Genomic DNA, 45,238 nt, shown 5'->3' with positions numbered 1-45,238 from the left:
GCAAGAACCCCGCCCAGGTCCAGAGCCGCGTCGACGCCTACCAGCGCTTCACCCAGATCCTCGGCGTCTCCCCCGGCGCCAACCTCTACTGCTGATCACGTCTGCCCAGGACACACGAAGAAGGGCTTCCGCGGGATGAACCCGTGGAAGCCCTTCGCACCGTCGGGACGACAGGATTTGAACCTGCGACCCCTTGACCCCCAGTCAAGTGCGCTACCAAGCTGCGCCACGTCCCGGTGCCCCGCTGACCTGGGGTTTCCCCTGGCCGAACGTGCAGGGAAACTCTACCGCACTCGGGTCGGTGGTCGCGCACCCGTTTACGGCCGTGGGACCGGGGCCGCGGGGGCGTCCGCCCGGACCAGGCCGCGTATCGCGCGCACGCAGAGCAGCGAGGCCGCCACGACGAAGCTCATGCCTCCCGCCGCCAGCAGCACATGTCCGGACCCGAAGGCTCCCCCCGCCGGGCCCGCCAGGGACTGGCCGACCGGCATCATCGCCAGGGAGCCCGCCACGTCGTAGGCGTGGATGCGGTTGAGGACGTCCGCCGGGACCTGTGTCTGCACACTCGTCGCCCACATCACGCTCCAGAACGCCATGCCGACGCCGGCCACGGCCGCTCCGGCCGCCATGGCCGCGACGGGCAGACCGGCGCCGACCGTCACCGGGAACGCGGCGAAGGCGAAGACGCCGAAGGCGCCGGCGCGCAGCATGCGGCGCGGGCGCAGCCGCAGGGCGAGGAGACCGCCGATCACGGTGCCCGCGCCGAGGGCGGAGTTGACCAGGCCGTAGGAGCGCGCCCCGTGGTGCTGGACGATCTCGGCCGCCACCAGCGGGGTCGTCGGGCCCCACACGGTGATCATGTAGACGCACCACACGGCGATGACGCCCCACAGCCAGGTGCGGGACCTGAACTCCCGCCAGCCCTCCACCAGATCGGCCCGGAAGGCCCGGCCGCCGGTCAGGGTACGGACGGCGCCGGACCGGATCCGCGGGGGCAGGCGCAGCAGCAGGAGGCAGCCGGCGCTCACGGTGTAGGTGGTGGCGTGGGCGGCGAACACCCCGCCGGGTGAGGCGAATCCGACGAGTACGCCCGCGAGGGCGGGACCGGCCAGTTGGGCCACGGCCTCGGCGACGCGGATGGCGCCGTTCGCGCCCTGGACGTCGACGGCGAGGCGGGGCACGGTACCGGCGACGCCGGGCTGGAACACGGCGCCCGCCACGCCGTTGACGAAGCCGATCGCGCAGATCTGCCAGAGCACGACGTGTCCCGAGAAGAACAGCGCGGCGGCCAGGGACTGGGTGAGGACGCGGACCAGGTCGGCGCCGATCATCAGCCGGCGGGTGTCGAAGCGGTCGGCGATGACCCCGCCGAAGACGATCAGTCCGGCGAACGCGGCGGACGTCGAGGCCAGGGCGAGACCGACGGCACCGGCGCCGTACCCCTGCTGGAGCAGGCCCGCCGCGAGTGCCACGGGCAGCATGGTGTCACCGAGCTGGGCCACGGCCCGGGCCCCGAAGAACAGGGCGAAGTCCCGTGACCACACCGGCCTCGGCCGGCCCTTGCCCGTCCCGGCCCCCTGCGGCGGGTTCCGCGTCCCGTCCCGGGCCCCGCCCTGCGGCGTCCGCGGCGGCGTCCCGCGCATCCCCACGATCCCTCCCCGTCCCTCGGGAGGAGTGCGAGCCCCGGCCCCCTCCGCCCCGGCTCTCCCCTCGCCTCCGGATGATCGCACGCGGGAACGGCGACGCGGCAGGGCGATCTCATTCCCCGAGGGGCAGGCCCAGCTCGGGGTGGGCGTCCAGCAGACGCGTCGGGGCGGCCTGGCGCCAGGAGTCGGCGAGGATGGCCCGCAGTTCGTCCTCGTCGTCGAGGGCGGCGATACGGGCCCGCACCCAGGCGAACTGGGCCTCGTGCCCGGCGATCCAGAACTTGTCCGGTTCGGCCAGGACCAGTTCGTCGCGCTCCTCCTTCGGGCAGCGCACCGCGAGGGAGGTCTCGTCCTCGGGCAGGGTGGCGAACATCTTGCCCGCGACCCGGAACGTGGGCATGCTCCAGGCGGTCTTCTCCGTCGTGTCCGGGAGGGACAGGGCGATACGGCGTACGTCTTCGGCGTCCGGCATAGCCGGAACCGTAGCGCCCGGCACTGACACTCACCCGGGGGGAGCGGGGACGCCCAGGCGTTTGTAGTAGATCGTCGTCGGGCGCGGTTCTCCCCACGGGCTCGTCGCGTAGTCGGGGATGACGCCGGCGCGTGTCCAGCCGGCCGCGCCGTACAGGCGTTCGGCGGGGCTGCCGGTCTCGGTGTCCAGGTGGAGCAGGGTGATCCCGGAGTCGGCCGCGGCCGTCTCGGCGGTCGTCAGCAGGGTGCGGCCCAGGCCCCGGCCGCGGGCTCGGCGGTGCACCATCAGCTTGACCAGCTCGGCGCGGTGCCGGCTGTTGGCCTTGTCGGCGAAGGCCAGGCTCACCGTCCCGACGACGTGTGGGCCGTCGTAGGCCGCCCACACCGCGAGGTGTCCGCCGTCCACCGCGGCCGCGCGCCCCGTCCACCAGGTCTCGGCGGCGGTGAGGTCCAGGGAGGCGAGGAAGCCGACCGAGGACCCGCCCGCCACGGTGTCCACCAGCAGGGCGGCCAGGTCCCGGGCGCTCGCGCGCAGCCGGGTGCCGTCCAGGCGTGTCACGATCACGGCAGCACCACCGCCAGCAGGTAGCGGACCCCGCCGGGGCCCGGGCACCGGAACCGCGTGGCCCCCCACACCCGTGTCCGCAGGCAGTCCCCCGCCTCCAGCCGGTGCTCGCTCTCCTGCACGGTCACCTCCAGCACCCCGTCCAGCACCCACAGGTGCTGCTCCAGCCCCGGTACGGGCGGCCGGTCGTAGGCGGTGTCGGCGCCCTCGCCGAGCCGTCCCTCCACCAGTTCCGCCCGCAGCCCGGCGTGCGGGGGTGACACGGACCGCCGTACGAAACCGGAGGGGCGGTCCTGCCACACCTGTTGCTCGGCCGCCCGCACCACCGGGGCGGGGGCCGACTCGACCTCGCTGAGCAGGCGGGACATGGTGCGGCCGTACACCTGGCAGAGCCGGTTGAGCAGGGCCGCCGTGGGGCTGGTCTCCGCGCGCTCGGCCCGGGAGAGGGTGGAGCGGCTGATCCCGCTGCGGTCCGCCAGTTCGTCCAGGGACCAGCCGCGCTCGGCCCGCAGTTCGGCGAGCCGGGCGGCCAGCCCGCTGCCGACCGTGTCCGCGGTCCGACCGGTCGCCGTCTCTCTCATGTCCGGGACGCTATCCCGTCGATGGGACGGCGGTGTTACGGAAGGCTCACTCCCGCGCCGCCGCGCCGAGCGCGTCGAGGACCGGGCTGATCAGGGGGTGCTCCTCCGCGCCGCGCCGTACGGCGGCGAAGACCCGGCGGGTGGGCGCGACCCCGTCCACGGGGCGGACCACGACCCCGGTCAGGTCCATGCCGCGCAGCGCCGAGCGCGGGACGAGCGCCACTCCGGCGTCGGCCGAGGCAAGGGCGACGACCGCCCGGAAGTCGTCGGAGGAGTGGTCGAGGCGGGGCTGGAACCCGGCGCTCTCGCAGGCCAGCACCACCACGTCGTGGCAGGGGTTGCCGGGGTACGGGCCGATCCAGGTGTCCTTGGCCAGCTCCGCGAGCGGCACGACCTCGGCGCCGGCCAGCCGGTGGCCGACCGGGACGACCGCGTCGAAGGGCTCCGCGTACAGCGGCACATGGGCCAGCCGGGGGTCGTCGGCCGGCGCTCCCCGGTACTCGACGGCCACGGCGACGTCGATCTGGCGGTCCAGCAGCATCGGCAGGCTGGCGTCGCCCTCCGCGTCCAGGACCCGCAGGCGGATGCCGGGGGACGTCCGGGCGAGGTGGGCCACGGCGGGCGCGACGACCAGGGCGATGCCGGTGGCGAAGGAGGCGACGGTGACCGTGCCGGCCGCGCCCGAGCTGTAGGCCGCGAGCTCCGCCTCGGCCCGCTCCAGCTGGGCGAGGACGGCGTTGGTGTGGCTGAGCAGGATCTCGCCGGCCGGGGTCAGCCGTACGCCCTTGGCGCCGCGCTCCACCAGCCGGTGGCCCGTCTCCTGCTCCAGGGCCGTGAGCTGCTGGGACACCGCCGACGGGGTGAGATAGAGCGCGGCGGCCGCCGCGGTCACGGTGCGGTGGTCGGCCACCGCACGGAGGATGTGGAGCCGCCGCGCTTCGATCATGGGATCGATTATCGCAAGACGCCGGACGCGGACCGGCCGGGCCGGACGTCGGCCGTCCGGCCCGGCGTCGTCGTCCGGCCTCAGCCCTCCAGTTCCGCGCGCGCGGAGACGAAGGCGTCGACGGCGCGGTTCACGTCGTCCGTCGAGTGCGCGGCGGACAGCTGGACGCGGATCCGGGCCTGCCCCTGCGGCACGACCGGGTACGAGAAGCCGATCACGTAGACGCCGCGCTCCAGCAGCAGCTCCGCCAGCCGGCCTGCCCGGGACGCGTCGCCGATCATCACGGGCGCGATGGCGTGGTCGCCGGGGAGGATCTCGAAGCCCTCCTCGCTCATCCTGCGGCGGAACAGCGCGGTGTTCTCGGCGAGCCGGACCCGCAGGTCGTCCGCCGACTCCAGCAGGTCCAGGACCTTCAGCGAGGCCGCGGCGATCACCGGGGCGAGGGTGTTGGAGAACAGGTACGGCCGGGAGCGCTGGCGCAGCAGGGCGACGATCTCGGCGCGGGCCGCCACATAGCCGCCGGACGCGCCGCCGAGGGCCTTGCCGAGGGTGCCGGTGATGATGTCGACGCGGTCCATGACGCCGTGCAGCTCGGGGGTGCCCCGGCCGCCGGGGCCGACGAAGCCGACGGCGTGCGAGTCGTCGACCATGACCATGGCGTCGTAGCGGTCGGCGAGGTCGCAGATCTCGCGCAGCGGCGCCACGTAGCCGTCCATCGAGAACACGCCGTCGGTGACGATCAGCCGGCGGCGCGCGTCGGACGCGTCCTTCAGCTGGGCTTCCAGGTCCGCCATGTCGCGGTTGGCGTAGCGGAAGCGGCGGGCCTTGGACAGGCGGATGCCGTCGATGATGGAGGCGTGGTTGAGGGCGTCGGAGATCACCGCGTCCTCCGGGCCGAGCAGGGTCTCGAAGACGCCGCCGTTGGCGTCGAAGCAGGAGGAGTACAGGATCGTGTCCTCCTGACCGAGGAACGCCGACAGCCTGGCCTCCAGGTGCTTGTGCACCTCCTGCGTGCCGCAGATGAAGCGGACCGAGGCCATGCCGTAGCCCCAGCGGTCCAGCGCCTCGTGGGCGGCGGCGACCACGTCGGGGTGATCGGCGAGGCCGAGGTAGTTGTTGGCGCAGAAGTTGAGGACCTCGCCGGGGCGGCCGCCCGCGGTGACGTTGACGGTCGCGGACTGCGGAGTGCCGATCACCCGCTCCGGCTTGTGCAGGCCGGCGGCGCGGATCTCGTCGAGGGTGGCGCGCAGGTCGTCGCGCACGGAGTCGAACATCTCAAAGCTCCCAGGGATGCAGGTGGCTGACGCGTGACGTACGCGGTGGCTACGCGGTCCAGTCGAGGATGACCTTGCCGCCGCGGCCGCTCGCCGCGTCGGCGAACGCCGCCTCGAAGTCCCGGTAGCCGTAGCGGCCGGTGATGACGGGCGCGAGGTCGAGGCCGCCTTCGAGCAGCACGGACATCGCGTACCAGGTCTCGAACATCTCCCGGCCGTAGATGCCCTTGAGGGTGATCATCGAGGTGACGATCCGTGACCAGTCGACGGGGAACTCCTCGGCGGGCAGGCCGAGCATGGCGATCCGGCCGCCGTGCGTCATGTTGGCGATCATGTCGCGCAGGGCCTCGGGGCGGCCGGACATCTCCAGGCCGATGTCGAAGCCCTCACGCAGACCGAGCACGCGCTGCCCCTCGGCGATGCCCGCCTCGGACACGTTCAGCGCCAGGGTCACACCGATCTTGCGGGCGAGGTCCAGCCGCTCCTCGCTGACGTCGGTGATGACGACGTGGCGCGCGCCCGCGTGCCGGGCGACGGCCGCCGCCATCAGGCCGATCGGCCCGGCGCCGGTGATCAGGACGTCCTCACCGACCAGCGGGAACGACAGCGCGGTGTGCACGGCGTTGCCGAACGGGTCGAAGATCGCGGCCACGTCGAGGTCGACGGGGACCCGGTGCACCCACACGTTGGCGGCGGGCAGGGCGACGTACTCCGCGAAGGCGCCGTCGCGTCCGACGCCGAGGCCGACCGTGGCCCGGCACAGATGACGGCGGCCGGCCAGGCAGTTGCGGCACTTGCCGCACACCAGGTGGCCCTCGCCGCTGACCCGGTCGCCGGGCTTGATGTCGGCGACGTCCCGGCCGGTCTCCACGACCTCGCCGACGAACTCGTGGCCGACGACGAGGGGGGTGCGGATCGATTGCTGCGCCCAGCCGTCCCAGGAGCGGATGTGCAGGTCGGTGCCGCAGATACCGGTGCGCAGCACCTTGATCAGTACGTCGCCGGGACCGATGGAGGGCTCCGGGACGTCCGCGAGCCAGAGTCCGGGCTCCGCCTTCTCCTTGACCAGCGCCTTCACGCTACGGCTCCTGAGGGTGAGTCCCGGACGCGGGCATGCCGAGAAGGCCCGGGCCCGGGAAGAGGGGTGGAATCGCGTAGCAATCTGCCGCACCGGGGCGCGCCGGTCCATCGAGGATTTCTTAAGCGGCGCCACAGCTCTTCTTCACACCCGTCGGGGGTGCGGCACAGCCTGTGCCGCGTCCCGCGAAGGACGTGCCTACCTGGAGCACGGCGTGCGTCTCCTCCGGGTGCATCGTCCTGTCGCGGAAGCCGTCCGCGCCGCCGAACGGGCCGCCACCGGCCACCTCGCCCGCCTGTCGCGTCCTGTCGGCGAGCGGCGCAGGCACCGGCGTGTGGCGGGGCGCCGACGAGGAGGAGCCGCGCGCGAAGGTGCTCGGCGCGCTCCCGCTGCGGCCGTGGACGGCGGCGACCGTCACCCCGCCGGAGCTCCGTCCGAACGACCCGGGCACGGTGACGGCCCTCGCCGTGCCGCGGACCGGCCCGTCGCGGCCCATGGTCGGAGAAGGCCCCGCCGTCACCCGATCCCGGCGACAATCGACGCAGGACACCCGACCGCCGGTGCCGGGCACACGCCCGCGCACCCCGGCCGACCGACCAGGAGCCGCTCATGAACACCGCACGGGACCTCGCGATCGTCGCCCTGGACCTGGCGCAGGACCACCGCGTGGAGCAGGGCGAGCTGTCCCTGGCCCTGGCGGCGGCCGAGGTGTTCGACCTCCTCGACGCGGGGGCCCTGACCCTCGCCGAGGACCGGATCGTCCCGAACGCGCAGGCCCCCACGGGTGACCGGCTGCTGGACGAGGCGGCCTCCTCGCTCATACGGCAGGAACCGTACGAGTCGGTCGAGGACTGGCTGTGGCGGCGCGGGCGCGGGCTGTCCGCCGCGTACGTCGAGGACCTGGAGCAGACGGGGGCCACGTCCCGGTCGCGGGGATTCCGTCTTCCGCTGCGCGCCGCGCGGACGGTGCCGGTCGACTCGGCCGCCCGGCAGCGGGCCGAGGAGCGCTGGACGTCGCGCGAGCCGCTGCTCACCGCCCTGGGTGCCGCCGCCGGGGTCGGCACCGAACCGATGGCGGGCGGGACGGAGGAACCGGACGACGGGGAGGGGTCGAAGGGCTCGGAGAGCACGGGCGCTCTCGCCGACGACACCTCCGCCACCGTGCTCGCCGCGCTCGGCAACGCGGTGATGGAACTGGAGGCCGTGCGCCAGCGGCGGGCGATCGAGGACGCCGCCTTCGACAACGTGTGGCGGGGCTTCTAGCTCCGCTCACAGCAGGGGCAGCCCGTCCGCCTGCCGTCGCTCCAGCCGGGCCACCAGGTCCACCGCCGACGCCTTGATGGTCTCGAGCCCGGCCTTCCCCCACGGCCGCGGTTCCATGTCGACGACGCACACGGTGCCGAGCACCATGCCGGTGGAGTCGATCAGCGGGGCCCCCAGGTACGAGCGGACACCGAACGCGTCGACGATCGGGTTCCCGGCGAACCGGGGGTAGTCGCGGACGTCCTCCAGCACCAGTGCCTTGCGGCGGACGACCACATGGGGGCAGAACCCATGGTCGCGCCCCATACGCCGGCCGAGTTGCGGCTTGTTGTCACCGGCCCGCGCGAGACTCACGGCGGGCCGCACATGCAGCCCGGCGAGGAGCTGCTGGCTCTCCCCCACGAAGTTCACCATGGCGTACGGCGTCCCGGTGAGCTCGGCGAGATGGTCCGCGAACACGTCCAGGGCCGGATCGGGATGCTCCCCGAGGCCCATGTCGAGCAACCGCTGCGCGCGGGCGGGGGCCTCCTTGTCCTCCGGGGTGAGCAGCAGGCGGGCGACCGGGTGCGGTGGGCCGTAGCTCATGGGCGGATTCCGTCGCTGTGGACGCGGGTCATATGCGGCTCCGTGCGGGTGTGTGCGGATGTCACCTGTGGGCGCCGTGGCTCGGTGCGTGGGCCGGCGCGTGGGCGAGGAGGTGCCGGACCAGGGTCAGCAGGGTCTGGACGCCCGAACTGGAGATCCGGGCGTCGCAGCGGACGACCGGGATCTCGGGGTCGAGGTCGATGGCGGCCCGGACCTCCTCCGGGTCGTACCGGTAGCCGCCGTCGAACTCGTTGACGGCGACGATGAATCCGAGGCCCCGCTGCTCGAAGAAGTCCACGGCGGCGAAGCAGTCCTCCAGGCGGCGGGTGTCGGCGAGGATGACCGCGCCGAGCGCGCCCTCGGAGAGCTCGTCCCACATGAACCAGAAGCGCTCCTGTCCGGGGGTGCCGAAGAGGTACAGGACGTGTTCCGGGTCGAGGGTGATGCGGCCGAAGTCCATGGCGACCGTCGTCTCGACCTTGTTCTCCACGCCCTCCAGGTTGTCGGTCGCGGCACTGACGGTGGTGAGCAGCTCCTCTGTGCTGAGCGGCGCGATCTCGCTCACCGCGCCGACGAAGGTGGTCTTGCCTACCCCGAACCCTCCCGCCACCAGGATTTTCAACGCGGTGGGGAACGGATCAGAGCTGTCGTCGTAGTCCATCGAGCACTGCCTCCAGAAGAGCCCGGTCTGTCGGGTTGTGGTGGAACTCGGGGGGCTTGGTGGTGAGCGCCCCGCAGTCGACGAGGTCCGACAGCAGCACCTTGGTGACCGCCGCCGGCAGCTTCAGGTGGGCGGCGGCCTCGGCGATCGAGACCGGGGCGCGGCACAGGTCGAGGGCCTGTTCGTGCTCGGGGCCCAGATAGCCGAGAGGGGTCGCCCCGGTGGCCATGACCTGTGACATGAGATCGAGCGCGACGGTGGGCCGGGTGCGGCCGTTGCTGACCGTGAAGGGGCGCACCAGCCGTCCGGCCGCGTCGTCGAGCCAGGGCCCGTCGCCGGTCGCCGTCACGTTCAAGGCCTCAGCGCCGAGGGGTCGACGGGGTGCTGCCGGGGTGCGGTGACCAGGTACGGGCGGACGCTCTTGACGAGCATCGCCATCTCGTAGCCCAGCACCGCCGCGTCGGCCTCCCGGCCGGCCAGGACCGCGAGGCAGGTGCCGGACCCGGCCGTGGTGACGAACAGCAAGGCGGAGTCCAGCTCGACGACGACCTGGCGTACGTCGCCGCCGTCCCCGAAGCGGACGCCGGCGCTGCGGCCGAGGGAGTACAGACCGGAGGCGAGGGCCGCCATGTGGTCGGCGCTGTCGGGGTCGAGCCCGTGGACCGATTTCACGAGCCCGTCGCAGGACAGGAGGACCGCGCTGGTGGTGTGCGGCACGCGCTGCACGAGGCCGCTCATCAGCCAGTCGAGGTCGGACACATGGGCGGTCGGCGCTTCGCTCGCCATGATGGATCGACTCCTTGAGGTACGAAGGTCTGCGGGAGCGCTGGGCGCGGGGGTGGGAATCCGGGCGGACGCCGAGTGGGTCAGGGACGTGGTCATCCGGCCGGTGCGCTCCCGTCGGGCCAAGTGGGCTGGTCGGTACCGGACGGCTGTCCGGGGTCGGCCTCGGCCGTCGAGGCCGGGCCGATGGGTGACGTGCCCGCGTCCATGGAGGGTGGGCCCATGGGCGAGGCACCCATGGGTGGGACGCCCATGGGTGGGACGCCCATGGGCGAGTTGTCCAGGGAGAAGGCGTCCAGGGTGGACGCGTCCCGAGGGGACGTCTCGGTGGGGGACGCGTCCATGGGTGTCTCCTCCATGGACGGCAGGCCGGTCATCTGGGGCACGTCTGTGTGCCCCGCATCCAGCGATGTCGGGGACAGGCGGACGGAGGGGGAGGTGTCCCCGGGCGCTGCCTGACCGTGTGCCGCCTCCATGGGGGGCAGGGCTGTGTGCCCTGAACCCATGTGGACCACGGGGAGGTGGTGGCTTGTGTCCATATGGGCCGCGGACGTGTGCGTCGACTCCATGTGCTGCTGGGTCTCGGCGAGTCCGATGCCACGCTGGAAGGCCGCCATGAGTCCCGGGTCGTGCCCGGCGGCCTGGTCGGACTCCTGGCGTGCCACCGGGCCGTCCCGCAGTTGCGGCGCGATGTGCTCCTGGGCGCGGCGCCGGGGCAGTTGGGGTCTGCCCATGGTGCCGCGGACGGCACCGCTGCGTGGTGTCAGCGGTCCGACGCCGTTCTCGGCGAGCTGACGGCGGTCGTCGGCGCTGACGCCGGGCACCGCCTCCGCCGGGTTGGCCCGCCCCTGGTGGGCGCCGCGCACGGGCAGCGGCGGTGCCTCGCCCTGGGCCGGTACCGGGACGCTGCCCGGTGTGCCGGTGCGCGGGCGCGCCTGGGGGGAGGCCGTCCGTCCGGGCGCGGACGCGCCCCGTGTGCCGTCCGTGGCCGTTTCCGGGTCGGGCCGCCGGTGCTGCGGTGGCCTCCTCGCCACCTGCCGTACGCCCGGCCGCGGAGGCGGCGGCACTGGTGTGGCGGGACCGGCGGGCCGGCCCCCCGATGCCTCCGCCGTCCGGGGTTCCTGGGCCCTGGGCGCCTCGGCGGGGGCACCGGGCCCCGCGCCCAGCAGCCCCTGCGGGACCACGAGGACGGCCTGGACACCGCCGTAGATGTTCGTCTGCAGGCGCACATGGATGCCGTGCCGCTTGGCGAGCTGCGAGACGACGAACAGGCCGATGCGCCCGTCCGACAGGAGGCTGGCGACGTTGACCTGGTCGGGGTCGGCGAGCAGCGCGTTCATACGGGCCTGTTCGCCGACGGGCATGCCGAGCCCGCGGTCCTCGACCTCGACGGCCAGTCCGGACGTCACGAGGTTGGCCCGCAGCAGCACTTGGGTCTGCGGAGCGGAGAACACCGTGGCGTTCTCGACCAGTTCGGCCAGGAGGTGGATGACGTCGGCGACGGCGTGGCCGCGCAGGGTGCCGTCGATCGGCGGCACCAGCTTGACCCGGGAGTACTGCTCGACCTCGGCGATGGCCGAGCGCAGCACCTCGGTCATCGGGACGGGGTTGCTCCACTGCCGCCGGGAGACGGCGCCGCCGAGCACGGCGAGGTTCTCGGCGTGCCGCCGGATGCGGGTCGCGAGGTGGTCGACGTGGAAGAGCCCCTTGAGGAGGTCCGGGTCCTCCATCTCGTTCTCGAGCTCGTCGAGGATGGAGATCTCCCGGTGCACGAGGGACTGGAGGCGCCGGGCGAGGTTGACGAAGACCTCCAGCTTCTGTTCGCTGCCGGCCTGGCTCGACAACCGGGAGGCCTGCACGACGGCGTGGACCGCTCCGTCGTGGGCGCGGGCCAGGTCGGCGGCGAGGAGGTCGAAGTCGTCGGCGTCGTCGGGCGGTCCGTTGCGTGGCGTGCGCTTCGGCGGGCCGTCGCCGCGCCGCAACGCCTCGACGAGGGAGCGCAGTTCGGCCTCGCCCCGGGCGCTGGCGCGGCGCAGGGCGCCGATGCGCCGGCTCACGGTCAGGGCGGCGCGGTCGGCGGCGACGGCGGCGATGACGATGCCCGCGAGGGTCACCGAGAGCGCCCCGGCCAGGACGACCCACAGGACCGGGTTCGGCCGTGCTCCGGTGGAGCGCACGACGAACAGCACCGCGGCGCAGGCGCTCAGGGACACCGCCACGGGTGGCAGGACGGCCAGGCGGAGCAGTTGGGGCCGTATCTGCGTCTCGGGCAGCGCGGGTGCGGTACGGGCGGCGGGGCGCCCGTGCCTCCCGCCCTCACGGCGGTCAGCGCGTGGGGCCGGGGCGCGGAGTTGAGACATCGGGGTCCTCGTACTGGTCCGTCGGTCGGGGGCCTGGGGGTGCACGCGGTCTGCGCGGCCCGGGGTGTGCGCCTTCTCGGTGCCGGTCGACGGAACCGAGGGAATTCGGCTGCGTGTCGCCCGACGGACACTCACAGTAGTCGCCTGCGCATCAAGTGCGGTGGGCAGTTGCCAAACTCCGGCAGGCGGCGTCCCGCTCTGGTATGAGGGCTCGTACGACAGACCGATAACCGGTCACGACACTCGTCCGGAAAGCATCAACGAACGATCAGAGCTGGTCAGAAGCAGCCATCGACGCCAAGGGGGCAAGCACCCGACGCGACGGTCGTTCCCGGCCGGAGTCACGGCCTTCACGCCGCGACGACCTCCTGCGAAGCGTCGAGGCGTCCGGCGCACCGACCGCGCGCACCCCAGAGCGTCACCGGCTGTAGCGGCGCACTCGGCGATCCGAGCGCCCCCGCGCACCTTCACACGCTCGGCGCAGTGCCCAGCTGTGCGCCTCTCGACGCCCCGTGACACCTTTGAGGGAAGGTGTTCGGGAAGGGTGATCGATGATCTTCTTCGGCCGGCCGACGGCTCCTCCGACGCGGGAAGCCTGACCCGTGTCGACCTCGGCGGCGACGCCGGCACCGACGCGTCTGTCCGTGGTGGCCGTGCTTCTGTCGTTCGCCGCGGGAGCCGGTGACGCGTTCGCGTTCGTCCAGCTCGGGGGCGTGTTCACCGCCAACATGACCGGCAGCCTCGTCCTGTCGGGCCTCACGAGCCGACCGGGGTACGGGTCCCTGGTGGCGGGGGCGGCCACCGCACTGGGAGCATTCCTGATCGCGGTGTACCTGGCGTCCAAGGCGACACCGGGACACCCCGGAACGGGGTGGGGCCGTATCAGGGCCGTCCTGCTGGCCGTGGTGGCGCTCGACCTCGTGGTGCTGCTCCTCAGGTCGGCGCAGTCCACCCCGGGCACCGCCCTCCGGCTGCTGATGCTCGCGGCGGCCGCGGGAGCGATGGGCGCCCAGACCGCCGCCGTCAAACGGTCGGCGCACGGCGCGGGGGTGACCACGACCTTCGTGACCGGCACCCTGACCAGCCTGGCGCAGGACGCCGCCGACGGCAGCTCCCGGCATGCGGGCGTCCGAGTGGGCGTGGTGGTGATGCTGGTCCTGGGCGCCCTGACGGCGTCCGGGGCCATGGCGATCGACGCCCGCCTCGGTCCCGCCGTGGCGGCGGCCGGCACCACCGTCGCGATCCTCGCCCTCCCGAGGACGGGCAGCCCCAGGCCGTGACGACCGCCGCCCGCCCGGGTCAGGTCGTCCGGGTCGGGCCACCGTCCCCGGTCGCCGTCAGCGCCCGCTCGCAAGGTCGAGGCCGCCCGTGGCGGTGGTGGTCCCGCCGTCGGTGCTCCGGGGAGGCTGCCAGGTCCGCGGGACCGGACCCGACACGGTCCGCCACCACGGCTCCACGGGCGGCTCCCCCGCCGGTTCGAACGGCTGACCGGGCCGCGGGAACGCCACCGCCTGGCCCGCCTCCTCGGCGGCGTCCCTCATCCACTCCCCCGGCTCAGCCCACGCGTGCGGCGCCAGGTTGAAGGTGCCCCAGTGGATGGGCAGCAGCACCCCGCCGGGGGTGCCTCCCTGCAGATCGAGGTGGCTCCTCACGCCCTCGGCGGGCGTCATGTGGATGTCCGGCCAGAAGTCGGAGTAGGCGCCGACCTGGATCATCGTGGCGTCGAAGGGCCCGTGCGCGGCGCCGATGTCCCGGAAGCCGTCGAAGTAGCCGGTGTCACCGCTGTGGTAGATCCGGTGCTCCTGCGAGGCGACGACCCAGGACGCCCAGAGCGTGTGCTGGGTGTTGCGCAGCCCGCGGCCGCAGAAGTGGCGGGCGGGGGTGGCGGTGAGGGTGAGGCCGCCGATCTTGGTCGTCTCGTGCCAGTCCAGTTCGCGCAGCCGGTCGGCGGGGACGCCCCAGTGCTCGAGATGGGCGCCGACGCCGAGCGGGACGGCGAAGAGGGTGCCGGTGCCGGCCAGCGCCTTGATCGTGGGGAGGTCGAGGTGGTCGTAGTGGTCGTGCGAGATCACGACGACGTCGACCGGGCCGAGCGCGGCGAGCGGGAGCGGCGCGGGATGCAGCCTCTTGGGCCCGGCGAACGGGAACGGCGAGCAGCGCTCGCCCCACACGGGATCGAACAGCACGCGGTGGCCGTCGATCTCGGCGAGGACGCTGGAGTGCCCCATCCAGGTCAGGCGCAGTCCCGTGACGGGCGGCTTCGCGAGGTCGGCGTAGGTGGTGGGGTGTACCGGCACGGTGCCGTTCGGCACGCGCAGGGGCCGGGTGTCCTTGTCGAAGAAGACCTTCGCGAACTCCAGCGTCGAGCCGGACGGTCTGATCCGCGCGGTCCCGCCGGGGTTCTGGAACACGCCGTCCCGGAAGTGCGGCGATCGGCGGATGCGGGCCATGCGCTCACCGCTGGGGTCCACGCCGAAGGCCGTGGGCCGCAGGGCGCTCAGCCCGGCGCTCGGGAATCGGGAACCGGCCACGGTACCTCCAGGTGGAGTCGGTGGGGCTTCCATTATGGTCGGCCCACCGACGGTCCCCCGCGATCACCGGCCGACAGCCCCTGTCATCCCGAACGCCGGGTCCGCGGCGATCGTTCCCGCGGTCCGGCGGCGCATGCGCCGCATGCGTTGACATGTCCTTTCCTTCATCGTGATACTGACCCGTCGTTCAGGAGCGAAGCGGCTCTCTCCCGGCCGCCCGGGCGCCCCGTCACCTCGCGGACGACCGCGCTGACCGCCGTCGACCCCGGAGTTCGCATGACCTCGCCCTACCTGTCCCTCACCTGGACCGACCACGTCACGGGCCGCCAGGGCTTCCTGGTCGTGGACCGGCTGGTGCGCGGCGTCTCCAGCGGCGGACTGCGGATGCGGCCGGACTGCACGCTGGAGGAGATCGCCGGGCTGGCCGCGGGCATGACCCTCAAGGAGGCCCTCCACTACGACCCGGACGCCCGGTACGTCCCGCTGGGCGGCGCCAAGGGCGGCATCGACTGCGATCCCCGGGACCCGGAGGCGTACGGACTGCTGGTGCGCTACCTGCGGGCGGTGCGGCCGTACGTCGAGACGCTGTGGACCACGGGTGAGGACCTGGGGCTCAGCCAGGACGTGGTCGACCGGGCGGCCCGGGAGGCGGGGCTCGTCTCGTCCGTGCAGGCGGTGTACCCGTTGCTGGACGACGAGGCCGCCGCCCGTCACCGGCTGGCCGAGGCGTTCGCGGTGGACGTCGACGGCATCGGGCTCGACGAGCTGGTGGGCGGCTGCGGGGTGGCCGAGTCGGTGCTCACCGCGCTGGACCGGGCCGGGGTGCCACGCTGGCGGACCCGGGTCTCCCTGCAGGGCCTGGGCACGATGGGCGGGGCCACCGCGCGGTTCCTCGCGCGCGCGGGGCTCACCGTGGTGGCCGTCGCCGACATCAAGGGGACCATCGCCAACCCGGCGGGGCTGGACGTGGAGGCGCTGCTGGCGGCGCGGGACGGCTACGGGACGGTGGACCGTGCGGCATTGCGCCCCGGCGACCGTGAGCTGCCGGGGGACGCCTGGCTGTCGACCGAGGCGGAGGTCCTGGTGCCGGCGGCCGTGTCGTACGCGGTGGACGCCGCCAACCAGGGCCGGATCAGCGCCCGCTGGATCGCCGAGGCGGCGAACATGCCCGTCCGCCCGGAGGCGGAGCTGCTGCTGGCCGCGCGGGGGGTCACGGTGCTGCCGGACGTCGTCGTCAACTCCGCCACGAACGCGTGGTGGTGGTGGACGCTGTTCGGGGACATCGGTCCGGACGCGGACGAGGCGTTCGCCCACACGCGGCGTGCGATGCGGGCCCTGACCGATCGCACGCTGGCCCGCGCGGAGGCCGACGGGACGACTCCGCGTGCCGCCGCGCACGCCATCGCCGCGGACCTGCTCCCGGTGATCACCGAACGGTTCGGCCGGCACCGCTGACGGCCGGGGGTGCACCCCCTGGGGCGGCGCGGCCAGGCCGTAGGGTGGCCGCGTGGCGAGGGCGAGAGTGCGGCTGAGCGTGGCGGAGCGGCGGGCGGAACTGCTGCGCGCCGCGGTGGAGCAGATAGAGGCACGGGGTGTGGCGGCGGTCAGGATCGCCGACGTGGCCTCGGCGCTCGGGGTGAGCAACGCGCTGGTGCTCTACCACTTCGCCACGAAGGAGAAGCTGGTCGCGGCCGCGTTCGCGCACGCCGCCGAGGGCGACCTGGCGCGGCTGCGCAGGATCCTGGGCCGCCGCACGACGGCAGTACGGCGGCTGCGGGCGGCCGTGCGCTGGTACGCGCCGACCGGACAGGCCAAGGGCTGGCGGCTGTGGATCGAGGGCTGGGCGGCCGCGTTGCGCGAGACGGCCCTGCGGGAGGTCACGCGCGAGCTCGACCTGCAGTGGAAGAGCGCCCTCGCCGGGGTCCTCGCGGAGGGCGCGGCCGCGGGCGAGTTCAGCTGCCCGGACCCGGCGGCCGCCGCGCTGCGCCTGACCGCGCTCCTGGACGGTCTCGCCGTGCAGCTGACGTCGTATCCCGGGGCGCTGTCCCGCGCGCGGGCCCAGGAGTGGGTGGACGAGGCGCTGGCCCGGGAACTGGGCCTGGAGCGGACGGCGTTGATTGCCTCACCACGGTGAGCGGCCGCCCGCGACCGTGACGGTCCCGAGCGGCTCCGCACTCCCCCGGCCGTGCCGCCGGGCTCAGGCCACCGACGCGATGCGCATCTTGATGTCGTACGCCGAGAGCGCCCCCTTGGCCGTCACATGGTCGCCCGACGACTCGCCGCGCAGGCGCCGCCCGATCCACGGCACCAGGTACTCGCGCGCCCACTGGACGTCGTCGCGCCGGATCTCCAGGGTCCCGCGGGGCGGGAGCGGCGGCCAGGGCTGGTCCGGGTCGGCCGGGATCTCCAGCCCGAGGACCTGGCCCGCGCGCAGCGCCACGCGCGTGTGCCCCTCGGGTGAGAGGTGGAGCCGGTCGCTGTCCCAGGCCCGGCGGTCCTGGACGGTCTTCAGGGACCACAGGTCGAGCACCGGGCAGCCGTAGCGGTCGGCGATGGCGCGTACGTGCCCGTTGTAGGTGGCGATCTTGCCGCGCAGGTGCTTCAGCACGGGCACGCCACGGGTGTCGAAGCCCGTCGTCACCATCACGGTGCCCGCGGCCGAGGCGAGCCGGGCGACGGCCCGTTCGAACCGTTCGGCCACTTCGTCGGGGTCGGTGCCGGGCCGCAGGATGTCGTTGCCGCCCGCGCAGAACGACACGAGGTCCGGGGCGAATTCGACGGCCTTGGGGACCTGTTCCGCCACGATCTGGTCGAGCAGTCTGCCGCGCACGGCGAGGTTCGTGTACCGGAAGTCGCCCTCGGGCCGCCGGTCGGCCAGAAGGACCGCGAACCGGTCGGCCCAGCCGACGAACGCCCCGTCGGGGCCGGGGTCGCCGACGCCCTCGGTGAAGCTGTCCCCCACCGCGACGTACGACCCGATCACTGCTCTGCTGTCACTCTTCGAATCGTCTGTCACGTCGGGACATGATTCACCTTCCGATGTGACCTACGCGACCGTAGGAAGAGGTTGACGAACGGTGAGATAAGCCACTGCCAAAGCCTTCACCAAAGCCGGAATACGGCTCCTGGCCGGGACGTTGAGCGCCGAAACGCGACCCGTGCCCGCCCGGGACGGGCCGAAGGCCGGACCCCGGGGATCGGGGTCCGGCCTTCGGCTGCGTGTCAGGCAGGTGGTGCGCGTGCGTGTCAGGCAGGTGGTGCGCGCCGTGCGGTGGGGCGGTCAGCCGATGGCGACGCCCTTGGAGCGGAGGTAGGCCACCGGGTCCACGTCCGAGCCGTAGTCGGGCGTGGTGCGGATCTCGAAGTGCAGGTGGGGGCCGGTCACGTTGCCGGTCGCGCCGGAGAGGCCGATCTGCTGGCCCGCGGTCACCGTCTGGCCGCTGGAGACGGACAGCGAGGACAGGTGGGCGTACTGGGCGTAGTAGCCGTCGGCGAGCCGGATGACGACCTGGTTGCCGTACGCGCCGCCCCAGCCGGCGGAGACGACGGTGCCGGCGCCGACCGCCTTCAGGGGCGTGCCGGTGGCGGCGGAGAAGTCCACGCCGGTGTGGTAGCCGCTGGACCACATGCTGCCGGCGACCTTGTAGGAGGTGCCGACGGCGGCGGCGGACACCGGGGCGGTGAAGCCGTTGACGGTGCTCGCCTCGTCGGCGCTCTGCGCGGCCGTGGCGGCCTTCTTCGGCGCGGCGGCCTTCTTCGGCGCTGCGGGCTTCGCGGACGGCTCGGACGGGGAGGAGGACGGGGCCGACGCCTTGGGTGCGGCGGTCGCGGCGTTCTTGCCGATCGAGAGCTTCAGACCCGGGTGGATGAGCGACGGGTCGGCGCCGACGGCCTCGCGGTTGTCGGCGTAGAGCTTCTTCCAGCCGCCGCGGACGTCCTGCTCGTCGGCGATCTTCGCCAGGTAGTCGCCGCGCTTCACCTCGTAGGTGCGCGTCTTCTGGGCGGAGGTCTTCTGCGCCGGGGCCTTCTCGGCGGCGACCTGGACGGACTGGACCGCCTTCTCCGGGACGGACTGGCCGGTCGCGGCGTGGGCGCCGGTGGCCCCGATCAGCGGAAGCGCGAGAGCGGCGCCACCGGTTCCGGCGACGGCGATCGTCCGGGTGAAGCGCAGGGACTTGGGACGGCGATGCTTACCCTTGGCGGGCATGGCGAATTCCTCTCCGGCGCCTGCGAGGTGAGCTGTCGGGTGCGGGCTGGAGATGCCCGGCCGCGTCGGGACGCGGCTTGACCCCAAGCCTGTTCCGGGACCGGAACAGGCGATGTACCTGTGGGTCCCCCGCTCCTGCCGTGGACGGGTGAGTGTGCGCGGATTCCGGTCGGCGGCAGGATTCGGCGTCCGTCCGGATTGGTGGTGAACGTAAGCGAGAAAGACGCATGGGAACAAGTGAGGGGTTCCGACCGAATGCGCTCGTCTTGATCCCTTACGGGATTCACCGGTCACACTCCGTGTATTTCGAAGAGGTCGCCACCCTCGAATTCCCATAAGCGGCAGGCCGATTACGTGGACATGACGGGCGACGCACCGTCACGGATATGACGCTCCTCACGTGACGTCGCTCCAGGTTTCCTTATTTCAGAACGAGTTGGAATGAAGGCATCAATTCGGACAGAAAGCCTAGATGTGACGTCAACGGATATCCGGCACATCGAACCTTCGGCGCGAATCCGACCTGAATCCCAGAGGGAATCACCTCGCATCGGATGCGAATCGGGATAAAACATCCGTCATCGATGATGACATACGGCGACTTGCCCGTTTCAGGTCATTACTCCCCAGCTGTCGCCTGTGGACAACTGATTGGCGCGCACAGTCATGTCGTATCGTCAGAAGCGCACCTCGCCGGCCTCACCGCCGAGCCGCGCCGGCGGGGCCCACCGGGAGGAGCCCCCGTGACGCAGCAGATCCCGTCGACCGAGCCCGAACTGGCCGGTGTGCGCAACTTCCGCGACGTGGGCGGTCTGCCCACCGTGGACGGACGACGGGTGCGCCACGGCGTGCTGTTCCGCAGCGGCCACCTCGCCCACGCCACCCCTGAGGACGCCGCCTTCCTCGACTCGCTGGGGCTGCACACGATCTTCGACTTCCGCAACGCGGCGGACCAGAAGCTGGAGGGCCCCGACGTCGAGCTGCCGGGTGTCCGCAATGTGAACCTGCCGCTGTCCGACCCCGCGGACGGCGCGGAGTTCTGGAAGATGGTCCGCGACGGCGACCTCGACCAGTTGCGGGAGATCCTGGCGGACGGCAAGGGCGCGGCCCGGATGATCGCCTCCTACCGCTCCATCGTCACGGAGCGCACCGGCGAGCACTCACGGGTGCTGCACTCCCTGGTGGAGGACAGCGTCCCGGCGCTGATGCACTGCGCGGCCGGCAAGGACCGCGCCGGCCTGTCCATCGCGGTGACACTGCTCGCCGTCGGCGTCGAGCGGGAGGCGATCGTCGCCGACTATCTGAAGTCCAACGAGAAGCACCGCCGCTACAAGGTGCGGCGCGGCAGCAGCGCCCCCTCGGCGTACTCGCCCGAGGTCATGGAGCTGCTGAGCCCTCTCTTCGACGCACGGGCGGAGTACCTGAAGGCCGCCTTCGACACGATCGACGAGACGTGGGGCGACGTCGACACCTACCTGGAGCAGGGTCTGCGGCTCACCCCCGAGGCGCGGGAGCGCCTGCGGGAGCGGCTTCTCGACTGAGGGCGCGGGGTGCGCCTACTTCCCGCCGCCCGCCTCGAAGAGGAAGAAGACGAAGGCGGCGAAGACGTGCCCCACCGCGATGTAGATGATGAGCCGCACCCACAGGGCGCGCGGGAACTTCTCCTCCATGTCGGTCATGACGTCTCTCCAGGGGTGGGGCCCAGGCACAGGGTGGCCGTGGGGCTCTGCAACAGGGTGTGGACGAAGAGGAGCTCGGCGCCGCCGTCGTCCTCGGCGGCGAGCAGGTGCGGGGTGAGCGAGTCGAAGTGCGCGCTGTCCCCGGGGCCGAGGCGGTGCGTGGTGTCCCCGAGGCGCAGCCGCAGCCGCCCCTTGAGGACGTGGAGCCACTCCTCGCCGGGGTGCACGCGCACGATGTCGCCCTGCGAGCCGTACGGCACATGGACCCGGAGGGCCTGCATCCCGCGGCCGGGAACTCCGGCCTGCCAGTACGTCCAGCCGCCGGCGGCGGTGGGTTCCATGTCGGCGGCGCGCACGACGGCGTCCCGGTCGGGGACCCTCTCGCCGAGCAGCTCGCCGACCGTCGTACCGTAGATACGGGCGAGCGCCAGCAGCATCGGCAGCGACGGCTGCCGCTGCCCGGTCTCGAGCCGGGAGAGATGGGCGGCCGACAGCCCGGCGGCGCGGGCCGCACCCTCCAGGGTGAGGGCCGCCCGGCGGCGCAGGGCCCGCAGCTGCGGCGCGACGGCCGGCAGGGACTCGGCCGGCCCGGTCGCTCCGTCCCCGGGCTGGTTCTCGGGAGCGTTCATGCTCCCATTCAGCAGCAGACTTGCCTCACGGGCAAATTTTTTGCCTCAGGGGCAAAGCCCGCGTCGAGGGCGGGCCACCCCGCACTCATCTGTTGGCGACCGCCTGCTTGATCAGCGTCTTGCCGAAGTCCCACATGAGGCCTCCGCCGTGGTGGGCGTCGTCCATGACGTCCGTGAAGGCGTCGACGAACCGGTCCACCTCGCGTTCGCCGATGATCAACGGCGGGATCAGCTTGATGACCTCCAGGTGGTCCCCGGAGACCTGGGTGAGGATCCGGTGCCGCCGCAGCAGCGGCACGACCACCATCTGGGCGAACAGGCCCTTGCGCGCGGCCTGGAGCATCGTCCAGCGGCTGCGCAGCTTGAGCGAGTCCGGGCGGCCGAACTCGATGCCGATCATCAGGCCGCGTCCGCGCACGTCGGCGAGCAGCTCGTACTTGTCGGTGAGTGCGGCCAGCCGTGACTTCAGCAGCTCGCCGGTGGCCCGGACGCCCGCGACGATCTCCTCGTCCTCCATGACGGACAGGACGGCGAGCCCGGCCGCCATGGCCTGCGCGTTGGAGCCGAAGCTCGCCGAGTGGACGAGCACCCGGTCCATGGACGAGTAGACCTTCTTGAAGATCCAGTCCTTGCCGATCGTGGCGCCGACCGGCACATAGCCGCCGGAGAGCGCCTTGGCCACGCACACCAGGTCTGGTTCGACACCCTCCTCGTGCTGGTAGGCGTAGAAGGAGCCGGTGCGGCCGAGACCGGTCTGCACCTCGTCGGCGATGAGGAGCGCCTTGTGCCGGTGGAGCAGCTCCTGGGCGGCCCGCAGATAGCCGGGCGGGGCCTCGTGCACGCCCTTGCCCTGGATCGGTTCGACGATCAGCGCGGCCACGTCGCCCTTCCTCAGCTCCCGCGCCAGGGCGTCGAGGTCGCCGAGCGGGACGGCCGTGTCGGGCAGCAGCGGCGCGAAGCCGTCCCGGAAACCGGACTCGCCGTTGACGGACAGGGAGCCGGTGGTCAGCCCGTGGAAGGCGTGGTCGCAGTACAGCACCCTGGGCCGGCCCGTGACGAACCGCGCGAACTTCAGCGCGGTCTCCACCGCCTCCGTGCCGCTGTTGCCGAAGAACACCCGGTCCAGGTGGGGGCTGTGGGCGAGCAGCTTCTCCGCCAGCAGCCCGGGCAGCGGCTGGCAGTCGAAGCGGGTGAGGTCGGCGAGCTGGGCGTCCAGCACGTCGTGCAGCGCCTTGCGGACGACGGGGTGATGGCGGCCCAGGCCCATCACCCCGAACCCGGCGAGCATGTCGAGGTAGTCGTCGCCGTCGGCGTCCCAGAAATAGGCGCCCTCGGCCCGCTCGTAGACCTTGTCGAAGCCGATGGTGTGCAGCATGCGCGGGAGCTGGTGGTTGAGGTACCGGGTGTGCAGCTCGTAGCGCTCGGCTCCGCGCTCGGCGAGGAGTCTGCCGAGGTCGAACTCGGTGGTCATTCAGCTTTCTCCTTGACTGACGCGACGGGACGGCCCGCGGGGCGGCCGGCGTCCGCGGGGCCGCCGGCCGCCCCGTCGCCGTCGGACGGGTCGGACGAACCGCCCGCGGCTTCCTTCAGGGCCAGGCTCGCGCTGATCCGGCCGGCGACCTCGACGGGCGTGAGGCCGATGTCGGCCAGCACCTCACCCCGCTTGGCGTGCGCGAGGAACTGCTCCGGGATGCCGAACCGCCGCACCGGCACGTCCACGTCGGCGTCGCCGAGCGCGAGCGCCACGGCACTGCCCACGCCGGCCGAGCGGCTGTTGTCCTCGACGACGGCCACCAGCCGGTGCTGGGCGGCCAGCGGCGCGATCGCCGGGTCGACGGGCTTGACCCAGCGGGGGTCGACGACGGTGCAGCCGATGCCGCGTGCTTCGAGCAGGTCGGCCGCCTGGAGGCACACCGGGGCCATCACTCCGACGGCGACGAGGAGGACGTCCTGCCCGGGTCCGCCGCGGTGCAGGACGTCGAGTCCGCCCAGCCGGTCGACGGCCGGGATCGACGGTCCGACCGACTCCTTCGGGAACCGCACCAGCGTCGGGGCGTCGTCCACGGCCACGGCCTCCCGCAACTGCGCCCTCAGCTGGTCGGCGTCCCGGGGCGCGGCGATCCTGAGGCCGGGGACGACCTGGAGGATCGACATGTCCCACATGCCGTTGTGCGAAGCTCCGTCGACGCCTGTGACACCGGCCCGGTCCAGGACGAACGTCACCCCGCAGCGGTGCAGCGCGACGTCCATCAGTAACTGGTCGAAAGCGCGGTTGAGGAAGGTGGCGTAGACGGCGACGACCGGGTGCAGTCCGCCCGTGGCGATGCCGGCCGCCGAGACGGCCGCGTGCTGCTCGGCGATCCCGACGTCCCAGACCCGGTCCGGGAACCGCTCCGCGAACTTGCCGAGGCCGACGGGATGCAGCATGGCCGCCGTGATCGCGACGACGTCCTCGCGCTCCTCGCCGATCCGGACGATCTCGTCGCCGAACACCGAGGTCCAGGAGGGCCCGTTGGACGGCGCGAGCGGTTCGCAGGTCAGCGGGTCCATCACGCCGACGGTGTGGAAGTGGTCCTCCTCGTGGGCGAGGGCGGGTTCGTAACCGCGTCCCTTCTCCGTGAGGCAGTGGACCAGCACCGGGCCGTGGAAGCGTTTGGCACGCCGCAACGCCGACTCGACGGCCCCGACGTCGTGCCCGTCGATGGGGCCGACGTACTTCAGGCCCAGGTCCTCGAACATGCCCTGGGGTGCGAAGGCGTCCTTGAAGCCCTTCTTCGCGCCGTGCAGGGACTCGTAGACCGTGTGGCCGACCAGCGGCGTGCGCAGCAGGACGTCCTTGCCCCAGGCCAGCACCTTCTCGTAGCCGTCGGTGGTGCGCAGGGTCGCCAGGTGGTTGGCGAGGCCGCCGATGGTCGGTGCGTACGAACGCTCGTTGTCGTTGACGACGACGATCAGCGGGCGGTCCTTGGCGGCCGCGATGTTGTTCAGCGCCTCCCAGGCCATGCCGCCGGTCAGCGCCCCGTCGCCGATGACCGCGACGACGTGCCCCTTCTCCCCCTGCACCTGGCGGGCCTTGGCGAGCCCGTCGGCCCAGCCGAGGGCGGTGGAGGCGTGGCTGTTCTCCACGATGTCGTGCTCGGACTCCTCACGGGAGGGGTAGCCCGACAGGCCCCCCTTTCCCCGCAGCTTGGAGAAGTCCTGACGTCCCGTCAGCATCTTGTGCACATAGCTCTGGTGCCCGGTGTCCCACACGATGCGGTCGACCGGCGACTCGAAGACCCGGTGGAGCGCGACGGACAGTTCCACCACCCCCAGGTTGGGCCCGAGATGGCCGCCGGTCCTGGCCACCGCGTGCACCAGGAACTCCCTGATCTCGTCGGACAGTTCACCGAGTTCCGCCTCGGACAGCGCCTTCAGGTCACGTGGTCCCCGGATGCTCTCCAGAATCGTCATGCTCGGGCCCCCTCTCGGTCCGTGCCGTGCTTCAACTCACCGTCACTGCCGGTTTCCCCGTGCCGGTGGGGACGCCCGATGCGGCCCCGTCCTGTTCCATCCGCTCGGCCAGCTTCATGGCCTCCTCGATGAGAGTCTCGACGATCTTGGACTCGGGGACGGTCTTGATGACCTCGCCCTTGACGAAGATCTGGCCCTTGCCGTTGCCGGAGGCGACGCCGAGGTCGGCCTCGCGGGCCTCCCCGGGGCCGTTGACGACACACCCCATGACCGCCACCCGCAGCGGCACCTCCATGCCGTCCAGACCCGCGGTGACCTCCTCGGCCAGCTTGTAGACGTCGACCTGCGCCCGGCCGCACGACGGGCAGGAGACGATCTCCAGGCGCCGCTCCCGCAGCCCGAGCGACTGCAGGATCTGGATGCCGACCTTGACCTCCTCCGCGGGCGGGGCGCTCAAGGACACCCGGATGGTGTCGCCGATGCCCCGCGACAGCAGGGCACCGAACGCCACCGCGCTCTTGATGGTGCCCTGGAACGCCGGGCCGGCCTCGGTCACGCCGAGGTGCAGCGGGTAGTCGCACTGGGCGGCGAGCTGCTTGTACGCCTCGATCATGATCACCGGGTCGTTGTGCTTCACCGAGATCTTGATGTCCCTGAAGTCGTGCTCCTCGAAGAGGGACGCCTCCCACAGCGCCGACTCCACCAGCGCCTCCGGCGTCGCCTTGCCGTACTTCTGCAGCAACCGCCGGTCCAGCGACCCGGCGTTGACCCCGATCCGGATCGGCGTGCCGTGGTCCTTCGCGGCCCGCGCGATCTCCTTGACCTTGTCGTCGAACTGCTTGATGTTGCCCGGGTTCACCCGCACCGCCGCACAGCCGGCCTCGATCGCCGCGAACACGTACTTCGGCTGGAAGTGGATGTCCGCGATCACCGGAATCTGCGACTTGCGGGCGATCGTCGCCAGCGCGTCCGCGTCGTCCTGCGTCGGGCACGCCACCCGCACGATCTGGCAGCCCGACGCCGTCAGCTCCGCGATCTGCTGCAGCGTCGCACCGATGTCGGACGTGCGCGTCGTCGTCATCGACTGCACCGACACCGGGGCGCCGCCCCCGACCGCCACCGGGCCGACCTGGATCTGCCGGGACTCGCGTCGCTCGGCGATCGGCCGGGCCGGTACCTCGGGGACACCCAAGGAGATGGCGGTCACGGGGTCACTCCCGGTTTCCGGAGACGGTCTCACGCATGGCGCGCAGCGACTCCTTCAGCGAGCCCATGGTGGCGAGGACGGCGGTGGGTTCGTAGCCGCAGTGCGCCATGCAGTTGGCGCAGCGCGGGTCCTTGCCGCGGCCGTACTTGTCCCAGTCGGTGTCCTCGATCAGCTCGCGGTACGTCGGGACGTAGCCGTCGCTCATCAGGTAGCAGGGGCGCTGCCAGCCGAAGAGCGAGTAGTTCGGGATCGCCCAGGCCGTGCACGGGAAGTCGACCTTGCCCTCGAGGAAGTCGAGGAACAGCGGCGAGTGGTTCAGCCGCCACCTGCGGCGGTTGCCGCCGGCGAAGGCCTTCTTGAACAGTTCGCGGGTCTGCTCGACGCCGAGGAAGTGCTCCTGGTCGGGGGCCTTCTCGTAGGCGTAGGCGGGCGAGATCATCATCTCGTCGACCTGGAGGTCGTCGTTGAGGAAGTTGAGCACCTCGATGACGGTCTGCGGGGTGTCGGTGTTGAAGAACGTCGAGTTGGTGGTGACCCGGAAGCCGCGCCGCTTGGCCTCCTTGATCGCCTCGACGGCCTCGTCGAAGACGCCCTCCTTCGCCACGGACTCGTCGTGGCGCTCGCGCAGGCCGTCGATGTGCACGGCGAACGCGAAGTACGGCGACGGCGTGAACTTGTCCATCTTCTTGCGCAGCAGCATGGCGTTGGTGCACAGGAAGACGTACTTGCGCTTGGCCACGAGCTGCCGCACGATCTCGTCGATCTGCGGATGCATCAGCGGCTCGCCGCCGGCGATGGACACCATCGGCGCACCGGACTCCAGCACCGCGCCCACGGCCTGCGCGACGGGCATGCGCTGCTTCAGGACCCCCGCCGGGTGCTGGATCTTGCCGCAGCCCTCGCATTTGAGGTTGCAGGCGAACAGGGGTTCCAGCTCGACGATGAGCGGGAACTTGTCGCGCCTGCGGAGCTTCTGTTCAGCCAAGTAAGTAGCGACCTTGATGGACTGGCGCAGCGGCATGGCCATCTGGCTCACCTCCTGGGGAGCAGCAAGGAACGGTGCCATTCATAGAAAGCGGGCAGAACGGAACGAAGAACGCGGAAGGCAGATATTCCACCGCGCAATGTGCCGATCCGGACGAGTTCATGTTCTGGAGCGTCCACGACCACCCGGACGGCCGCAACCGGGCGCTCGCCCATGTGTACGGCGCTCAGGAGCGTGGCCGCGGACTCCATGTCGACCGCGATCGCGCCGGTCGTGAGCAGATCGGACCGTTCCTGACCGCGGACCACGTGGTCCGAGCCGGTGAGCGGTCCGGTGTGGACGGTGCGGCCCGGGACGGACCGCGTGAGTGCTTTGACCAGTAGGTCGGTCCCCGTGCACGGAACGGTTCCCGCCGGATCCCTGGTCTCCTCGGCGACCACGAGGTCGCCGGGGTGCATCCCGGGGGCGAGGCCCGCGCAGAAGCCGGTGGCGAGGACGGCGGCCCCGGCCAGCGCCGGACCGGCCAGCAGACGAGTCACCGAGCGCTCGGCCGATCGGGGGCCCATGCCGGTGCGCAGCACGGTGACCGGCCCGCCGGCCCCGCCCCGGTCGCCGGTGCGCAGGGCGATCTGCTCGATGCCGAGCGCGCAGGCGATCAGCAGCGGGACCGGGGCGGGCTGTGAGGTCATCCGCTCCCCTCGGCGTCGGCCGCGGGGGCGGTCGCCTTGCCGGCGAAGGGTTCGCCGTGCAGGTACCGGCCGAGCGCGGTCAGCGGGAAGACCTGCCGGTAGAGGTGGTAGTTGATCGAGAAGTCCCAGGGGAAGCCGGTGCCGGTGAAGTACGGCTCGTCCCAGGAGCCGTCCGGCCGCTGGGTGGCGGCGAGCCACTCGATGCCGCGCTCGACGGCCTTGGAGTTCTTCTCCCCCGCCGCCAGGAGCGCCATCAGCGCCCAGGCCGTCTGCGACGCCGTCGAGGCACCCTTGCCGCTCCACTCCTTGACGTACTTGTAGGAGCGCAGGTCCTCGCCCCAGCCGCCGTCCTCGTTCTGGACGGACTCCAGCCAGGCGACGGCCCGGCGGATCGCCGGGTGGGAGCCGGGGAAGCCGGCGGCCGCCAGGGCCGGGACGACGGACCCGGTGCCGTAGAGGTAGTTGACGCCCCAGCGCCCGAACCACGAGCCGTTCGGCTCCTGTTCGGCGAGCAGCCACGCGATGCCGCGCCGGGTGCGCGGGTCGTGGGCGAGCCCCTCGACGGCGAGCATCTCGACGACGTGCGCCGTGACGTCCGCCGACGGGGGGTCGATGACCTCGCCGAAGTCGCAGAACGGCAGCCGGTTCGGGAAGGGGCTGGTGTTGTCGACGTCGAAGGCGCCCCAGGCCCCGTCGCGGGACTGCATGCCGAGGTTCCAGCGCACCCCGCGGCCGATCGCGTGTTCCATCCGCTCGGGGTCGTGGTGGCGGACCCTGCGCAGCGCGAGGACCACCTCGGCGGTGTCGTCGATGTCGGGATAGTTGTCGTTGTGGAACTCGAAGGCCCAGCCGCCGGGCGGCAGTTGGGGCCGCCGGACCGCCCAGTCGCCGGGCCGGACGATCTCCTCGCCCAGCATCCAGTCGGCGGCCTTGACGAGTTGCGGGTGGTCGGCGGGCAGGCCCGCGTCCGCCAGCGCGATGGTGGCCAGACAGGTGTCCCACACCGGTGACTGGCACGCCTCGATCATCCGGGCGCCGTCCTCGCGCCACACGGCGAAGCGGTCCAGGGACGCCAGTCCCTCGCGCATCACCGGGTGCTGGAGGTCGTAGCCGAGCAGGTGCAGCGCGATGATCGAGTACACCGCCGGGGGCTGGATGCCACCCCAGCAGCCGTCGTTCTCCTGGCGTTCGATGATCCAGCGGGCGGCGCTGTTCATGGCCGCCTTGCGCAGTCCGCGCGGCGCGACCTTGCGCAGCTTGTGCAGGACCTTGTCCAGCCGCTGGAAGGCGCCGTCCCAACTCGCCACCGGGGCGTACGGCTTGGGCGGGTTGGGGTGCTCCGGGTCGGTGTGCAGCTCATCGAGCGGGAAGGGCGCGGGGCGCACCGGGCGCTTCGCGGAGACGATCGTCAGCGGGACGATGGTCTGCCGGGCCCAGCAGCCGAAGTCGTAGATGTTGAGCGGCACCCAGGTGGGGAAGTAGATGAGCTCCGGCGGGAGTTCGGGCAGGTCCTCCCACTTCCACCAGCCGAACAGGGCCAGCCAGATACGGGTGAACACCCGGGACTCGACGATGCCCCCCTGTGCCCGGATCCAGGCGGAGGCCTTCGCCATGTGCGGGGCGTCGGGCGCGTCGCCGGCCAGCCGCAGGGCGACGTACGCCTCGATGGTGGTGGACAGTTCGCCCGGACCGCCGTAGAAGGTGGCCCAGGTCCCGTCGTCGCGCTGCTCGCCGCGGACGAAGAGCGCCGCGGCTCGGGTGGTCGCCTCGTCCCGGATGCCGAGGAACTGACGCAGCAGGAGGTCCTCGGCGTCCATGGTGACGTTCGTCTCGAGGTCGCCCTTCCACCAGCCCTCGGGGTCCTGTCGGGCCAGGAGGAAGTCGGTGGCGCGCCGGACGGCGCGTTCGGCGGCCTCGTGCGCCCCGGCCGCCAGGGGGGTCTCGCTGTGGATGTCACTGGCCCCGGCGGCCCGGGGCGGCAGGGCCCCGGTGCTTCCGTCGGTCGTCGCTGTCATGGCTTCCCCTTCGTGCAGTGCTGCAAGCGGTGCGTCTGCTGTGGGTCCGCCGTCGGCCGGGGCGCTGCGTCCAGCACCACCGGCCGGCGACTACGCGAGGACTATTCGACCGATACCGATCATCTCTCTTCCCCCGGTGGTGTTCATCTCTTGCGGACGACCACGAAGTCGGCGAGCGCCGTGAACTGCGCCCGGACGTGCTCGGGCATGTCGACGGCGTCGAGGGCCTCGACGGCGATGGTGTGCTGGCGGCGTGCCTCCCCGGCCGTCCACTCGCGGCCGCCCGCCTCCTCGATGAGGGCGGCGCGGGCCGCGAACTCCTCCTCGGAGAAGTTCTCGACGTCGCTGCTCTTGGCGTCGGCGGCGAGCATCTCGCCGAGCCGGTCCGAGGCGCTGCCGCCCGCGGCGAGCGCGGCGACGACCGGCAGGGACTTCTTGCGCTGGCGCAGGTCGCTCCAGGTCTGCTTCCCGGTGGCGTCCGGGTCGCCCCAGATGCCGAGCAGGTCGTCGACGGCCTGGAAGGCGAGGCCGAGGTGGTAGCCGTACTTCTCCAGGGTGTCTGCGGTCCGCTCGTCCGCGCCGCCGAGAACCGCGCCGATGGAGGAGGCACAGGCCAGCAGGGCGCCGGTCTTGTTGCCCTCCATCTCCAGGCACTCCTCGACGCTGACGCGGTCGCGGTGCTCGTAGGAGATGTCCTGCGCCTGACCGTCGATCAGGGCGCGGGTGGCGGTGGTGAGCCGGCGGGCGGCGCGGCCGGCCTCGACGGTGCCGAGTTCGAGCAGGACCTCGTTGGCGAGGGCGAACAGGGCGTCGCCGACGAGGATGGCCTGGGCGGGGCCGTGCACCTTCCAGACGGTGTCGCGGTGCCGGCGCTGCTCGTCGCCGTCCATCAGGTCGTCGTGCAGCAGGGAGAAGTTGTGGACCAGTTCGACGGCGACGGCCCCGGGGATGCCGGCCTCGGGGGCGGCGCCGGTGACCTCGGCGGAGAGCACCGCGAGGGCGGGGCGTACGGCCTTGCCGCCGTCGCCGGCCGTGGGGTTGCCGTGGGCGTCGATCCAGCCGAAGTGGTAGGCGGAGACGGTGTCCATGGGAGGGGCCAGGCGGTCGATCGCCGTCCGCAGTACCGGTGTGGCCAGGGTCCTCCCGCGCTCCAGGAGCGCGGTCACGTCGACCGCGGTCTCTCGAGCGGCCATCTCGGCCGGGGGCACAGTGGGCACGGTCTCTCCTCTTGTTGCGGTACCGGGGGTGCGGGAGCCTGCCGCCGCGTGCTCGTTCAGCATCAGGCCGCCTCCTCGATGGCGAAGAGGTGGCCGGGGCGGGGCCGGCCGAGGGCGCCGAGGGCGGCCTCGGCCGCTCCGACGCCGCTGCGGACCGCACTCTCCATGGTCGCGGGCCACCCGGTGGCGGTCCACGCTCCGGCCAGGTACAGGCCGGGTGCCTTGGTGCGGGCGCCGGGCCGCAGCCGCCCGACGCCGGGGGTCGGGGCGAACGTCGCGGTGCGTTCGCGGGTGACGAAGAAGTCCTTCACACGGGCGTCCAGGGCGCGCGGCAGCAGCCGCTCCAGTTCGGGCAGGTACCGCTCGCGCAGGGTGGCCACGGGTGCGTCGATCTCGTCCTGCGCGGCCGACTGGGACACCGCGAGGTACTGGCCCTCGGTGAGTCCGGCCGCCTCGGTGCGGTCGAAGACCCACTGCAGCGGGGTGCCGAGGGCCGTCAGGAAGGGGGCGGCGAGGACCTTGCGGTCGTAGACGACGTGGACGTTGAGGATCGGCGCGGTGCCGATGCGCAGCAGCCGTTCGGGGGCGTCGAGGGCGCCGTCGGGCAGCAGGCCGTGGGCCTCGCGCTGGGGCACGGCGAGGACGACGGCGTCCGCGTGGAGCGTCTCGCCGGGCACCTGGACGCTCCAGCGTCCGTCGGCGTCCCGGGAGAGGGCGGTGGCGCGGGTGCGCAGCTCGGTGCGCACGCCCGCGGAGTCGAGGGCCTTGCGGGCCAGCCCGTCGTGCAGGTCGCCCAGCGGGACGCGGGACCAGCCGATGTCGGCGGCGCCCGGTTCGGACAGCAGGCCGGTCTTGAACACCATGGCGGCGAGCCCCAGCGAGGCGTCGCCCGCGACGGCGTTGAGGGTGGCGACGCCGACCAGGTCCCACAGGGCCTCGACGGCGCGCGGGGACTGGCCGTGCGCGGCCAGCCAGCTGCCGAAGTCCTGGCCGTCGAGGTCCGGGTCGGCCGGGTCGAGGCCCTTGAGCGCGAGCGCGGCGCGTCCGACCCTGGCCCGCTCGGCGAGCGACAGGTGCGGATAGGCGGCCAGGCTGCGGCCGAGGTGCAGGGGGACGGGGAGCGGGTCGCGACGCAGCCGGCCGAGCCGCCGTCCCTCGGGTTTGCCGAGGTCGACGACGGGCACGTCGAGACGTTCCTGCAGGGGAGCGAGCGCGGCCCCGTCGATCCGGTCGAGGAACCAGCGGTAGGCGGTGCAGCAGCGCAGGTAGACGTGCTGTCCGTTGTCGACGGTCAGGTCGCCGCGCCGGAAGGAGAAGGCGAGGCCGCCGAGCCGGGGCCGGCCCTCCAGCAGGGTGACGCGCACTCCGGCGTCGGCGAGCGCGAGCGCGGCGGTGACGCCGGCGAGCCCGCCGCCGACGACGACGGCGTCCCGTCCGAAGCGGTCCGGGGTGCCGGCGAGCGGTCCCTCGGACCGTGTGCCGTCGGTCATCGCGCGCCCTCCCCCGTGCGACCGCCGTGCGTGCGCCCGGACGCCGTTCGGTCGGTCGTCGTGGTCAGGGACGCGGTACGGCCGCGGAGGGTTGCCCGCCGTTTTCCGCCTCCGTCGGGTCCGCGAAGTCGCGTCGTCCGCCCGGAGGGCGGGCCGAGCGGGGTCCGGCGCGTGCTCCCGGCATGCCGGACGGAAGCCCACGTACCGGTGGCACGTGGGCTTCCGTCCGGTGCGGCGAGTGGGGGTTCCCCCTGCTCGAAGCGCTCGGGGGAACCTGCCGGACGCCGGACGGCGGGCGGGACTCTGCGGACACGACCCAGGCTCTCTCCTCCCAGTGTGTGGTCCATCAGACACGCCTCCTGACCGCTCGCCGGGTCACGTGCCGGGAGTCGAGGCCGGACAGGCCGCGGACGGCCACGTAGGCCTTCTCCCGGCCGGGCAGGGAGACGCGGCCGCGCAGGACGGCCTCCGGGTCGCGTTCGATGCGGTCCAGGAGGCGGCGGTAGATGCCGGCCATCGCGGCGACGCAGGCGCCGCTGCGCCGGTCGAGCATGGGGAGCAGCCGGTACCCCTCGGCGAACAGGGCGCGGGCCCGGCGCACCTCGAAGTGCACGAGGCCGGCGAAGTCGGAGCCCTCCGGCGGGGTGCGCCCGTGGAAGCCGGCCGAGCAGCCGAACTTGGCGAGGTCGTCCGAGGGCAGATAGGTACGGCCGCCCTCGCCGTCCTCGCGGACGTCGCGCAGGATGTTGGTGAGCTGGAGGGCCAGGCCCAGGGTGTCGGCGTACTCGGAGGCTCGTTCGGCGCCGCGCGCGTGCGGTTCGGTGCCGAAGACACCGAGGGAGAGGCGGCCGATGGCGCCCGCGACGCAGCGGCAGTAGACCTTGAGGTCGTCCCAGGTCTCGTAGGCCGCGCCCCGGACGTCCATGAGCACGCCGTCGATCAGCTCGTCCAGGCCGCCGAGCGGGATCGGGAAGGTGGCGGCGGCGTGCGCGAGCGCGACGGCGACGGGGTCGGTGTCGTCCTCGTCGATCTCGCCCTCGCGGATCCGGGTCAGCGCCTTCCGGGTGTCCTCGAGCCGGGCGGCCTTGACGTCGCCGGGCAGGGCGCCGTCGCCGATGTCGTCGACCCGGCGCGAGAACGCGTACAGCGCCGACATCGCCCGGCGCTTGGGCGTGGGGAGCAGCCGGATGCCGTAGGCGAAGTTCCGGGCCTGCCGTCCGGTGACGGTCTCGCAGTAGCTGTAGGCGGCGAGTACCGGTGCGGACACGTGTGGTGCAGACTCCACGGTCCGGATCACCCCTCTCCTCGCAGGGTCCCGCCCACCTCGCGCAGCAGCCGGAGCTTGCCGGCCTTGGGCGGGCCTGTGAGTACGTCGTATTCGGCGGCGGCGATCGCTTCGACGGCCGCCCTTCCCCCCGCCACGAAACCCGCCAGCAGCAGCTTGAGCCTGCCGTGGACGCTACCCACGAGGGGCGTGCCTTCATTCAGGAGGTTCCGGGCGCGTTCGGCTTCGTATGCAACCAGTGCGCGCACCGACGCGCCCGCTGTTTTCGCCGCCAGGTCGGTTTCGCCGACGTGGAAGCGCTTCATGTCCTCGGCGGGCAGATAGATCCGGTCACGCCCGAGGTCCTCGGCGACGTCCTGGAGGTGCTCGACGATCTGCAGCGCGGTGCACACCGCGTCGGAGCGGCGGACGCGCTCGGGTGTGGTGGTCCCCGTGACGGCGAGGACGAGCCGGCCGACGGGGTTGGCGGACAGTTCGCAGTAGGCAAGGAGGTCGTCGTAGGTCTCGTACCGGCCGACGAGCTGGTCCTGGCGGTTGGCGGCGATCAGGCGGAGGAAGGGCTCGGGGGTCAGCGAGCGGCGGCGGACCGTCGGCTGGAGGCGGCGCAGCAGGGGGTGGCGCGGGGTGCCGTCGAAGACGCGGCGCAGGTCGGCCTCGAGGGCGTCCAGCAGGACGAGGCGGTCGTCGGCGTCCGCGGCGGACACGCCGAGCAGGCGGGCGTCGGCGCCGCCGGGCGCGAGGTCGCCGTCGCCGATGTCGTCGACGAGGCGGGCGAAGCCGTAGACGGCCATGAGGTCGGTGCGCCAGGCCCTGGGCAGGAAGAACGGCGCCACGGGGAAGTTCTCCGCGGCGGCCTTGTCGAGGGTGGCGCGCTCCGGATCGGCGGTGAGCGCGTCGGCACCCGTCACCGTGGACTGCCCGGCGTGAAGACGGCGCACGCTGCGTGGACCTGGGGAGTTTCCGTAGCCATTGCCGTCACATCTCCCGTTCTACACCGCAGACCCGATGCGCACTATTTCGGACACGCCGCCCGGGCCTCCGCGCCGGGGCCCGGAGGCAGACATCACGTCTTATCGCCCCACTTGCGTGTTTCGGTACCGGTACAGCTTACGTTGTACAACCCTGCACGGCTCCTGGGGGTGTCCCGCACATCACAAGAACACACCGATTGGCGCCAAGATTCCTCGCACCAGGCGGAGTTGACGTTTCCTTTGCAGACGCGGGGCCCCGCCGGAGCAGTTCCGGCGGGGCCCTGCGAAGCGTTCTGGGCCACACGGCCCACCACGGGGTGGACTACTTGCCCGTGAACTTCTCGTACTCCTTGAGGACCTCGTCCGTCGGTCCGTCCATCCGGAGCTCGCCGCGTTCCAGCCACAGGACGCGGTTGCAGGTGTCGCGGATCGACTTGTTGTTGTGGCTGACGAGGAAGACCGTGCCGGCCTCCTTGCGCAGCTCGCGGATGCGGTTCTCGGAGCGCTTCTGGAACTTGCGGTCGCCGGTGGCCAGCGCCTCGTCGATCATGAGGACGTCGTGGTCCTTGGCGGCGGCGATGGAGAACCGCAGCCGGGCGGCCATGCCGGACGAGTAGGTGCGCATCGGCAGGGTGATGAAGTCGCCCTTCTCGTTGATGCCGGAGAAGTCGACGATGTCCTGGTAGCGCGCCTTGATCTGCTCGCGGGTCATACCCATGGCGAGCCCACCCAATATGACGTTGCGCTCGCCGGTGAGGTCGTTCATCAGGGCGGCGTTCACACCGAGCAGCGAGGGCTGCCCGTCGGTGTAGACCTTGCCCTTCTCGGCCGGGAGCAGCCCGGCGATGGCCCGCAGCAGGGTGGACTTGCCGGAGCCGTTGGAGCCGATGAGGCCGATGGCCTCGCCCCGGTAGGCGACGAAGGAGACACCGCGCACGGCGTGCACCTTGCGCACCCCGCGCTCCTCGCCGCGCTTGAGGATGCGGCTCAGGGCCGCGGTGGCGCTGCCCTTGCCGGACTTGGCGCCGTTGACGCGGTACACGATGTGCAGCTCGTCGGCGATGACGGTGGGGAGGCGCTCCCCCGGCTTCTGCTCAGCCACGGCCGTACCTCTCCTCCGCCTTCCAGAAGTACACGAAGCCGCCGACGGCCAACAGCACGGCCCAGCCGAGCGCGACCATCCACACGTGGTCCGGCAGGTTGGAGGAGCCGTAGCCGTCGATCAGGGCGAAGCGCATCAGGTCCATGTAGATCGCGGCCGGGTTCCACTGCAGGACCGTGGCGATCCACTCCGGCTTGCCCTCCAGCATGATCGGGATGGAGAACATCACGCCGGACGCGTACATCCAGGTGCGCATCACGAACGGCATCAGCTGGGCGAGGTCCGGGGTCTTGGCACCGGCCCTCGCCATGATCATCGCGAGGCCGGTGTTGAAGAAGAACTGGAGCACCAACACCGGGACGATCAAGAGCCAGGACAGCGAGGGGTAGCTGCCGAAGGCCACCGCCACGACGAACAGCACGACCATCGAGAACAGCAGCTGCTGGAGCTGCTGGAGCGCGAAGGAGATGGGCAGCGAGGCCCGCGGGAAGTGCAGCGCGCGCACCAGCCCGAGGTTGCCGGAGATCGCCCGGACCCCCGCCATCACCGAGCTCTGGGTGAAGGTGAACACGAAGACACCCGTGACCAGGAACGGCACGTACACCTCGCGGGACATGCCCCGGTCGGCCTGCAGGATCAGACCGAAGATGAGGAAGTACACGGCGGCGTTCAGCAGCGGGGTGGCCACCTGCCAGAGCTGCCCGAGCTTGGCCTGGCTGTACTGGGCGGTCAGCTTCGCCCGCGAGAACGCGAGGATGAAGTGCCGCCGGTCCCGGAGCTGGCGGACGTACTCGAACAGCGAGGGCCGGGCGCCGCTCACGGACAGCCCGTACTTGGCGGCCAGCTCGGCCGCCGTGAGTCCCTCGTCGGGCGACGGCGGCGCGCTCACCGCGACCGGGCCGTCGTGCGTTGTCTCACTCACCAGTTGAAACTTTCGTCATCGGGATGCGCAGCCTGTGCGGGTCTGGCATGTACCTGCGGCCGGGGTGCGGGCCGGTGCTCCTCAGGGCCGAGCCTGTCAGATGACAGGGGGCCGGCCCAGTCGGGTCAGCCGCCACACCGTACGCCACTTCATGGGACGGCGGGGACCGCACGAAGTCGTCCAGCCTTCCCGGAAGCCCCCGAACCATGCCTTCAGCGCCGGCGCCGAGGGGCGCCGGAGAAGGGTGAGCAGCAGCCACACGCCGAGATAGACGGGGACCAGCGACGCGGGCAGGTTGCGGCGGGCGAGCCAGACCCGGTTGCGGGCGACCATGCGGTGGTAGACCGCGTGCCGCGAGGGCGCGGTCGTGGGGTGGTACAGCACCATGTCGGACCGGTAGTCGATCATCCAGCCCGCGTCGAGGGCCCTCCATGCCAGATCGGTTTCCTCGTGCGCGTAGAAGAATGCGTCCGGCAGGCCACCGACTTCCGCGAGGACCTGGGTGCGCACGGCGTTGGCGCCGCCGAGGAAGGTGGTGACCCGCGAGGAGCGCATCGGGTCGGCGGCGCGCAGCCGCGGGACGTGGCGGCGCTGGGTGACCCCCGTCTCGGGGTCGGCGATGCGGAAGCTGATGATGCCGAGCCGCGGGTCGGCGTCGAAGGCCTGGCGGCACAGCTCGGCGGTGTCGTGCCGGGCCAGCAGGCCGTCGTCGTCGAGGAAGAGCAGGACGTCGACGTCCCGGCCGCTCGGGCCGAAGGCCTCGATGCCGACGTTGCGGCCGCCGGGGATGCCGAGGTTCTCGGGCAGCTCGATGGTGCGCACGCCCTCGGGGACGTCCGGGACGGGTGAGCCGTTGCCGACCACGACGACCTGGACCGGGTCGCCGTCCTGCTGGGCGACCGAGTCGAGCAGGGCGCGCAGCTCCTCGGGGCGGTTGCCCATCGTGATGACGACCGCGCCGACCTTCATGCCGCTCACTTCAGCCTGCTCGAAGCGAGGATGGACACCAGGTGCAGCACGGTCTGCACGAGGGCGATGCCGGCGAGCACGGCGACGCCGAGCCGGGAGAAGAACAGGTCGCCGCGGATCTGGTCGGCGATCGCGAGGACCAGGATGAGCAGCGACGCCTCGATGCCGAGGATCAGCCGGTGGAACTTCAGGGCGGCGGCGGCCCGGCGGGCCAGCGCCATGCCCGAGGAGCGCATCTCGGCGGCGGCCTCCTTGACCGGCTCCTTGCCGGTCTGGTGGCGGGCGACGCCGACGAGGTCGGTCTCGGCCTTGATCAGGACGGCGCCGAGCGCGGCCAGCGTGCCGAGGAAGGCCCACAGCCAGTCGATCCGGCCGCCGCCCCACAGGTCGGCGGCGCGCAGCCCGAAGCCGGTCAGCACCGCGGCGTCGGTGAGGTAGGCACCGACCCGGTCGAGGTAGACGCCGCTGAGGGAGTACTGCTTGCGCCAGCGCGCGATCTCGCCGTCGACGCAGTCGAGCAGCAGGTACATCTGGACGCACACGACGCCCAGCACGGCGCCCGGGATCCCCGGCACGAGGAGTGCCGGGGCCGCGAGCACACCGAAGACGGTCATCAGGTACGTGAGCTGGTTGGGCGTGACCCTGGTGTTCACCAGGTAGCGGTCGACCCGCAGGGACACCTCTCGCATGTAGAGGCGTCCCATCCAGTGCTCACCGCTGCGCCGGTCCTTCACCCCCGCGGGGTGGACGACGGGGCGTAGTTCAGCTACCGATGGCCTTGACATAGTCGGCGTAGACGTCCTTGATCTGGTCGGTTGTCAGGTCGAGGTGTTCGAGGATCGTGTACCGGCCGGGCCGGGTCTGCGGAGCGAACTCCACGGCGCGGACGAACTCGTCGTCCGTGAACCCGATCTCGCTCGGCAGCACGGGCAGGCCGTGCCGGCGCAGCACCCCGGCCATGAAGGCCGACTCGTCGTGCGCCCCGCGCAGGTACATGGCGAAGGCCGCGCCCAGTCCGCACTGCTCGCCATGGGCGGCGGCGCGCTTCGGGAACAGCAGGTCGAAGGCGTGGTTGATCTCGTGGCACGCGCCGGAGGAGGGACGGGAGTCGCCCGACACCGACATGGCGATACCGCTGAGCACCAGCGCCTCGGCCAGCACCTGGAGGAAGCCGGTGTCCCCTATGCCGCCGGGGTGCCGCAGGACGGCCTCGCCGGCCTGGCGGGCGATCGCGGCGGCGAGGCCGTCGATCTTCTCGCCCTTGACGCGGTGGGCGAGCTCCCAGTCGGCGATGGCGGAGACGTTGGAGATCGCGTCCCCGATGCCGGCGCGCACGAAGCGGGCCGGGGCCTGGTGGATGACGTCGAGGTCGATGACGACGGCGATCGGGTTCGGCACGCCGTAGGAGCCGCGGCCGGCGTCGTTGTCGAGCGTGGCGACCGGCGAGCACAGCCCGTCGTGCGCGAGGTTCGTCGGGACGGCGACCAGGGGCAGGCCCACGCGGGCCGCCGCGAACTTGGCGCAGTCGATGATCTTGCCGCCGCCGAGCCCGACGACGGCGTCGTAGTGGCCGGCCTTTATGTCGCCGGCCAGCCGGACCGCGTCGTCCAGGGTGCCGCCGCCGACCTCGTACCAGGAGGCGCCGGGCAGCGCGGGGGTGAGCCGCTCCCGCAGCTGGGCGCCGGAGCCGTTGCTGACGGCGACGGCGAGCTTGCCGGAGTGGGAGATCCGCTCGTCGGCGAGGACACTCGCCAGGTCGTCGAGGGCACCCTGGCGGATGTCCACGACGACCGGCGAGGGGATGAGCCGGGTCAGTACTGGCACGCGATCTCCCGTCCACGGGCGAGGTCGTCGTGGTTGTCGATCTCCACCCACTTGACGTCGCCGATCGGTGCCACGTCGATACGGAAGCCGCGGTTCACGAGCTCCTGGTAGCCGTGCTCGTAGAACTGCTGCGGGTCGGTCTCCCAGACCGTCTTCAGAGCGTCGGCCAGCTCGGGGGCGGCGTCGCCCTCGATGAGGGTGACGCCGATGTACTCGCCGGTGGCCTCGGCGGGGTCCATCAGCTTGGTGATCTTCGTCATCCCCTTGGCGGGGTCGACGACGACCTTCATCTCCTCGTCGGCCAGGGACTTCACGGTGTCCAGGGCGAGGATGATCTTCTTGCCCTCGCCGCGGGCGGCGAGCAGCGTCTTCTCGACGGAGACCGGGTGCACGGTGTCGCCGTTGGCGAGGATCACGCCGTCCTTGAGGGCGTCACGGCCGCACCACAGGGAGTAGGCGTTGTTCCACTCCTCGGCCTTGTCGTTGTCGATGAGGGTGAGCTTGAGGCCGTACTTCGCCTCCAGCGCCGCCTTGCGCTCGTACACGGCCTCCTTGCGGTAGCCGACGATGATCGCGACCTCGGTGAGGCCGATCTCGGCGAAGTTGCCGAGGGTGAGGTTGAGAACCGTCGGTTCGCCCTCTATGCCCGCGGGGCCCACCGGCACCAGAGCCTTCGGGAGGCTGTCGGTGTAGGGGCGCAGACGCCGTCCGGCGCCGGCCGCCAGCACGAGGCCGATCATGCGGGTTCTCCTTCATCGTGTACGGCGGGTGCGCCGCCCTTGTGGGCGGTCACCCAGAAGCGGATGCTCTCGATGAGCACCACCAGGGCCACGGCCACGGCGAGGGCCGTGAGCGCGACCGTGAACTGCGACGCGGTGAGCACCGCGGCGAGGAGGGTGACGAGCAGGGTCCGTCCTTCGTGCCCCCCGATGGTGCGCACCAGCCAGACGGGGGGCGCGCCGGCGCCACCGCGGATGCGGTACACCGTGTCGTAGTGATGGTAGGCGACGGCCGCCACCAGGCCGAAAGCCGCAGGAAGGGCTCCGTTCACGTCCGCTTTGGCTGCCAGGACCAGGACGGTGCAGTACTCGGCCGCCCGGAAGAACGGGGGGATCAGCCAGTCGAGGGCGCCCTTGAGGGGGTGCGAGACGGCTTCGGCCGACAGCAGGACGTAGAGCCCCGCGAGCAGGGCCACCTGCCAGGCGGGACCCCAGAGCCAGGCCGCCAGCACCACGGCGATCGCGCCGGCGGCGGCGCTGAGCGGCGCGGTCCTGCGCACCCGGCCCGGCAGGCGGCGGGCGATCAGCTCGGCGAGCGGTCCGCTGTCCGCGAGGTCGGCCAGCGCCTGGGCCGCCCGGTCCGTCCGGCTGGCCCTGCGCGTCAGCGACCGCAGCACCCGCCCCGCCGTCGTGTACGTCGCCGCGAACGCGCACCCGATGAGCAGTGCGTAGAAGGTGATCCGGGGCGTCGTGGCCGCCGTCAGGATCGCGATCATCGCCCAGCGCTCACCGATCGGCAGCACGATCATCCGGCGGACCCACACCGTCCAGCCGACGCTGTCCAGCTTGTCGGAGAGGGCGGCGGTGGGGCTGGTGTTGGCGGTGGCGTCGTGATTGGCCTCGTTGAAGGAGAAGTCGACGACGTGCCGGCAGGTCTGCAGGATCATCGCGCCGAGCGCGAGCGCCCATACGTCGTCGCCGCCGCGGGCCGCGCCGAGGGCGAGACCTGCGTAGTAGGCGTACTCCTTGGCCCGGTCGAAGGTGGCGTCCAGCCAGGCGCCGAGCGTGGAGTACTGCAGGGAGTAGCGGGCGAGCTGGCCGTCGGTGCAGTCCAGGACGAAGGACGCGATCAGCAGGACGCCCGCCGCGACGAAGCCGCCCCGGGTGCCGGTCGCCGCGCAGGCCGCCGCGATGAGGGCGGTGATCAGCGAGGCGGTGGTGACCTGGTTCGGGGTCAGACCCCGGCGGGCGCACCAGCGGGCGATGTAGCGGGAGTACGGGCTGATGCAGTACGTGGTGAAGAAGCCGTCGCGGGCCTTGACGGCCGACTTCAGGCGTACGGCCTCGTCGTCGACGGAGGCGACGGACTGCCGGGCCTCGTTGCGGGCCTGCGGGTCGGCCGGGACCGCGGCGACGAGGCTGCCGAGCTCGGGACGGTGGACGTCGGTGCCCTCGGTGGCGAGGGCGGTGGCGACGCGGTCGGCGAGGCTGTCGACGTCCACGACGCTCGACTTCACTCGCGCGGGGGCACCCCCGTCGGCCGTGCCGCCGCCGGCGGACGTCTCGCGGGCCACGGCGCGGGTGAGCGCCTGCCGGCCCGCGGGCTGGGCGGTGACGGCGCCGGGGATCGCGGCGAGCGGGAAGCGGGGGTCGGTCAGGCCGAGACGCAGGGCGTGCGGATGCCCGACGAAGCGGGCGTCGACCAGGGCGACGCGCTGGTCACCGGGGACCTGGGCGAGAAGGGTCTCGGCGTCGGCCGGGTCCGAGGCGATCCGGACGTCGTAGCCGAGGGACCGCAGATCGCCCTCGATCGACGATCCGGGGACCGGCTGACCGGTGAGGATGGCGGTCGGCAACCGAACTCACTCCCTGGGTGCCGGCGTGCTCGCGCCGGTCATGTGCATGGTGGCGGCGCCCCTTGCCGGTGGCGTCCGGGCGGCGTGTCGGCAGAGGCTATCGGATGACGGGAAGCCGACGTTCACCGGCCGTTCGGCGTGAAGATCGACGTGGTTCGCCCGGTGCTGCGCCGCGATCATCATCGGGGATCGCGGGGGCCGCCCACAAACCCGCCCGGACATAGCGGGGCACCAGGGGCATTGCGGGAGGCCGCGGCGGGTCGGCATAGGGTGGGCAACCATGACATGGCTGATCACAGGCGGGGCCGGCTACATCGGAGCACATGTGGCGCGGGCTATGACGGACGCCGGGGAGCGGGTCCTCGCCCTGGACGACCTCTCGGCCGGGTACCCGGCGCGGCTGCCGGCCGAGGTGCCGCTGGTACGCGGCTCGTCCCTGGACGGCGACCTGCTCAAGCGGGTCTTCGCCGAGCACGGGGTGACCGGTGTGGTGCATCTCGCGGCCCGCAAGCAGGTCGCGGAGTCGGTGGCGCAGCCCACCCGCTACTACCGGGAGAACGTGGGCGGTCTCGCCACGCTCCTGGACGCGGCCGCGGAGGCCGGGATCCGGCGCCTGCTGTTCTCGTCGTCCGCCGCCGTGTACGGCAACCCGGATGTGGACCTCATCACGGAGCGGACCCCGTGCGCCCCGGTGAACCCGTACGGCGAGACCAAACTGGCCGGGGAGTGGCTGGTGCGGGCGGCGGGGCAGGCGCACGGCATCGCGACGGCGTGCCTGCGCTACTTCAACGTGGCGGGCGCGGCGGCGCCGGAACTCGCGGACACCGGCGTCTTCAACATCGTGCCCATGGTCTTCGACCGGCTCAGCCGCGGCGAGGCCCCGCGGATCTTCGGCGACGACTACCCGACGCCGGACGGCACCTGCGTCCGTGACTACATCCATGTGGCCGACCTCGCCGAGGCGCATCTGGCGGCGGCCCGGCGCCTGTCCGCGGCGGACGCGGGCGGCGACCTCACGCTGAACATCGGCAGCGGTGCGGGGGTCTCCGTCCGCGAGCTGATCGGCGTGATCGGTGAGGTGACCGGCGACCGGCGGCCTCCCGAGGTGGAGGGGCGCCGGCCCGGGGACGCCCCGCGCGCGGTCGCCTCGGCCGAGCTGGCCGCCCGGGAGCTCGGGTGGACGGCCCGGCGCGGGGTACGCGAGATGGTCGAGTCGGCGTGGGCCGGCTGGCGGCACCACCACGGCGGCTGAGCGGCCCCGGCCGGGGGCGCGGCGCTGACCTGGGGAACGTTTCCGCAGGTCATGGCACATGACAACGGTATTCAACGCCGCGTTGCCGGATACCCCCCGCCCGTAGTTGACTGTCATCCCGGACGGACGGTTGCGATCGTCGTACGACCAGAAGGGCGGCTTCCCATGGGGGCTGGGCACGATCACGGGCACGCGCACGCGCCCCCGACCGGTACGGCGGCCGCCGCCTACCGGGGACGGCTGCGGGTCGCGCTGGCGATCACGCTCGCCGTCATGGTGGTGCAGATCGTCGGCGGCGTGGCGGCGGACTCCCTGGCCCTGGTCGCGGACGCGGCACACATGGCGACGGACGCGGTGGGCCTCGGGATGGCGCTGCTCGCGATCCACTTCGCGAACCGTCCGGCGAGCACGACGCGCACCTTCGGCTACGCCCGCGCGGAGATCCTCGCCGCCCTCGCCAACTGTCTGCTGCTGCTCGGCGTCGGCGGGTACGTCCTGTACGAGGCCGTCGAGCGGTTCTTCACGCCGGCGGACACCGAGGGCGGCCTGATGATCGTGTTCGGCGCGGTCGGCCTGGTCGCCAACCTGGTCTCGCTGTCCCTGCTGATGCGGGGCCAGAAGGAGAGCCTGAACGTGCGCGGCGCCTTCCTGGAGGTGGCGGCGGACACCCTCGGCTCGCTGACGGTGATCGTCTCCGCCGCGGTGATCCTCGGCACCGGCTGGCAGGCCGCCGACCCGATCGCCTCGCTGGTCATCGGCATGATGATCGTGCCGCGCACCCTGAAGCTGCTGCGCGAGACCCTCGACGTCCTGCTGGAGTCGGCGCCGAAGGGGGTCGACATGGACGCGGTGCGGGCCCACATCCTCGCCGTGGACGGCGTCGAGAACGTCCACGATCTGCACGCGTGGACGATCACCTCGGGGATGCCGGTGCTGTCCGCGCATGTGGTGGTGCGCTCCGACGTCCTGAACGCCATCGGCCACGAGAAGGTGCTGCACGAACTCCAGGGCTGCCTCGGCCACCACTTCGACGTGGAGCACTGCACCTTCCAGCTGGAGCCGGCCGGTCACGCGCCGCACGAGAACCGGCTCTGCCACTGACCCGGCAGGAACAGGCGTGCGGTCGGACAAGACGCCCGTACGGACGTGGGTACAGCGATCCGGTGGTCCCCCCGGCGTCCTCGTGCCACGGCGCCCCGGCGGGCGGTTCCCCACCCGCCGCGCCGGGCACGATCACTTGCCGGGAGTGCCGGATTCGTACGGCACACTTGGGGCGCAACACCGATGTGAAGGATGGGTATGCAGACCACACCTGCCACCTCGACGCAGAGTCCGTCGAAGGGCGCCGCTGACGCGATTCTGCTGGAACTGGTCGACGAGAACGGTGTGACGATCGGCACCGCGGAGAAGCTCGCCGCCCATCAGCCGCCCGGGCAGCTGCATCGCGCGTTCTCCGTGTTCCTCTTCGACGAGCGGGGCCGGCTGCTGCTCCAGCAGCGGGCGCTCGGCAAGTACCACTCCCCCGGTGTCTGGTCCAACACCTGCTGCGGCCACCCCTACCCCGGGGAGGCCCCCTTCACGGCCGCGGCCCGGCGCACGTTCGAGGAGCTCGGCGTCTCGCCCTCGCTGATGGCGGAGGCCGGCACGGTCCGCTACAACCACCCGGACCCCGACTCGGGCCTGGTGGAGCAGGAGTACAACCATCTCTTCGTCGGCCTGGTGCAGGCCGCGCCGCGGCCGGACCCGGAGGAGGTCGGCGACACCGCGTTCGTCACGGCGGCCGAGCTGGCCGAGCGGCACGCGAAGGACCCGTTCTCGTCCTGGTTCATGACCGTGCTGGACGCGGCCCGTCCCGCCGTCCGCGAGCTGACGGGCCCGTCGGCCGGCTGGTGAGACCCCGCAGGCCCGCCCGGGGCCCGGCCTAGGGCCAATACCGGTGATTTAGGTTGTTTTCCGGCTGGTCGAGGTGGCTCGGGTTGGCCCGACCAGTCGGACCGTCGGGGGGTATGGCCGTGGTGGGCTG

The 45,238-nt window shown here is 72.2% G+C and carries 44 protein-coding genes, 1 tRNA gene, 1 pseudogene and 1 riboswitch; of the genes and pseudogenes, 9 read left to right on the top strand and 37 right to left on the bottom strand.

Going from position 1 to position 45,238, the window contains the following annotated elements; all coding sequences use genetic code 11:
- Nucleotides 1-95 (top strand): annotated as a pseudogene (locus tag ACFRAC_RS33465) (chitinase); the annotation flags it as partial.
- Between the two features lie 67 nt (nucleotides 96-162).
- On the opposite strand, the gene ACFRAC_RS33460 reads toward ACFRAC_RS33465, so the two are convergent.
- The 9 genes from ACFRAC_RS33460 to ACFRAC_RS33420 all read right to left on the bottom strand — a co-directional run bounded on the left by ACFRAC_RS33460 (nucleotide 163) and on the right by ACFRAC_RS33420 (nucleotide 7,057).
- Nucleotides 163-236, bottom strand: a tRNA-Pro gene (locus ACFRAC_RS33460).
- A gap of 81 nt (nucleotides 237-317) precedes the next feature.
- Nucleotides 318-1,643 (bottom strand): MFS transporter, encoded by a 1,326-nt coding sequence (locus ACFRAC_RS33455; RefSeq protein ID WP_382937753.1) that lies wholly within the window; start codon nucleotides 1,641-1,643, stop codon nucleotides 318-320.
- Between the two features lie 115 nt (nucleotides 1,644-1,758).
- On the bottom strand, nucleotides 1,759-2,118 hold the full coding sequence (locus ACFRAC_RS33450; protein ID WP_382937751.1) for an MmcQ/YjbR family DNA-binding protein: 360 nt from the start codon (nucleotides 2,116-2,118) through the stop codon (nucleotides 1,759-1,761).
- A gap of 30 nt (nucleotides 2,119-2,148) precedes the next feature.
- Nucleotides 2,149-2,682: a GNAT family N-acetyltransferase gene (locus ACFRAC_RS33445; protein WP_382937749.1), complete on the bottom strand. Its 534-nt coding sequence runs from the start codon at nucleotides 2,680-2,682 to the stop codon at nucleotides 2,149-2,151.
- The gene (locus tag ACFRAC_RS33440) at nucleotides 2,679-3,263 is read right to left on the bottom strand and encodes a helix-turn-helix domain-containing protein (RefSeq protein WP_382937745.1); all 585 of its coding nucleotides are present in this window, start codon (nucleotides 3,261-3,263) and stop codon (nucleotides 2,679-2,681) included. Before ACFRAC_RS33440 ends, ACFRAC_RS33445 begins: the two co-directional genes overlap by 4 nt.
- A gap of 46 nt (nucleotides 3,264-3,309) precedes the next feature.
- On the bottom strand, nucleotides 3,310-4,209 hold the full coding sequence (locus ACFRAC_RS33435) for a LysR substrate-binding domain-containing protein (RefSeq protein WP_382937742.1): 900 nt from the start codon (nucleotides 4,207-4,209) through the stop codon (nucleotides 3,310-3,312).
- An 80-nt stretch (nucleotides 4,210-4,289) separates the two neighbouring features.
- Nucleotides 4,290-5,483: a glycine C-acetyltransferase gene (locus ACFRAC_RS33430; RefSeq protein WP_382937739.1), complete on the bottom strand. Its 1,194-nt coding sequence runs from the start codon at nucleotides 5,481-5,483 to the stop codon at nucleotides 4,290-4,292.
- Nucleotides 5,484-5,532: 49 nt separating this feature from the next.
- Nucleotides 5,533-6,561, bottom strand: coding sequence for an L-threonine 3-dehydrogenase (gene tdh, locus ACFRAC_RS33425; RefSeq protein ID WP_382937736.1), 1,029 nt, complete (start codon nucleotides 6,559-6,561; stop codon nucleotides 5,533-5,535).
- Nucleotides 6,562-6,682: 121 nt separating this feature from the next.
- On the bottom strand, nucleotides 6,683-7,057 hold the full coding sequence (locus tag ACFRAC_RS33420) for a hypothetical protein (protein WP_382937734.1): 375 nt from the start codon (nucleotides 7,055-7,057) through the stop codon (nucleotides 6,683-6,685).
- Nucleotides 7,058-7,170: 113 nt separating this feature from the next.
- On the opposite strand from ACFRAC_RS33420, the gene ACFRAC_RS33415 reads away from it, so the two are divergent.
- Nucleotides 7,171-7,824, top strand: coding sequence for a GPP34 family phosphoprotein (locus ACFRAC_RS33415; protein WP_382937730.1), 654 nt, complete (start codon nucleotides 7,171-7,173; stop codon nucleotides 7,822-7,824).
- Between the two features lie 6 nt (nucleotides 7,825-7,830).
- Here ACFRAC_RS33415 and ACFRAC_RS33410 read toward each other — a convergent pair whose 3' ends face one another.
- From ACFRAC_RS33410 to ACFRAC_RS33390, 5 genes are all read right to left on the bottom strand, one after another.
- The gene (locus tag ACFRAC_RS33410) at nucleotides 7,831-8,409 is read right to left on the bottom strand and encodes a GAF domain-containing protein (protein WP_382937728.1); all 579 of its coding nucleotides are present in this window, start codon (nucleotides 8,407-8,409) and stop codon (nucleotides 7,831-7,833) included.
- 61 nt (nucleotides 8,410-8,470) lie between these two features.
- Nucleotides 8,471-9,070 carry an ATP/GTP-binding protein gene (locus ACFRAC_RS33405; protein WP_361354022.1) on the bottom strand — a complete coding sequence of 200 codons (600 nt, stop codon included), beginning with the start codon at nucleotides 9,068-9,070 and terminating at the stop codon, nucleotides 8,471-8,473.
- Nucleotides 9,048-9,419, bottom strand: a complete 372-nt coding sequence (locus ACFRAC_RS33400; protein WP_382937770.1) for a DUF742 domain-containing protein — start codon at nucleotides 9,417-9,419, stop codon at nucleotides 9,048-9,050. The genes ACFRAC_RS33405 and ACFRAC_RS33400 overlap by 23 nt, the downstream gene beginning before the upstream one ends.
- Before the next feature lie 2 nt (nucleotides 9,420-9,421).
- Entirely contained in the window at nucleotides 9,422-9,856 is a 435-nt protein-coding gene (locus ACFRAC_RS33395; protein WP_361354019.1) for a roadblock/LC7 domain-containing protein, read from the bottom strand.
- 92 nt (nucleotides 9,857-9,948) lie between these two features.
- On the bottom strand, nucleotides 9,949-12,213 hold the full coding sequence (locus ACFRAC_RS33390; RefSeq protein ID WP_382937721.1) for an ATP-binding protein: 2,265 nt from the start codon (nucleotides 12,211-12,213) through the stop codon (nucleotides 9,949-9,951).
- Between the two features lie 602 nt (nucleotides 12,214-12,815).
- Here ACFRAC_RS33390 and ACFRAC_RS33385 point away from each other — a divergent pair.
- The gene (locus ACFRAC_RS33385; RefSeq protein ID WP_382937719.1) at nucleotides 12,816-13,493 is read left to right on the top strand and encodes a DUF1275 family protein; all 678 of its coding nucleotides are present in this window, start codon (nucleotides 12,816-12,818) and stop codon (nucleotides 13,491-13,493) included.
- Between the two features lie 57 nt (nucleotides 13,494-13,550).
- Here ACFRAC_RS33385 and ACFRAC_RS33380 read toward each other — a convergent pair whose 3' ends face one another.
- Nucleotides 13,551-14,744: an MBL fold metallo-hydrolase gene (locus ACFRAC_RS33380; RefSeq protein WP_382937716.1), complete on the bottom strand. Its 1,194-nt coding sequence runs from the start codon at nucleotides 14,742-14,744 to the stop codon at nucleotides 13,551-13,553.
- A gap of 276 nt (nucleotides 14,745-15,020) precedes the next feature.
- On the opposite strand from ACFRAC_RS33380, the gene ACFRAC_RS33375 reads away from it, so the two are divergent.
- Both ACFRAC_RS33375 and ACFRAC_RS33370 read left to right on the top strand, forming a co-directional pair.
- Entirely contained in the window at nucleotides 15,021-16,199 is a 1,179-nt protein-coding gene (locus ACFRAC_RS33375; RefSeq protein WP_382937714.1) for a Glu/Leu/Phe/Val dehydrogenase dimerization domain-containing protein, read from the top strand.
- A gap of 67 nt (nucleotides 16,200-16,266) precedes the next feature.
- Nucleotides 16,267-16,878, top strand: a complete 612-nt coding sequence (locus ACFRAC_RS33370; RefSeq protein ID WP_382937768.1) for a TetR/AcrR family transcriptional regulator — start codon at nucleotides 16,267-16,269, stop codon at nucleotides 16,876-16,878.
- A gap of 63 nt (nucleotides 16,879-16,941) precedes the next feature.
- Here ACFRAC_RS33370 and ACFRAC_RS33365 read toward each other — a convergent pair whose 3' ends face one another.
- Nucleotides 16,942-17,727, bottom strand: a complete 786-nt coding sequence (locus ACFRAC_RS33365) for an SGNH/GDSL hydrolase family protein (RefSeq protein ID WP_382937764.1) — start codon at nucleotides 17,725-17,727, stop codon at nucleotides 16,942-16,944.
- Nucleotides 17,728-18,024: 297 nt separating this feature from the next.
- Nucleotides 18,025-18,951 (bottom strand): peptidoglycan DD-metalloendopeptidase family protein, encoded by a 927-nt coding sequence (locus ACFRAC_RS33360; RefSeq protein WP_382937711.1) that lies wholly within the window; start codon nucleotides 18,949-18,951, stop codon nucleotides 18,025-18,027.
- 4 nt (nucleotides 18,952-18,955) lie between these two features.
- A riboswitch (cyclic di-AMP (ydaO/yuaA leader) is annotated at nucleotides 18,956-19,112 on the bottom strand.
- Nucleotides 19,113-19,694: 582 nt separating this feature from the next.
- On the opposite strand from ACFRAC_RS33360, the gene ACFRAC_RS33355 reads away from it, so the two are divergent.
- Nucleotides 19,695-20,492, top strand: coding sequence for a tyrosine-protein phosphatase (locus ACFRAC_RS33355; RefSeq protein WP_382937708.1), 798 nt, complete (start codon nucleotides 19,695-19,697; stop codon nucleotides 20,490-20,492).
- Nucleotides 20,493-20,507: 15 nt separating this feature from the next.
- Here the strand turns inward: ACFRAC_RS33355 and ACFRAC_RS33350 are convergent, their stop codons facing one another.
- The 20 genes from ACFRAC_RS33350 to ACFRAC_RS33255 form a co-directional block, all read right to left on the bottom strand.
- Complete coding sequence (locus tag ACFRAC_RS33350) at nucleotides 20,508-20,630, bottom strand: DUF6126 family protein (protein WP_382937703.1); 123 nt, start codon at nucleotides 20,628-20,630, stop codon at nucleotides 20,508-20,510.
- The gene (locus ACFRAC_RS33345; protein WP_382937697.1) at nucleotides 20,627-21,259 is read right to left on the bottom strand and encodes a helix-turn-helix domain-containing protein; all 633 of its coding nucleotides are present in this window, start codon (nucleotides 21,257-21,259) and stop codon (nucleotides 20,627-20,629) included. Before ACFRAC_RS33345 ends, ACFRAC_RS33350 begins: the two co-directional genes overlap by 4 nt.
- An 85-nt stretch (nucleotides 21,260-21,344) precedes the next feature.
- Nucleotides 21,345-22,730 (bottom strand): aspartate aminotransferase family protein, encoded by a 1,386-nt coding sequence (locus ACFRAC_RS33340; protein WP_382937688.1) that lies wholly within the window; start codon nucleotides 22,728-22,730, stop codon nucleotides 21,345-21,347.
- On the bottom strand, nucleotides 22,727-24,712 hold the full coding sequence (gene dxs / locus ACFRAC_RS33335) for a 1-deoxy-D-xylulose-5-phosphate synthase (protein ID WP_382937683.1): 1,986 nt from the start codon (nucleotides 24,710-24,712) through the stop codon (nucleotides 22,727-22,729). The genes ACFRAC_RS33340 and dxs overlap by 4 nt, the downstream gene beginning before the upstream one ends.
- Nucleotides 24,713-24,743: 31 nt before the next feature.
- Nucleotides 24,744-25,919, bottom strand: a complete 1,176-nt coding sequence (gene ispG, locus ACFRAC_RS33330; protein ID WP_382937677.1) for a flavodoxin-dependent (E)-4-hydroxy-3-methylbut-2-enyl-diphosphate synthase — start codon at nucleotides 25,917-25,919, stop codon at nucleotides 24,744-24,746.
- Between the two features lie 4 nt (nucleotides 25,920-25,923).
- On the bottom strand, nucleotides 25,924-26,946 hold the full coding sequence (gene hpnH, locus ACFRAC_RS33325; RefSeq protein WP_361353986.1) for an adenosyl-hopene transferase HpnH: 1,023 nt from the start codon (nucleotides 26,944-26,946) through the stop codon (nucleotides 25,924-25,926).
- Between the two features lie 5 nt (nucleotides 26,947-26,951).
- Nucleotides 26,952-27,593, bottom strand: coding sequence for a 1-hydroxy-2-methyl-2-butenyl 4-diphosphate reductase (locus tag ACFRAC_RS33320; RefSeq protein WP_382937674.1), 642 nt, complete (start codon nucleotides 27,591-27,593; stop codon nucleotides 26,952-26,954).
- A complete protein-coding gene (gene shc, locus ACFRAC_RS33315) occupies nucleotides 27,590-29,608 on the bottom strand; it encodes a squalene--hopene cyclase (protein ID WP_382937673.1) in 2,019 nt (672 codons plus the stop codon). The genes ACFRAC_RS33320 and shc overlap by 4 nt, the downstream gene beginning before the upstream one ends.
- 143 nt (nucleotides 29,609-29,751) lie before the next feature.
- Nucleotides 29,752-30,816 (bottom strand): polyprenyl synthetase family protein, encoded by a 1,065-nt coding sequence (locus tag ACFRAC_RS33310; RefSeq protein ID WP_382937760.1) that lies wholly within the window; start codon nucleotides 30,814-30,816, stop codon nucleotides 29,752-29,754.
- 71 nt (nucleotides 30,817-30,887) lie between these two features.
- A complete protein-coding gene (hpnE, locus tag ACFRAC_RS33305; RefSeq protein ID WP_382937665.1) occupies nucleotides 30,888-32,315 on the bottom strand; it encodes a hydroxysqualene dehydroxylase HpnE in 1,428 nt (475 codons plus the stop codon).
- Complete coding sequence (locus ACFRAC_RS33300) at nucleotides 32,312-32,662, bottom strand: DUF6380 family protein (protein WP_382937659.1); 351 nt, start codon at nucleotides 32,660-32,662, stop codon at nucleotides 32,312-32,314. The genes hpnE and ACFRAC_RS33300 overlap by 4 nt, the downstream gene beginning before the upstream one ends.
- Nucleotides 32,662-33,612: a presqualene diphosphate synthase HpnD gene (gene hpnD, locus ACFRAC_RS33295; RefSeq protein WP_382937654.1), complete on the bottom strand. Its 951-nt coding sequence runs from the start codon at nucleotides 33,610-33,612 to the stop codon at nucleotides 32,662-32,664. The genes ACFRAC_RS33300 and hpnD overlap by 1 nt, the downstream gene beginning before the upstream one ends.
- Complete coding sequence (gene hpnC, locus ACFRAC_RS33290) at nucleotides 33,609-34,538, bottom strand: squalene synthase HpnC (RefSeq protein WP_382937649.1); 930 nt, start codon at nucleotides 34,536-34,538, stop codon at nucleotides 33,609-33,611. The genes hpnD and hpnC overlap by 4 nt, the downstream gene beginning before the upstream one ends.
- A 355-nt stretch (nucleotides 34,539-34,893) precedes the next feature.
- Entirely contained in the window at nucleotides 34,894-35,673 is a 780-nt protein-coding gene (locus tag ACFRAC_RS33285; RefSeq protein WP_382937646.1) for an ABC transporter ATP-binding protein, read from the bottom strand.
- Nucleotides 35,666-36,595, bottom strand: coding sequence for an ABC transporter permease (locus tag ACFRAC_RS33280; protein ID WP_382937643.1), 930 nt, complete (start codon nucleotides 36,593-36,595; stop codon nucleotides 35,666-35,668). Before ACFRAC_RS33280 ends, ACFRAC_RS33285 begins: the two co-directional genes overlap by 8 nt.
- 96 nt (nucleotides 36,596-36,691) lie before the next feature.
- Entirely contained in the window at nucleotides 36,692-37,564 is an 873-nt protein-coding gene (locus ACFRAC_RS33275) for a glycosyltransferase family 2 protein (RefSeq protein WP_382937756.1), read from the bottom strand.
- Nucleotides 37,565-37,569: 5 nt separating this feature from the next.
- On the bottom strand, nucleotides 37,570-38,349 hold the full coding sequence (locus tag ACFRAC_RS33270; RefSeq protein WP_382937641.1) for a CDP-alcohol phosphatidyltransferase family protein: 780 nt from the start codon (nucleotides 38,347-38,349) through the stop codon (nucleotides 37,570-37,572).
- The gene (locus tag ACFRAC_RS33265; RefSeq protein WP_382937638.1) at nucleotides 38,327-39,388 is read right to left on the bottom strand and encodes an iron-containing alcohol dehydrogenase family protein; all 1,062 of its coding nucleotides are present in this window, start codon (nucleotides 39,386-39,388) and stop codon (nucleotides 38,327-38,329) included. The genes ACFRAC_RS33270 and ACFRAC_RS33265 overlap by 23 nt, the downstream gene beginning before the upstream one ends.
- Nucleotides 39,376-40,128: a sugar phosphate nucleotidyltransferase gene (locus ACFRAC_RS33260; RefSeq protein ID WP_382937636.1), complete on the bottom strand. Its 753-nt coding sequence runs from the start codon at nucleotides 40,126-40,128 to the stop codon at nucleotides 39,376-39,378. Before ACFRAC_RS33260 ends, ACFRAC_RS33265 begins: the two co-directional genes overlap by 13 nt.
- Nucleotides 40,125-41,963 carry a DUF5941 domain-containing protein gene (locus ACFRAC_RS33255; protein WP_382937633.1) on the bottom strand — a complete coding sequence of 613 codons (1,839 nt, stop codon included), beginning with the start codon at nucleotides 41,961-41,963 and terminating at the stop codon, nucleotides 40,125-40,127. Before ACFRAC_RS33255 ends, ACFRAC_RS33260 begins: the two co-directional genes overlap by 4 nt.
- 280 nt (nucleotides 41,964-42,243) lie before the next feature.
- Between ACFRAC_RS33255 and galE the strand changes: the two genes are divergently transcribed.
- The 3 genes from galE (at nucleotide 42,244) to idi (ending at nucleotide 45,108) form a co-directional block, all read left to right on the top strand.
- On the top strand, nucleotides 42,244-43,215 hold the full coding sequence (gene galE / locus ACFRAC_RS33250) for a UDP-glucose 4-epimerase GalE (RefSeq protein WP_382937630.1): 972 nt from the start codon (nucleotides 42,244-42,246) through the stop codon (nucleotides 43,213-43,215).
- Nucleotides 43,216-43,380: 165 nt separating this feature from the next.
- The gene (locus ACFRAC_RS33245) at nucleotides 43,381-44,316 is read left to right on the top strand and encodes a cation diffusion facilitator family transporter (RefSeq protein ID WP_382937626.1); all 936 of its coding nucleotides are present in this window, start codon (nucleotides 43,381-43,383) and stop codon (nucleotides 44,314-44,316) included.
- Nucleotides 44,317-44,514: 198 nt separating this feature from the next.
- Complete coding sequence (idi, locus tag ACFRAC_RS33240; protein ID WP_382937621.1) at nucleotides 44,515-45,108, top strand: isopentenyl-diphosphate Delta-isomerase; 594 nt, start codon at nucleotides 44,515-44,517, stop codon at nucleotides 45,106-45,108.
- Nucleotides 45,109-45,238: the final 130 nt, after the last annotated feature.

Source organism: Streptomyces sp. NPDC056628 (assembly GCF_042792555.1).
In the GTDB taxonomy this organism is placed as follows: Bacteria; Actinomycetota; Actinomycetes; order Streptomycetales; family Streptomycetaceae; genus Streptomyces.
This window is presented reverse-complemented; position numbering and strand designations above follow the sequence as displayed.

What these genes read in the sequence shown, in the direction of transcription:
- ACFRAC_RS33415 (WP_382937730.1), top strand. Translation starts at nt 7,171, where the DNA reads ATGAACACCGCACGGGACCTCGCGATCGTCGCCCTGGACCTGGCGCAG.
- hpnH (WP_361353986.1), bottom strand. Translation starts at nt 26,946, where the DNA reads ATGGCCATGCCGCTGCGCCAGTCCATCAAGGTCGCTACTTACTTGGCT.
- ACFRAC_RS33405 (WP_361354022.1), bottom strand. Translation starts at nt 9,070, where the DNA reads ATGGACTACGACGACAGCTCTGATCCGTTCCCCACCGCGTTGAAAATC.
- ACFRAC_RS33260 (WP_382937636.1), bottom strand. Translation starts at nt 40,128, where the DNA reads ATGATCGGCCTCGTGCTGGCGGCCGGCGCCGGACGGCGTCTGCGCCCC.
- idi (WP_382937621.1), top strand. Translation starts at nt 44,515, where the DNA reads ATGCAGACCACACCTGCCACCTCGACGCAGAGTCCGTCGAAGGGCGCC.
- ACFRAC_RS33420 (WP_382937734.1), bottom strand. Translation starts at nt 7,057, where the DNA reads ATGGGCCGCGACGGGCCGGTCCGCGGCACGGCGAGGGCCGTCACCGTG.
- ACFRAC_RS33345 (WP_382937697.1), bottom strand. Translation starts at nt 21,259, where the DNA reads ATGAACGCTCCCGAGAACCAGCCCGGGGACGGAGCGACCGGGCCGGCC.
- galE (WP_382937630.1), top strand. Translation starts at nt 42,244, where the DNA reads ATGACATGGCTGATCACAGGCGGGGCCGGCTACATCGGAGCACATGTG.
- ACFRAC_RS33320 (WP_382937674.1), bottom strand. Translation starts at nt 27,593, where the DNA reads ATGACCTCACAGCCCGCCCCGGTCCCGCTGCTGATCGCCTGCGCGCTC.
- ACFRAC_RS33395 (WP_361354019.1), bottom strand. Translation starts at nt 9,856, where the DNA reads ATGGCGAGCGAAGCGCCGACCGCCCATGTGTCCGACCTCGACTGGCTG.
- ACFRAC_RS33340 (WP_382937688.1), bottom strand. Translation starts at nt 22,730, where the DNA reads ATGACCACCGAGTTCGACCTCGGCAGACTCCTCGCCGAGCGCGGAGCC.
- ACFRAC_RS33410 (WP_382937728.1), bottom strand. Translation starts at nt 8,409, where the DNA reads ATGAGCTACGGCCCACCGCACCCGGTCGCCCGCCTGCTGCTCACCCCG.
- ACFRAC_RS33350 (WP_382937703.1), bottom strand. Translation starts at nt 20,630, where the DNA reads ATGACCGACATGGAGGAGAAGTTCCCGCGCGCCCTGTGGGTGCGGCTC.
- ACFRAC_RS33360 (WP_382937711.1), bottom strand. Translation starts at nt 18,951, where the DNA reads ATGCCCGCCAAGGGTAAGCATCGCCGTCCCAAGTCCCTGCGCTTCACC.
- ACFRAC_RS33435 (WP_382937742.1), bottom strand. Translation starts at nt 4,209, where the DNA reads ATGATCGAAGCGCGGCGGCTCCACATCCTCCGTGCGGTGGCCGACCAC.
- ACFRAC_RS33275 (WP_382937756.1), bottom strand. Translation starts at nt 37,564, where the DNA reads ATGAAGGTCGGCGCGGTCGTCATCACGATGGGCAACCGCCCCGAGGAG.
- hpnE (WP_382937665.1), bottom strand. Translation starts at nt 32,315, where the DNA reads ATGACCGACGGCACACGGTCCGAGGGACCGCTCGCCGGCACCCCGGAC.
- ACFRAC_RS33455 (WP_382937753.1), bottom strand. Translation starts at nt 1,643, where the DNA reads ATGCGCGGGACGCCGCCGCGGACGCCGCAGGGCGGGGCCCGGGACGGG.
- ACFRAC_RS33450 (WP_382937751.1), bottom strand. Translation starts at nt 2,118, where the DNA reads ATGCCGGACGCCGAAGACGTACGCCGTATCGCCCTGTCCCTCCCGGAC.
- dxs (WP_382937683.1), bottom strand. Translation starts at nt 24,712, where the DNA reads ATGACGATTCTGGAGAGCATCCGGGGACCACGTGACCTGAAGGCGCTG.
- ACFRAC_RS33375 (WP_382937714.1), top strand. Translation starts at nt 15,021, where the DNA reads ATGACCTCGCCCTACCTGTCCCTCACCTGGACCGACCACGTCACGGGC.
- shc (WP_382937673.1), bottom strand. Translation starts at nt 29,608, where the DNA reads ATGACAGCGACGACCGACGGAAGCACCGGGGCCCTGCCGCCCCGGGCC.
- ACFRAC_RS33440 (WP_382937745.1), bottom strand. Translation starts at nt 3,263, where the DNA reads ATGAGAGAGACGGCGACCGGTCGGACCGCGGACACGGTCGGCAGCGGG.
- ACFRAC_RS33270 (WP_382937641.1), bottom strand. Translation starts at nt 38,349, where the DNA reads ATGTCAAGGCCATCGGTAGCTGAACTACGCCCCGTCGTCCACCCCGCG.
- ACFRAC_RS33300 (WP_382937659.1), bottom strand. Translation starts at nt 32,662, where the DNA reads ATGGACCACACACTGGGAGGAGAGAGCCTGGGTCGTGTCCGCAGAGTC.
- ACFRAC_RS33390 (WP_382937721.1), bottom strand. Translation starts at nt 12,213, where the DNA reads ATGTCTCAACTCCGCGCCCCGGCCCCACGCGCTGACCGCCGTGAGGGC.
- ACFRAC_RS33430 (WP_382937739.1), bottom strand. Translation starts at nt 5,483, where the DNA reads ATGTTCGACTCCGTGCGCGACGACCTGCGCGCCACCCTCGACGAGATC.
- ACFRAC_RS33245 (WP_382937626.1), top strand. Translation starts at nt 43,381, where the DNA reads ATGGGGGCTGGGCACGATCACGGGCACGCGCACGCGCCCCCGACCGGT.